A 48667-nucleotide genomic window follows, 5' to 3' on the forward strand; every position below is an offset into this window, starting at 1 on the left:
TGATGGGCTTGTGACAGCGGCATAATTCACCGCGTTCACCCGTTGTAACGGCCACTCGCTGCGAATCTTTAATGCCAAAATCTAAACAATGACGGCGAGCGCGATACCAATCACAATTGCGCACCCACTCGCCACCGCAATCAACCGCAGCGCCCGCCGTAAGTGCTTGTCATCTAAGTCTTTTATCCACGCATCATCACCAATAAATGGCAATGTCACCGCTTGTCCGTGATACCTGAGCGGCCCGACCAGCCGCACCTGCAACGCCCCCGCGACTGCCGCCTCACTCCAACCCGAATTGGGGCTGGGCAATTTAGCATGATCCCGCCACGCGGTGCGCACTGCCGAACGCGGTTTTTCATTTAATAACACAGCCGCCGTTGCAATAATAAAAGGCGATAACCGCGCCGGCAACCAGTGAATAACATCATCTGAGCGCGCCGCCGCCCAGCCGAATAATTGATAACGCGGCGTACGATGCCCGACCATTGAATCTAAACTGGAAATGGTTTTGACGATAATCAACCCCGGCACTCCAAACAGCGCTAATGTCCACAGCGGCGTTAATATGCCATCCGTGAAATTTTCGGCTAAACTTTCAATTGTTGCCCGCACCACGCCCGCACGGGTTAATTGCGTTGTGTCGCGGCCAACTAATTGCCCAACCTGTTGACGAGCGCGGGCTAGATCATTTAATACTATTAATACCCGCCGCCCGTGCGCTAATAGATCGTGGGTGCAGAGCAGGCTGTAGGCAATGAATATATTCCAACCAAATGTCAATAGCGGGTGCAATTGAGATGCGCTCAGGTGAATAATCCACCACACCGCCAGCGCAGTATTCACCACCATTAACCAATGAATAATACCCGCTAATCGCCCCGTCCAATGATGTTGAAAAAACCACTGTTCTAAACCAATACTGTAGTGTCCAATTAGCCGAATAGGATGGAATGGATAAATCGGGTCGCCGAATAGCGCATCTAATAACACGGCGCTGATAAATAGGAGCGCTAATGAATCCATATATTATGTACTACCACAGTAAACAGCGGCGCTTTAGTTTAATCAAAACTGCACCGCCAATAATAATTAAACAAGATTTGCCGCGGAATATCAATTCAGTTATGCTAGTCGAACAGCAATCATTTCAACCGCGTTCACCCACACACGAGGATTTAATCCATGCAGTCGTTTAATTACAGTGAAGCCTTTAATCGCAATATCGGTTGGGTGACAGAAACTGAATTATACCGGTTGCGACAAAAGCGCGTGGCGATTATCGGCATGGGCGGCGTGGGCGGGGTGCATTTACTCACACTTACCCGCCTCGGGATTGGCAAATTTCATATTGCCGATTTGGATACGTTTGAATTGGCTAATTTTAATCGCCAAGTCGGCGCGATGATGAGTACGCTCGATCAACCAAAGGTCGAGGTATTAGCGCGGATGGCGCGGGATATTAACCCCGAATTAGACTTGCAGTGTTTTGATCGCGGTATCAATGCGGAGAATATTGATGCCTTCTTATCCGGCGTAGATTTATTCGTGGATGGCGTGGATTTTTTTGAACCCGAGTTGCGTTCGTTATTATTTGCACGTTGTTATGAATTAGGGATTCCGGCGATCACTGCTGGCCCAATTGGAATGGGTGTGCCGTATTTAATTTTTATGCCGGGGCAAATGTCATTTGAACAGTATTTTCAATTACAGGGGCGGCCACTTATTCAGCAATACGTTAATTTTTTAATTGGGTTAACGCCGAAAGCCTGGCATCGGGATTATTTGGTTGATCCGCATCGCTTTGATTTAGGGCAAAAGCGCGGGCCGTCAACGCCAATGGCGTGTCAATTATGTAGCGGGGTTGTGGGTATTGAAGCATTAAAGATTTTATTGCGGCGCGGCGAGGTGTATGCCGCGCCCTATTATCATATTTTTGATGCGTATCAGGCGCGCTATGCTCGCGGGCGATTGTTCTGGGGGAATGGTGGGCCATTGCAAACCATTAAACGTCAATTGGTGTATCGAATGGTGGCGCAGCAATTGGCGAAACAATCCTCACCCGCGGCGCCATTGCCAGCCGTTATTAATGAGCGTGGCGTTTTAATGCAGATTCTTGATTTAGCACGCTGGGCGCCGAGTGGCGATAATACGCAGCCGTGGCGGTTTGAAATCATTAATGACCGACATTTTATTGTGCATGGACGCGATACCCGCGACACGGTGGTTTATGATTTACAAGGACGGGCAAGTCAATTAGCATTAGGTGGATTATTAGAAACTTTAGAAATTGCAGCAAGTCATTATGGTTATCGCTGTGAAATCACGCGCCGTCTTGATTTACCCGACATCACTCCGACCTTTGATGTGCAATTGCAATCAATCACTCCACAGCCGCATCCATTAGCCAGATTTATTCGCGCTCGCTGTACTCAACGCCGCGCTATGTCGCGCCAGCCATTAACAGTGCAAGCGCGGCAAGTATTAGAACATGCCGTTGGTGAACAATACCGAGTGATTTGGCTTGAAGGAACGCCGCAATTGCGTCAAATAGCGCGGTTGTTATTTGACAATGCAGAATTGCGTTTAACACTTTTTGAAGCCTATCAAGTACACAAGGCGGTGATTGAATGGAATACACAATTCAGTGCAGATCGCATTCCCGATCAAGCGTTGGGATTAGATAAGGCGACCTTGCGTTTAATGCGTTGGGCATTGCACAGTTGGCGGCAGGTGCAGTTTTTGAATAAATATCTCAGCGGCACGTTATTGCCGCGTTTGCAAATGGATGTGTGGCCGGCATTGAATTGCGCGGCGCATTTTGTCATTGTGGCTAAACAACCATTATTAACAGTGGATGATTTTATTGCCGGCGGGCGGGCAATGCAGCGGTTTTGGTTGACAGCGACGCAATAGGGATTAGAGTTCCAACCCGAACAGACGCCGCTGATTTTTGCATCGTACATTTATAATCAGATTACATTTAGTCAAGCAACACATGCCCAACAGCAGGCAATGCAATTAGTCGCGCAATTAGAAACGCTATTGGGTGGGCAATCAACTTGTCGTCAAGCGGTGTATAAGGGACGGGTGGAGTTTGGGATAGCACCGGCGGCGCGGTCATTGCGATTGTCATTAGCACAATTGTTGAATAATAAATAATTGAGACAATAAAAACACGGAAGAGTATTAACACTTCCGGGCTAATATTTTCACTGCTACTTGCAGATGTTTAGGCAGCTTTACGCCATATACGGCTGGCGCCCGCGGTGCTGAATAATCCTATGCCTAACAATGCCAAACTGGTGGGTTCTGACACCTGTAGATCAAAGTTTGCTAAACCCTTATGATTAACATAAAAATCATTGTAAATTTGCATCCCCGAAGACAAAACATTCTCGATTTGATTAAAAGAATGTTCAGGATCAGTGCCGCTTGCCCCCGGGAAAATACCATCCATCATTTCCTCGAAAGCAGTATCTTGGGCATTAGTGAATAGGGTTCGAGCAGAGCCTGTTTGTATCCGCGCTTGTAAATCTATGTCTGTGGTGGTATCTCCTGCAAAACCAGCAAAGTCTGTATCTTGCAGATCGAGATCAGTCGCACGAGTGGCATCTACGCTGCCATCATCATTGATCGCCTCATTAACATTGAACAAATAACCGCTATTCACATCCATCTCATGCCAAAGGATGAATGTACTGTCGCCATTTCCCTCGCCACGAGCCAGATCGAAATTGCCTCCCGTATGCTCGGTTACTCCCGTGACCGAATTAACTGCTTGCGGAATTACGCTTAACCGGGCAATTTCAGTTAATTGATTACTCCAATTGGTGAAGGGCGCGCCACGCAATGGCGTACCTGTTGCAACTGGCGCCGTATCTAAAAAGAAATGCAGTGTTTTGCCGGTGTCAAATGAGACTTGCGCAACGCCACTACTGGGATTAACCACTTGCGTACCAGTTAAGTTCTCCCACGCAATATACAAATTATAACCGACGGGCAAGATGCCATAACCAGTAGCGGCATTGTAGGTAATTGATTCTGTGCCACCAGAAATCAATGACCGATAACCCGTCACCTGCAATAGGCCATTTTCAATAAAATTGAAAGAACCATCGGTGTTTGGATTAGAAAAGTCATTATCAAGATGTGACCAACCATCAAGTGCTAATGCTTCTATTCCTAAGATGTTCGCACCGCCATCAATGCTTAATCCCCAATAACCAGGTAAAAGAATTTCGCTGGCGTTGGTATGTGTTGTAATCAAACCCATCGCACCGGCTAACGCGATAGATAACGTGGTTTTTTTAATAGACAGCTTGGAGAGTTTCATAATTTAACACCTTAAAATGTGTTGAAAATGTTTGATGTGATGTTTTCGATTTAGTAAAAATCAATGGCAGGAACGTCTCACAAAGTCTAAAACCCCCGTTCCCATATAACTGTGTTTTGCATATATCATGCCAAAATATAATAATCAGAAAAATCAATAAGATGCAGCTTAACTCAAAAAAATCGTGGCAAATGACTGTAAAAAAACCTGACACTTTTTGTTGCGTAACCCACTAAAATTACCGTCTCTTTCAGACAACAACTTTACGCAATTGCTTGAATCGCAACACTATTTTTTGAAAAACTCGACGTTTCAAAGTACCAAAAATAGGTGTCAGGTTTTTTTACAGAATTTGACTGCCGACGCCCTATTTTTACCCTATTTTTAGCACTTTTCCCAGTAATTTCAAACAGTTAAGCAAATGGCAAGTAGTGTCAGGTTTTTTTACACCCCCACCCAAATGGGTAGGGTAGGCCGAAACCACCTAACCCGTTGAAATCACATCCAAAAGTCGTAAAAATTGAACCAATTCAGCGGCGCCGCCCGCGTGTAGTACGCCAGCCGCTCTGCGTACCGCCGCGCCCACTGCTGCACCTGCGCCGCCCGCTGCGCCCGCGCAATCGCCACCCGCTCGGTCAGTACCTCAAAATGCACATCATAGCGCGCCCCGCCGCGATACAACCCAAAAACGAGAATAATCGGTGCGCCCGTTACCGCTGCTAAATTGAATGGACCAGCGGGAAATGCCGCCATTTGACCAAGCAATTCACAGTAAATAACAGCCTCCCCCGGTCGCGCCCGATCTGCTAATAAACCCACCACACCCTGCGCATCCAAATGCTCTTTAACTGCTAATAACGGCTGCGGTGCAGCTAATGAAATTACCGATGCCCTAAACTGTGGATTCAAGGCATCTAATAATTGCGTCAATACCGCGTTGTGCAATGGATACATCAACACCTTGAGCGGCAATTGCGCCTGATCTAATCCAATTCCGCGCAACACTTCAAAACTGCCCAAATGAGAACCGAATAATAAAAATCCCTGCCCACTGGCGAGGCGATCAAGAATACATTGCGGATTGTGCAGGCGAATATCAAATAACTCGTACCGCCCCCCGAGTAAAAACACGCGGTCAAGAATCGTCGCGGCAAAGCAATGAAAATGCTGCGCCACCTCAAATAAACTTGCCGGCCGCTCGAATACCCGCGTTAAAAACTGCCGTGATGCCTGCCGCTGCGGCCGCGCTTTAATTAAAAAATACAACGTAATTGGATACAGCAATAACCGCGCAATGCGCCGCCCCAAATGCAGCGCAATCCAACGAATGAGCCAAATCATCGCGCTGCTGCCGCGCTCATGCTGACTTGTCCAATTATTCATAGAGTTATCATTCAGCCGCTAATCAATCAGCGTATTGCAATAGTCCGGTGCAAACCAGTACCGCGCCGCGTTGGCAAATAAACTGCACCGCCGTTTGAGTCGCCCCAGCAGTGAATTGAATCATCAATTCATCGCCCGGCAACACCGGTTGTAAAAACTTCACTCGCGGCACCGCTGTCATTGGTTGCCCCCACGCCATGCCAATTAACTCTAATAACAACGCGCCCGGCACAATTGGATAATGCGGGAAATGACCGGCAAAACTCGGGTGATGAACTGGAATGAACACCTGCTCAGTGCGCGTCATCATCATTAATTGAAACTCCCGCCGCGTATTCGGATAACACCCGTAATAATTCCGCTCGCGGCAATTTACCCGTCGCCGTGCGCGGCAATTGATCAACAAACACCAATGGTCGCGGATAAAACACCGGATCAATTTTCCCAGCCAATTCGCCGATGATCGCCGCACGATCCAACCCCGATGCCACCACAATCGCCGCCAATCGCCCAATCGGATCGCCGCGCTCGTCCAGCGCCACAAACGCACCGTCCTCGACCCCGACAATCGCGTTCAATACCGCGTTTAATTCCGACAATGCCGCCCGTTTCCCACCAACTTTGACCATTTCCGCCGCCCGCCCGAGCAGCTCAAAACTGCCGTCCGCGTCACACCGTAACACGTCAGCCAACGGGATCGTGCCATCAATAAAAGGTGCGGTCACGCTGACCTGCTCGCCATCCTGTTGTATTTTAACACCGTCGTACCAATGCCACGCAGGCACGGTACAGGTCGCCCGGCTGGCAATCGAGCCGGACTCAGTGCTTCCATAAATTTCAAAGACTTGCGTGTGAAACTGCGCCTCAACCTGCGCGGCTAATTGACGCGACAGTGGCGCCGTGGCCGAAATCACCTGCGCCACCGCCGGCCAGTCGCCACCAGCGGCAAGGCAGGCGGCCAAATGCACCGGCGTCGTCACCAAAATTCTGGGCGCCGGCATGGCAGCGAGCGCAGTGCAAATATCTGTTGGAAAAAACGGACGTGTGGCGTGGATTGCACAGCCCAGCACCCAAGGCACCATCACCGATAATTCCAGACCGTACATGTGCTGCGGCGGAACTGTTGCAACAATACTACTGGTTGGCGCCCACGCAAATCGCCGCCCCGCCGCCTGCGCACACCCAACCAAATCGCCCCAGCGCTTGGGATGCGGCTGCGGTTGTCCGGTGCTGCCTGAAGTGAATGCAATAAACGCCAATTGCGCGGCGGGTAATTGAAATGCGGGCGGCGGGATGCAATGACCCGCATTCATTGGCGAATGAAGTGGCAGTGACGGCGCGTGAATTAACTGCACTGGCGCCGTCAATTGATCGAGCGGCGTGTCGGTTAAACACAGCGCGTCAGGATAATTCGCCGCTAATGTATTTACCGTGGCCGCGAGGCGATTGGTTGGAAATAAACTGACGGCGCCGCGCAATAATGCTGCTGCAAAAGTGAGTGCAAAAAGATAGCGATTATCACACACATTAATAACATAAGGCGCCGGCGGCAATTGTTCACTCAATTGCTGGGCTTGACTAAAAAAAGTCGCGTGAGAAATTACCACTGGCGGGTCGGCGCCAATGATAAATAGCGGTCCATTGGCATGATGAACTGGAAATAATGGCAGCGTTGCGGGGGGCATCAGTGACTCCGATTAAATAACACCGAGCGCCAGTTTAATCGCACAATGGCGCGCAGTGAGTCGAATAACGATGTCGGCTCCAAATCACCCAACACGCGCCGCCGAATCGGATATTCCAATAACAACAGCGCAAGCATTAACGCATAATTCACCACATTAGTTAATAATGACCACCAGCCCGGCGATGCAAACATGGCTAATAAACTGCACTCAATCCCTAATGCAATAAAGAATCCCGTCCAAATCAGTGTTAACCTACGACCATAGCGCACGACGGGCGTCGGTAATTGTCCGCGTACCTGCAACCCAATTTGTACAATTAATGGCGTGTGTCCATGCCGTAATGTGCGACCAAACACCCATGCCAACCCGAATTGCATCATAATTGGTGGAATGCGAATGAACCAATCCAACTGGGAAATAAACTCAGTCATGCTTGCTGCGAATAAAAGCAGCGCAATTAACATCACTATTGTGCTAATGTGCAGCGCGTGTCTTAATTGGTAAGACAGCGCAATCGTCATTAAAACAGCGAGCCATAACACGGGGATTATGGGGTGCGCATGACGAATACTCAGGTGCGTGATAATTGGATAAACAACAATTAAAACCGTCACCAAAGTGGGCATAAATCGCTGCATTAGGTGGCAATGTGTGCTTGAATATAAGTAGTCAAGGTGCGCAGTGTCGAAAAGATTTGTACGATGTCGGCATCATCCGATTTTAAGGTCACGCCGTATTCTTTGTTAATTGCCAGCGCGAGTTCGAGTGCGTCAATCGAATCTAATCCTAATCCAGTGCCAAATAATACTAAATCGGGATCAATATTGGTCACTCCCGTCTCGGCAAGATGTAAAGTGTCAATTAATAAACGCTCTACTTGTTCAATCGTAGGGGTTAAAAGCATTGTAGTATCCATCTATTATAGTGCGGGGTTCAAAAGAATTGTGAGTATAATTGTAACAAGTTTTGGGCGACACGGAACAAAAAATTAGGCTAAAATTGCACCACCAATCCAACCTATTTGAGAGTATTTTTATGAGTGCAATTCCTTCTTTTTATCACACTGCCTATACATGGACTGGTCAGACTGATGCGGGTAATGTGCATGTCGTTCCACCAGCTGATTTTGATAGTGACATCGAATTACCGCAACCTCTGCCAGTCGGTTCGCCACATGATTTAACACGCTATAGCCCGGAACATTTATTAGTCTTTGCAGCGGAAACGTGTCTAGCTAATTACGTTGTGTTATTAGCACGTTTGTCTAAATTGGATATTAAAAACTATTGCTCTACGGCTGAAGGTGAATTGGATCAAGAAGACCGCGCCGGCTACCGTTTCAAAGCCATTCGTATTCGCCCAGAATTAACCGTCACGCATGGTAAAGAAGCGCAAGCAGAACGGATTTTAAATAAAGCGCACCGATTATGTTTAGTGGCGCGTTCGCTCAATTGTCCAGTGGAATTAGTAGAACCGCAAATTTTAACTGAATAAGCAGAATTTTCTAACTGTTCAATCTAAATCATAATGAAGTACCGCATTTACATTAGCGTTTTGCTGGCTCTCGCTATTATTGCACCGCCCATCACTGCGGCGACATCTTTATTCCATGCTAAACACTCTAAACCCAAAATTGGATTGGTACTGAGTGGCGGTGGGGCGCGAGGTGCGGCGCATATTGGCGTTTTAAAAGTATTAGAACGCCTGCATATTCCAATAGATATGATTGTCGGTACCAGCATGGGTGCATTAGTTGGCGGCAGTTATGCAGCGGGTTTATCAGCTGCTGAATTAGAGCAGCGCATGACTGCCGTTGATTGGAATGATTTATTTAATGACGACCCACCGCGTCACCAATGGTCAGCGCGGCGAAAAGAATTATCATCCAATCCAACCTGGAATTTTACGATTGGCGTTCACGATGGACAATTACGCTTGCCCAAAGGCGCGATTGCCGGTCAAAAAGTGCAATTGTTTTTTAATGATTTAACGCAGGGCGTTGAAACGCTCAATCATTTTGACCAGTTCCCAATTCAATTTCGTGCCGTTGCCACCAATTTAGAAAACGGTCAACTAGCCATTTTTGATCGTGGTTCACTGCCCATTGCAATGCGCGCCAGTATGGCTGTCCCCGGCGTATTCGCGCCCATTGAATGGAATAATCAATTATACGTTGACGGTGGTTTGGTGCGCAATTTACCGATTGATGTGGCGCGTGATTTGGGCGCTGATATTATTATCGCTGTTAATCTCGGTTCAGGTTACTTACCGCGTGAACAATTGAATAATGTTGTCGGGATTACTGGACAAATCATTGCCATTCTCACTGAACAAAATGTGCAAGTGTCATTGCAGCAATTAAACCCAGATCGAGACATACTCATTGTGCCTGATTTAACCGACGTGTCTTCTAGTGATTTTAATAAAGCAAAACAGGCAATTGCCGCCGGTATACAAGCGGCTGAACAGATGGCGCCGGCATTAGCGCAGTTAAGTTTGAATACCGCAGAGTACGCCCATTGGCAACAACAACGCTTTGGGCATCATCAATCAGTGCAGCGTGTGGACGAAATCAAAATCAATGGATTGCACTGGGTAAATCCTAATGTTTTTAAAGATTTAATTGCGGCACAACGGCAATCATATTTTCGGCGGTCTGAATTAGATGCTGCCATTCAACAGGTCTATGGACGCGGTGACTTTGAACGCATTAGTTATCGGTTTGAACGTCATAATAAAACCGATTTGTTAATCGTTGATGCGGTAGAAAAAGCGTGGGGGCCGGGGTATTTAAGTTTCGGGTTGGGATTAGCGAGTGATAATCAAGGGGATAGTCGGTTTGGATTGCGCGCCACCTATGATCGCACTTGGTTAAATGCCAATGGCGCGGAATGGCATACCGAATTAACGCTGGGAAATGCGCCCAGTTTTTATAGCGAATTCTATCAACCCTTGCGCCTGCACGATGACCAGTTTATTGCATCTTATTTGGATTATGATTTAAGTCCTTATAGTGTTTATTTAGATGACCAACGCATTGCCCGCTATGATGTGACGCGCTTGCGTTTAGGCGCCGATATTGGCACGATTTGGCATGATGCTGAATTACGCGCTGGCGTTTATTACGGGCGCACTGCAACCGATCTTGATACCGGTTCATCGCAATTACCCGAAGGACAATACAATGAATCTGGAATACGCACGCGCATTCTATATGACACGCTTGATAGCCCCGGCGCCCCACGTTCTGGATTGCGTTTTGCATTAGAAACAAGCACCCCTTTAACCGCATTCGGTGCGGATAATGACGCAGGTGGCAACTACACCCGCGCCTTATTCACTGCCACCACCGCCCGCAGTTTTGGTGTGAATACCATTGCAACTAGCATTAAATTGGGCAGCAGTTTTGGTGCTGAAATGTCTTATGACAATCAATTCCCATTCGGTGGATTTTTAAAAGGTTCAGGCTACGCCAATGAACAATTTCGCGGCAATGACATTGCCTTTGCTGCCGTGTCTTATTACCGTCAAATTGCCAGTTTACCACCCCCGTTTGGACGCGGTTTATATTTGGGTGCATCACTCGAAGCCGGCTGGTTATCTGATAGTATGGTTTACGATCATAGCCAAGATACGGAATTCTTATTAACGTCAGAAGCGACCCGTTATGGCGGCAGTCTCTTTTTTGGTTCAGATACCTGGATTGGCCCCGCCTATTTCGGCTTGGGATTGACCAGCAATGGTGAACATGCCTTTTATGTATTATTCGGGCGCCCTGAATAATGAGAAACCTTGATTAAATGGCAATGGATGATTACATTCGTATTCGCGGCGCTCGCACGCATAATCTAAAAAACATTGACCTTGATTTGCCGCGTCATCAATTGATTGTGATGACTGGTTTATCTGGCTCAGGTAAATCATCACTCGCCTTTGATACGCTCTATGCGGAAGGCCAGCGGCGCTATGTTGAATCCTTGTCAGCCTATGCGCGGCAGTTTTTATCATTAATGAATAAGCCGGATGTAGATCAAATTACCGGGTTATCGCCCGCTATTGCCATTGACCAAAAAACCACGTCTCATAATCCGCGTTCCACCGTCGGTACCATTACCGAAATTCACGATTATTTACGCTTGTTATTTGCACGAATTGGGACACCTTATTGTCCAGAGCACGGCGAAGCATTAAATGCGCAAACCATTACACAAATTGTGGATCATTTATTAACCTGGCCGGACGGCGAGCGGGTGATGTTATTAGCACCATTAGTGACGGCGCGCAAAGGTGAATACCGTCAATTATTTAACGAATTACAGGCACAAGGATTTATTCGGGCGCGAATTGATGGTGCGCTGTATGAATTAGAGGAAGCGCCGCTATTAGATGCGCGACATAAACATCAAATTGAAGTGGTGATTGATCGCCTGCGTATTCGCCCAGAACAGCGCCAACGTTTGGCGGAATCTATTGAAACAGCGGTGCGGTTGTCTGGCGGCACGGTGCGCGCTGTGCGTATGGAGATGACTGCCGAACATGACACTGGAATAGAAAATACCTTTTCCACTGTCTTCGGTTGTCCAATTTGCGGCTATAGCGTGGCGGCATTAGAACCGCGTCTGTTTTCATTTAATAGCCCGACGGGCGCATGTCCAAACTGCGATGGCTTAGGAGTACAAACCTTTTTTGATTCAATCAAATTAGTGGCGCAGCCGACCCGCAGTTTAGCGGATGGCGCCATTCCCGGTTGGCATAAAAAACAGCCGCAATATTTTCGGTTATTGACCAATTTAGCCAAAGAGTTGCGCTTTGATTTGAATACGCCCTGGTGTGAGTTATCATCATTAATACAGCAGGTTGTTTTATACGGCACCGGCGGTTTAATTCAAGATGTTAGCACGCCATTCATTGGTATTGTGCCATTCACGGAACAGCGTTATCGGGAAACTGATTCGCCAGCGGTGCGCGAGGAATTAGCGCGTTATCGCACCCAACAACCCTGTCCGGCGTGTAATGGCGCTCGTCTTAATTCAATTGCGCGACTGGTGCGTATTAGCGATCATACGCTGCCGCAATTAGTCGCATTGCCCATTCATGCCTGTTTGCATTGGTTTATGCAGCTTGAGTTAATTGGTGCTAAACAAGCCATTGCCGCCCCGATATTAAAAGAAATCACGTCCCGCTTGCAGTTTTTAATTGCGGTAGGATTGGATTATTTAAGTCTGGATCGCAATGCCGAAACACTGTCTGGCGGTGAAGCGCAGCGCATTCGTTTAGCCAGTCAAATCGGCGCGGCATTAGTTGGTGTCTTATATGTGTTGGATGAACCATCAATTGGTTTGCATCAACGCGATAATGCGCGGTTATTAGCGACATTGGCGCATTTACGCGATTTGGGCAATACAGTCATTGTGGTCGAACATGATGAAGAAGCCATGCGCGCCGCCGATCATATTATTGATTTAGGCCCCGGCGCCGGTGCCTATGGCGGCACAGTGATTGCGCAAGGCACGGCGGCCGATTTAGCGGCGCAACCGGCGTCACTCACCGGGCGTTATTTATCAGGTGAATTAACAATTGCAGTGCCAAATCAACGCCGCGCAATAGACCCGATGCGGGTTTTACAATTAACCGGCGCCAGTGGTAATAATTTACAAGCAATTGATATTTGCATTCCAATTGGTACGCTGTGTTGCGTGACGGGTGTGTCTGGTTCGGGTAAATCCACACTCATTAATGACACGCTTTATCCGATCATTGCCCAGCATTTACATCAAGCGCAAGTCACCATTGCACCTTATCAAAGCATTCACGGGCTAGAGCATTTCGATAAGGTGATTGAAATTGACCAAAGTCCAATTGGCCGCACGCCGCGTTCTAATCCCGCCACCTATACCGGCGTATTCGATTTAATCCGCGAGTTATTTGCCGCCGTTCCCGAATCACGCGCTCGCGGCTATAGCGTCGGGCGCTTTAGTTTTAATGTCAAGGGCGGGCGCTGTGAAGCCTGCACTGGTGATGGTGTCATTCGCGTCGCCATGCACTTTTTACCCGATGTCTATGTGCCATGTGATGTGTGCAATGGGCGGCGTTATAATCGTGAAACCTTAGATATTTATTATAAAGGCCGCACCATTGCTGATGTATTAGCATTAACGGTGGCGGAGGCGCTCGACGTATTTGCCGCCGTGCCATTATTAAAACGCAAATTAGACACATTAATGGCGGTAGGTTTATCGTATTTGCACTTGGGGCAAAATGCCACGACGCTATCCGGTGGTGAAGCGCAGCGAATTAAACTTAGTCGGGAATTATCTAAACGAGCGACCGGCCGCACGCTGTACATTTTAGATGAACCAACCACAGGTTTACATTTCCACGACGTCAAGTTATTATTAGACGTACTGCATCACCTGCGTGATCAAGGTAATACAATTGTGGTGATTGAACACCATTTAGATGTGATTAAAATAGCGGATTGGGTGATTGATTTAGGGCCGGAGGGCGGCAATGAAGGTGGGCGGGTCGTGGCAATGGGAACGCCTGAACACATTGCGCAGTGTGACGCCTCACATACCGGGCGATTCTTAAAACCATTACTGGCGCGTTAATGATAAACTGGCAATGAACACGGCGATTAAATTGGCAATTACACGGGTAATGATGATGCGGTTAATTCGGTGATGACAGCGCGTTACTCTGACACGAGCGCGCCGCCGCATGATTTACTTGTATTAGGTAAAACAATTTGCTATTTTGACCCGTCAACCAGTCAAGTCACGACAGTTTCTGAATTATGGCAAACCACGTTCGTCCCTTCGCAACACAACGCCGTGAACCCGGTCAGGTCCGGAAGGAAGCAGCCGCAGCGGTTGCAGTGAGTGCCGGAGTGTGGCGGGCGTGGGTTGCCACCCATTTATGACCGCGCCGCGCTGGGTTATTCTGCTATTCTTAACCCCGTTTCCTGCTAGGTATCCAACCCAGTTGGTGTGACGAAAGCCGATTCACACTCAACATCGGTGATTCGCCGCTATGGCTGACCCTCACGCCACCCCATCCAATCCCGCCCCGCCCGCTTATCAAGTGTTGGCGCGCAAATGGCGGCCGCGTGCTTTTGCCGATCTGGTCGGGCAGACCCACGTCGTGCAGGCGCTGACCAACGCGCTGACCCGCGGCCAACTGCATCATGCGTATCTGTTCACCGGCACTCGCGGTGTTGGTAAAACGACACTGGCGCGCATTTTGGCCAAAGCGTTGAACTGCGAACAGGGCATCAGCGCCACGCCTTGCGGGATTTGTACCACATGTCAGGAAATTGATGCAGGGCGTTTTTTGGATTTGCTCGAGGTGGACGCCGCCTCGCGCACTAAAGTGGATCAGACCCGCGAGTTGCTGGAAAACGTGCCATTTGCGCCGGTGCGCGGCCGTTATAAAGTGTACCTGATTGACGAGGTACACATGTTTTCTGGCCATAGTTTCAATGCGTTACTGAAAACGTTGGAAGAGCCGCCGCCGCACGTCAAGTTCGTTCTAGCCACCACCGATCCGCAAAAATTACCGCCGACGGTGCTGTCACGCTGTTTGCAATTCAATCTTAAACCCTTGTTACCTGAGCAAATTCAGGGACAATTCCGCCGCATTCTCGCCGCCGAAGCGATTGGTTACGACGAGCAGGCGCTGTATTTGCTTGCCCACGCGGCCGACGGCAGTATGCGCGATGGCTTGAGTTTGCTCGATCAGGCAATTGCGTTTGGCGGCGGGCAATTGACGGTCGCCGACGTCCGCGCCATGTTGGGAACGCTCGATCAGGACGTGACCTTGACGCTGGTTGAGGCGCTGTGTGCCGGGGATGGGGCGCGGTTATTGGCCGAAATCGGACGTGTTGCGGATTTGACACCAGACTTTGCCGGCGTGTTGCGCACTGTGATCGAATTGCTACATCGGTTGGCGTTGATACAACAGGTGCCGAGCGTGTTGGCGGCTGACGATCCCGATGCCGAGCGGCTGCGCACGGTGGCGACCGCGGCGGCGGCGGAAGATTTGCAACTGTATTACCAGATCGCGTTGCTTGGGCAGCAAGATTTGGCGTGGGCGCCGAGTCCGCGAGCGGGACTTGAAATGGTATTACTGCGGGCGCTGGCGTTTCGGCCGGATGATGCGCCCGCCGCTGCGCCGTCGGCGACTGCGCCCATGCCCAGTAGCGCCGCCGCAACTGTGGCATCGTCGCCACGTCCGCCCGCGCCGTCACCCGCGTCAATTTCCCCCGCCATTGCCAATGAACCGGTGATTACCAATGACCCGGGTGGGGTGGTGCAATTAACGAATGACCACGAGTGGCGGCAATTGCTGCAACGGTTACGATTAACTGGTGGGGGATTATCAACGCAATTAGCGCAGCATTGTGCATTTCATTCGTGGGAAAATAACCGCTTGTGTTTGGTATTGGATGCTGACCAGGCGCATTTGCGCCAGAGCGCGGAAACTCGGTTATTAGAGATATTGAAAACTGTATTGGGCGCGGCATTAAAATTAGACATTATTCCCCGCAATGCAAATCAAACATCAGCAATTGCGATTGCGTCAACTGTATTAGAAACGCCGGCCAATTATCAACAAAAACAGATTGAACAGAACCAACAACTTGCTGAACAAATATTAAAAAATGATCCGGTTGGGCAAGAATTAGAAGAAAAACTAGACGCCAAAGTAATTCCCGGCACTGTCAAACTATCGGATGCTTAAACCGGCACATGGCTGAATTAGCCAATTGAATTTTAATCGCGTATGTATCGCAATGTTAATAACATGAGGGAATGGTGATGATGAAAGGTGGACTTGGATCAATGTTAAAACAGGCGCAGAAAATGCAGCAAGAACTGCAAAAATCACAAGAGCGCCTCGCCCAAGAAGAAGTCACTGGTGAATCAGGTGGCGGCATGGTGCGCGTGACCATGACCGGTGGACATGAAGTCAAGCGGGTTGAATTAGACCCATCGTTATTGACCGATGATAAAGACATGCTCGAAGATTTAATTGCCGCCGCAGTGAATGATGCTGTCAATCGTGTAAAAAGTCGGATGCAACAAACCATGTCCGAATTAACCGCCGGCATTCCATTACCGCCGGGTATGAAATTGCCATTTTAATGGTAAATGCAAAACGTCGGTGCTTTTGGATATTAACATCCTAAATGTTGGCGCATATAATCCCCGTTGATTCGTTGAATAAAATCGTCAGAAAATGGCGCAAAATTGATAATGAGGCTGCATGATGTCAGATACAATTTTTGGTAAAATTGCAGCGGGTGAAATGGCCGCTGATGTGGTGTATGAAGATGATGATGTTGTCGCTTTTCGTGACATTCATCCCCAAGCACCGGTGCATATCTTAATTATTCCGCGCCGTTCCATTCCGACCTTAAATGACGTAAATGATAATGATGCCGAATTGATGGGAAAATTATTACTCACTGCCGCCCGCATTGCCGCCCAAGAAGGCATTGCTGACGCCGGCTATCGCACTGTGATTAATTGTAATGCGCAAGCCGGACAAACTGTCTTCCATTTGCATGTCCATTTATTAGGTGGACGCGCCTTGCAATGGCCGCCGGGTTAATGACAAATGTGTTGATCTTTATTTGCAATGCCCCGCTTGATTGAGTGAAGTGATTGGCAAATACTGTGTAGCGTAAATAAAGTACGCTACCATCGTGTTGTTGCCGCACGTCCTAACATATTTAAAATCACAGCGTGAAGGGTCGGGTTATTTAACTCGTTTTAATTGTTTCAGCGCGAATCACAGCATGACAGTTTTTGTTGATCCTTCGGTTTCTCAAGAGGTTGCGGCGCTTGACATTAAAGCCGCTACCTTTACTTTACCTGTGATTCGTTTGCTGCATACAGCAATAGACACAATTGCAATACAAATAGAACAACGTGTTGAGCAGGCACCAGAGTTCTTTCATCATACCCCAGTGGTCATAGATATCAGCGAATTATCAAATACAGATGACCCCGTTGATTTATCATATATTGTTAATTTGCTGCGCCGCTTTCACATGATTCCAATTGGGTTGCGTGGCGGCGATGCGTTTCAACAAGAGGCGGCAAAAACCCTACAACTTGCTTTATTAGGTGATGGCGCACATTCTCATTCACGTCAAGCAACACCACGCGCTAATCGTGCAATTAAACCAGTTGAAACCTCGCCATCATTACCCGAAGTGACATTAGGCTTGGGGCATGAATTTAATTCTATGATTATTACACGGCCGGTGCGCTCAGGACAAAAGATTTATGTTGCAAGTGGTGATTTAACCGTAATTGCACCAGTCAGTTCGGGAGCTGAACTGATGGCAGATGGCAATATCCATGTCTATGGTTCATTACGCGGCCGCGTATTCGCTGGTATTAAAGGGAATGCGCAAGCACGCATTTTTTGCCAAAATTTACACGCGGAATTAGTTGCTATTGCTGGACATTATCGCGTGAATGAAAATATCCCCAATGATCTAAAAGGTAAACGGGCACAAATCTTTTTAGATCGTGACATGTTGCGTATTGAATCTTTGTAATCATTTAGTTTGGCTTGCCTAATACAAGTGGTTATGCGGACAACGTTTTGCCAATAAAATGCGGTGTTTTATTTTATAAACTTGCCACTTCAGAGGCGGATTATATTAAAAAACTAACAGTTGATGTACAATTAACGCCAGATGCGCAAACACAACTATATGTGCGCTGTAGCACGAAAACATTGATATGTCGTGTGATAGTCTTGACAGAAGTACTTTAATATAGAACACGTTTTGACAGTGTCGTCACATTAATTATGTCAAACTATGAATAGGAAACTGCTGGTAAAATTGTCTCAATTAAGCTGTTGCGGCTAAATAAAATATTAAAAAATGATGCCGCGACAATTCAAGGCAACATTAGAGGCTTGAATCAGTGTTTCCATCAACAACGTTAGATAGTTTGGGAGAATACGCAATTGGCTAAAATTGTTGTTATCACCTCGGGCAAGGGTGGTGTGGGTAAAACTACAACAGCGGCTGCAATGGGAATGGGATTGGCGATGTTGGGGCATCGCACCGTCGTCATTGATTTCGATGTTGGATTGCGCAATCTCGATTTAATTATGGGTTGCGAGCGCCGCGTAGTTTATGATTTTGTCAATGTGATTAATGGTGAAGCCAATCTTAATCAAGCGCTCATTCGTGATAAACGTTGTGACAAATTATACATTTTGCCGGCGTCACAAACGCGTGATAAAAATGCGTTGACTAAAGATGGCGTCGGTCAGGTATTAGAAGATTTAGGTCGCAGTTATGAATATGTCATTTGTGATTCCCCAGCTGGTATTGAACACGGCGCAATGATGGCAATGTATTATGCCGATGATGCTATTGTGGTAACTAATCCAGAAGTGGCATCAGTGCGTGATTCAGATCGAATGTTGGGTATTTTATCAAGCAAATCAAAACGCGCCGAAACGGATGCTGAACCAATTATTGAACATTTATTATTGACCCGTTATTCCCCGGAGCGGGTCGTGCGCGGCGAAATGTTAAGCGTCACCGATGTTCAAGAAATTTTATCACTCAAGTTATTAGGAGTGATTCCAGAATCACAAGCCGTATTAAACGCCTCCAATGCCGGCGTACCAGTTATTCTCGATGCTGAGTCCGATGCGGGACGCGCCTATCAAGACACTGTATTGCGCTTTACGGGGAAAGAAGTGCCATTTCGTTTTATTGAAGCAGGTAAAAGAGGATTTCTTGGACGACTCTTTGGAGGTTAATATGTCATCATTTGCCGATTATTTTCGCAATAACGAGGCAGGTAATACTAATCGCAATAAGACTTCTGCGGTCATTGCCAAAGAACGTTTGCAAATCTTAGTTGCTTATGATCGTATGGCACGAGATCGCCCGTCTTATTTGCCTAGTTTAAAACAAGAAATTCTTGATGTCATTCGTAAATATGTTAATGTTGATTTAGCGTCCGTGTCGGTACGCTATGAACAAGAAGGGAATCAAGAAATTTTAGAATTAAATATTGTGTTACCCGAAAATGCCGGGCGGGTTTTAGAAGCTGCTTTAGAAAACAATTAAAGCATCATGCCAGATATTTTGATATTCAATGGTTTTAACTCATGGATTCTGATTGTTCACCAACATTAGCATTGGCACAGGCACTTGTTGCTCTACCCTCAATCACACCACAGGATGCTGGTTGTCAGGACTTAATTATTGCGCGTCTTGCCAAGTGTGGTTTTCATATTGAATCTCTGCCTTTTGGGGATGTGACAAACCTATGGGCATGGCATGGAAATGAGTCACCATTATTTTGTTTTGCCGGTCATACCGATGTGGTGCCGCCAGGGCAGTTACATTTATGGTCATCAGACCCATTTACACCCACATTGCGGGATGGGATGTTATTTGGGCGCGGTGCGGCGGATATGAAAGGTTCGTTGGCAGCAATGATAGTTGCGGCCGAAGGATTTATTCAAGAAAACCCAACCCATCGTGGTAAGTTAGCTTTTTTATTAACCAGTGATGAAGAGGGACCGGCAATTGATGGAACGGCAAAAGTTATTGAACATTTGCAAACATGCGGGCAAAAAATTGATTATTGTTTAATTGGTGAGCCGACGAGTACTCAACAATTAGGTGATTGTATTAAGAATGGCCGGCGCGGCAGTTTGAATGCACGATTGCGTATCTTTGGGAAACAAGGACATGTTGCCTATCCCCATCGCGCCGACAATCCTATTCATCATTTTGCACCGACATTAGTGCGCTTTTGTAATGAAGTGTGGGATCAAGGTAATGAGTATTTCCCTCCCACCAGTTTTCAAATATCGGGCATTCAAGCTGGCACCGGTGCTGAAAATGTCATTCCCGGTATCTTAGATTTGCAATTCAATTTCCGGTTTTCAACTGAATTAACGCCGGAAATCATTCAACAGCGTGTCATTGCAATGCTCGATCAGGGCTTGTGTAATTACGAATTAGAATGGCATTTGTCTGGATTACCATTTGTGACCCCTGTCGGTCAATTAGTGACAACGACGCAATCAGCCGTGCAAACGATTTTAGGGTATGAACCGGTGTTATCTACCAGTGGCGGAACATCCGACGGACGTTTTATTGCGCCAACTGGGGCTGAAGTTCTAGAACTTGGACCAGTCAATACAACTATTCATCAAGTTGATGAGTGTGTTGCAGTGGATGATCTGGAACAATTGACGCGCATTTATCATGCGATCTTGTGTGACTTATTAAAGTAAATCATGGCAGGCGCGCACTTGTCAGGTTATTAAATAAAACGGCTGGGTTATTCCGCGATTATCAATCACATGCTGACAGGTTAGGTTTTTATTTGTACAATGTGCCGCGCCAACCACACAAGTAATAACACTGGCAACCCAATTAAGGTTGTGAAAACAAAAAATGCCGGATAACCAATAGTTTCTACTATGCTGCCAGAATAGCCGCCAAGTAACTTGGGTAGTAATGTCATCGCTGAACTGAATAGAGCATATTGTACAGCGGTAAAAGAAACGTTGGTTAGACTAGATAAAAATGCAATAAATGCCGCACTGGCTAATCCCGCTGCTAAATTGTCTGCGCTGACCGTGACATACAATAAAACTAATTGATGTCCCGCAATGGCTAATCCAATAAACACTAAATTAGTCAGCGCAGACAACACTGCTCCCAGCATTAAAATGCGCATGACGCCAAAGCGCGTTGCTAATAACCCGCCTAAAAAACCACCGATTAAACTAATCACAACGCCGAAGGTTTGCACAGCACCGGCGATTTCGGGTTTGCTAAATCCCAGGTCTTGATAAAACACATTGGCAATGACGCCTAGCACAATGTCAGAAATGCGATATAAGCCAATTAAGGCTAATAATAATAACGCGGGGCGCGTCCCATAACGTTGGAAAAAATCAAGAATGGGCGCAACCCAAGTGGCTCGGGCATAATGTGATTGCACTAAACCGTAACGCACCAATAACCAACCGCTCATAATCGCCGTTAATAATGCAAATAAAAAATGCGCGGCTTCACTTATAAACGCAATTAATACGCTACTCTCACTTAGTGCGGTAAACGCATTAAAAACTTGTGAAGTTAAAAAGAACGTCGTAGCAAAGAGGCTGGCTGTGATTAAAAATAACGCGACCAGTCGGGCGTTGTGTCGTGAATTAAATTGATCGTTTTCAGCAGTGTTTTGTGTTGCAACTGTAGGTTCAGATGCGGTTAATGTTGTGATGATGCCAATTAACATGACCGCTGCCATGATGCAATAAGTGGCTTGCCAAGCTGAATAAGAATAGACGGCGCTGCTGGAGCCGAACCACGCAGCTAATGACAATGCACCTGCACCTGCGACAATCATGCCGACACGATAACCCGCAATGTAAGTAGCAGCTAATAATGCCTGCATAGCGGGTGGGGCAATTTCAATGCGATACGCATCAATGACGATGTCTTGAGTTGCGGCGGATAAACCTAATAAAACAGCGGCTAGCGCTAGAGTGAATAGGTGCCGCGGCCCTAATGCTGGGTCAGTGAAAGCCATTAATAACATGGCAATAATGATGGCGATTTGGGCGGCAATTAACCAGCTACGGCGGCGCCCTAGTCTGCGCGTTAATCCTGGTAATGCTAACCGATCTACTAATGGCGCCCATAGGAACTTGAATGAATACCCTAATGCTGCCCAGCTAAAGAAAGTGACAGTTTGACGGTCAACACCGGCTTCACGCAGCCATAATGACAGTGAAGAAAAAATTAATAATAAGGGCAAGCCGGCTGCAAACCCGAGGAATAATAAAGTGCGGGCGCGTGGGTCCCGCACTGTAATTAAAAGTATTTGCCAACCATGCGGTGAATCGTGCGTGTGTTCTAATGCTGATTGGCGCTGATGCAATGCCATTGCGGATTGAATCTTGAATAATTAAACCGCTTTAGTGGCGCCGGTGGTGCAATGTCCACAGTTGCCAAGTAATTCAACCACTGGATGTACGAGTTGGAAACCATTTTCAATTGCCAGCGCATTGACTGCATCGTTAATGCGTTGATCGGAAAATTCTTTTACTTCACCACACTGTTTGCAAACTAGAAATTGGCTGTTGTGTGCTTGTTCTGGATGCGTACAATTAATGAATGCATGTAAAGTTTCTAATCGGTGAACGAGGCCTTGTTCTAATAAAAAGTCTAATGCACGATACACGGTTGGGGGGGCGGCGCGGGTGCCGTCGCGGAGGTTTTCTAAAATCGCATACGCGCCTAATGGGCGATCGGCACGGCAAATAATTTCTAAAACACGGCGGCGTTGATCGGTTAAACGCACACCACGAGCGTGGCAAAGCATTTCGGCTTGTGCCAATGCTTGTTGTAAGCGGACTGCATTCATGGTTTTATTTCCTCTGTTGTTCATTTTGAATAGCGGCGGTGTTGCCACAGATAATAAAGTTGACTCATCACACTCGATAAGAGATACAGCGCCCCAGCAAATAACACAATCACTGGCCCAGGTGGTAAATCGGGCGCATAGGATGCCCCTAGACCAATGACAATTAGCAAACTCCCTACTCCGGTGGCGGTCATCATCATGCTGGCTAATGAATGTGTCCATTGTCCAGCAATCACCGCCGGTAATGTCAATAACGCGATCACTAGAATTAATCCCACGACCTGAATCATTAAAACGACGGTGATGGCGACCAGTACTAATAATAATAGATAAAAGAACACGACTGGTATGCCGCGCAACTGAGCAAATTCTTCGTCAAATGCGACGGCGACAAATTGCCGATAAAATAGCGTCACGATCAATAGGATTCCTATGTCCAAACCAGCCATAAAGAGTAATTCATGGCGTGGGACAAGTAGGATATTACCAAATAAAAAGCTCATTAAATCGGTGGTGTAGCCTGGGGTTAAGGCAATAAAAATAATGCCAATGGCCATGCCGACGGCCCATAATGCACCAATGGTAGTGTCTTCTCGGGTGTGCCAATACAAACGTACCCAGCCAATGAGTAATGCAGCGCAGATTGCGGCAATTAATGCGCCGATTAATGGATTAAATTGATAATAAACGGCGGCACCCATGCCAGCGAGGACGGAATGCGCAATGCCGCCGGCGAGGAAAGTAATGCGCTTGACAACAACAAAGGGGCCGATTAAACCGCAGCCAATGCTGGCTAATAATCCGGCAATTAACGCTTGTTGTAAAAAGCTGTATTGCCAAAATGCTTGAATAAACTCTTGCATTGCCGTGTTCGCTATTAAGATGCCCAGCGATGGGCAATATGCCGCACATCACCGCCATAGAGCGTATGAATCATTCGCCCATTGATATCGGCGGTGCGGTGACATATGAGCGTCTGATTCAAGCAGGCAACGCGATTGACATAATGCGAAATAAAGGCGATGTCGTGTGAGACAACAACAATGGTTAAGCGGCTATTGAGCGCGGCTAATAATTCAAAAATTTCGCCTTCAACACGCTGGTCAATATTCGCGGTGGGTTCATCCAGTAATAGAATTTCTGGTTCGCTGACTAATGCGCGGGCTAATAAAACCCGCTGGGTTTGTCCACCTGACAGCGTACCAATGGGGCGTTGTGCTAATTCAATGGCTTCGACTTCCACCAATGCCTGTTGGGCGGCGTGGCGGTCAGCGGGTTGATAGCGTCCCCAAATGTTGCCAATTCCTAACCGTCCCATTAATACCACATCTTCGACGGTGATGGGAAAATCTCGCGCAAATCCTGGGTACTGTGGTACATAACCAACTTGACGGCGCACTTGACGCGGCGCTTGCCCCAACACGGTCAAGTGTCCGCTGGTTGGCTTGAGTAACCCCAACATGAGCTTAAGCAGGGTGCTTTTGCCGCCGCCGTTGGGGCCAACAATGCCAATAAATTCACCACGTTGGACGGTCAAATCCACCGCGTCTAGCACGACTGTGCTACCGTAACAAAAACCCAGTTGGTTACTGTGGATAACGGGAAGTGTCAGTGTTGCGCCAGTCACGTTATGGCGCTCCGCCGGCGAATGTGTCTGCTTCGAGCAACACGTCTGTCATATGCAACAGGGTAGCGGCGTAATCGGGCGTCAGTGGGTCAATTGTTGCCACGCGGCCACCAATCGCTTGCGCAACCTGTTCGGCAAAACGCGGGTTGATTTGTGGCTGGACAAAAATCACCCGCCCGCCTGATTGTTTTGCTAATTCAATCACTTGCGCTAAGTGACGAGCGCTAGGTTCTTTGCCTTCATGTTCAATTGCCACCTGCGTTAAATCATACGCATCCGCAAAATAGCCCCAGGCGGGGTGGTAAACGAAAAAGGTGCGGTGACGTAATGGCCGCAATTTGGCGGCGATTGTGGTGTCTAATTGCGCTAACTCGGCGTCAAATGCGCGTTGCCGCCGTTGATAATCCGCCGTATGCGCCGGATCAAGTGCCGCCAGTTGTTGCCGTACTTGTTGGGCGATGCTGCGCACTAAACGCGGGCTAGTCCACAGATGGACGTCCAACTCGGCCGTGGGCGCATCGGTGTGATGATTTGATTTATTGTGAAGATCATCATTTGTGTCATGGGCAGCGGGCGCTGGTTGGGCATGGTGGCGCAGGTTGATGCCGGCGCGGGCGTCGAGAATGGTTAAGGTTGGGTTGACCGCTTGAAAACGCTGTAACCATGCGGTTTCAAACGGGACGCCAATGCGGACGTACACCCTGGCCTGTGCCAACGCGGTGATCTGCTGCGGCGTGGGGTCGTAGGTGTGCGGACTTTGCCCGGGGCGTACCATCGTGGTCACTGTGACCTGCTCGCCACCGACGCGCTCCACTATTGTTTGCAACGGCGCGACGCTGACCACAACTGACACGGGCGGGTTAGCCAGTAGCGGGCGGGTTATGCCCAACCCGGTGGTTGTCAGGAGGATCAACAGCCAACTGTGGCACCGGCGCAACGCGGCGCGTTGGCAAGACATCTTGCCGTCATCAGATGCGAACAATTTGGCTAAACTACGCATGTTGGTTGATCCTGGCGCACGTTAGATCGGGCGCTGCCGGGTGGTCGTTAACTGGGGACATCCTGACGTTTTGTGACAGAGTTCACAAGTCTCGCTATTATTCAGAAATTGACGGCGGTTGACTAGATCAAATTACACTACCGACGCTGAAAACTTGACTGTGTTTGAAGTCGCAGTTGCGTAGGATGCAGCCGCACCAACGAGACTTGCGTAGGCCCTGCCGTTTCTGATGTGGTTTATCAGCGCCCCGCCGCCCACATTCAACCGTTGCGGTTTGACGTGCGTCACTTCTGAGCGTTGAAAATGCGACAGGTTGGCGGGCAATATCGGATGCAGTGTAATGATAAATCGCGTCCTGTGCTGCACATTTGAATGATACGATGTGTGTTTTAATGCAACTTTTATCAATTCAATCGCGCATCACCCTCGTATTACTGTTACCCACTGTCCGTATTTGATGATTAACTTGTTCTGAGTAACGCAATCACGGGCATTACAATTGAGCTAAAAAATACACTATGGCTAATGACTTTTTATTCACTTCCGAATCCGTCTCCGAAGGACATCCTGACAAGATGGCCGACCAAATCTCTGACGCGGTGTTAGATGAAATCTACCGCCGTGATCCGAATCACGCCAAAGCGCGTGTGGCGTGTGAAACATTAGTGAAAACCGGCTTTGTCATGTTAGCCGGTGAAATCACGCTCACCAATGCCGAATTAAAAATTGATTATGAGCGCGTGGTGCGCCGCGTGGTCACCGGCATTGGTTACGACAATTCCGATGTCGGTTTTGATGGGCATCATTGCGGCGTGTTAATTGCGCTGGGTGAGCAATCCAAAGATATTAACCAGGGCGTTGATCGGGCGAATGAAGAAGAGCAGGGCGCGGGCGATCAGGGTTTAATGTTTGGTTACGCGACGAATGAAACCGACTCGCTTATGCCCGCGCCAATTGATTACGCGCATCGTTTGGTGAAACGGCAGGCGGAAGTGCGCAAAGCCGGGCGCCTGCCGTGGCTGCGGCCGGATGCCAAGTCGCAGTTGACCATGCGCTACGTTGACGGCAAACCGGTCGCGGTCAACGCGGTTGTGTTGTCCACGCAACACAGCCCCGACGTCAGCGAGCGCGATTTGCACGACGGCGTGATGGAGGAAATCATCAAACCGGTACTCGGTAACACCGGTTGGTTGACCGCCGACACGCGCTATCACATTAACCCGACTGGGAAATTTGTCATCGGCGGGCCGGTCGGCGACTGCGGCTTAACTGGGCGCAAAATTATCGTGGATACTTACGGCGGCATGGCGCGGCACGGCGGCGGCGCATTTTCCGGCAAAGACCCGTCCAAAGTGGATCGCTCGGCCGCGTATGCTGGGCGCTACGTCGCCAAAAATATCGTCGCGGCGGGACTGGCGGACAAATGCGAAATCCAGATTTCCTACGCGATTGGCGTGGCCGAGCCAACGTCGGTGTCGGTTGACACCTTTGGCACGGCAAAAATCCCCGAAGCGCGCATCATTGACCTGATCCGTGCGCATTTTGACCTGCGCCCCTACGGCATTTTGCGGATGCTCGATTTGACCAACCGCGACCTGATTAGTTACCAAGCCACCGCCGCCTATGGGCATTTCGGCCGCACTGAGCCGGGCTTTACTTGGGAACGCACCGACCTCGCGCCAGCATTGCGTGACGCGGCCGGATTGCGCTAGTCACCCGCCACTCAACTTATTGTTAAACCAGAGGATTTGTATGTCGGAGTCAAAAATCTACCCGGTGCCGCCCGCAATCGCCGCCACCGCGCACATTAATCAGGCACGTTATCAGCAGTTGTATCAGCAGTCGGTCAAGGATCCCGACGGGTTTTGGGCGGAACAGGCGCAGGAATTCGTGACGTGGTTTCAGCCGTGGACGCGGGTGCTGGATTACAACTACGGGCCGGACGAGGTGTACATCCGCTGGTTTGAGGGCGGCAAACTCAACGTCGCCTACAACTGCCTTGATCGGCATTTGGAAAAACGCGGCGATCAGGTCGCCATCGTCTGGGAAAGTGACGACCCCAACGTGGATCGGCGCTTAACCTACCGCGAATTGCACACCGAAGTCTGCAAATTGGCGAACGTGTTAAAAAGTCGCGGCGTGAACAAGGGCGACCGCGTGTGCATTTATATGCCGATGATTCCCGAAGCGGCGGTGGCGATGCTGGCCTGCGCCCGCATCGGTGCGGTGCATTCGGTCGTGTTCGGCGGCTTTTCACCCGATTCACTGCGCGACCGCATTCTCGACTCGGATTGCCGCGTGTTAATCACCGCCGACGAGGGCGTGCGCGGCGGGCGGCATGTGCCATTGAAAAAAAATGCCGACCATGCCATGGCCGAATGTCCTGATGTCACCACCTGCCTCGTGGTCAAGCGCACCGGCAACGCGGTCGAGTGGCGCGACGGGCGCGATATTTGGTATCACGACGCAATGGCGGGCGCATCCGATCAATGCGCTGCTGAACCAATGGACGCCGAAGACCCACTATTCATTTTGTACACGTCAGGATCAACCGGCAAACCGAAAGGCGTATTGCACACCACCGGCGGGTATTTAGTATTTGCGGCAATGACCCACCGCTATTCATTTGATTATCAAGACGGCGAAATGTATTGGTGTACGGCGGATGTCGGCTGGGTGACGGGGCATACTTATATTGTGTATGGGCCATTAGCCAATGGCGCGAAATCATTAATGTTTGAGGGCATTCCGAATTATCCCGACATGTCACGCTTTTGGCAGGTGGTGGATAAACACCAAGTCAATATTTTCTATACCGCGCCCACCGCTATTCGGGCGTTAATGCGCGCCGGTGAAGCGCCAGTGAAACAAACCTCGCGGGCATCATTGCGTATTCTCGGTTCCGTTGGTGAACCAATTAACCCGGAGGCGTGGGAATGGTATTACCACGTTGTCGGTGATGGGCGCTGTCCAATTGCCGATACTTGGTGGCAAACCGAAACCGGCGGGCATTTAATTACGCCATTGCCGGGCGCGACGCCATTAAAACCCGGCTCGGCCACGCAACCATTCTTTGGCGTCGTGCCGGCATTAGTGGACGCCACTGATGGAACGCCAATTGCTGGCGCGGGCGAAGGTGCATTAGTGATTACGCGGCCGTGGCCGGGGCAAATGCGCACGGTGTATGGCGATCATCAGCGCTTTATTGATACTTATTTCAAACAATACCCCGGTTATTATTTCTCCGGCGATGGTGCGCGGCGTGATAACGATGGTGATTATTGGATTACCGGGCGCATTGATGACGTATTAAATGTGTCCGGTCATCGGTTGGGGACGGCGGAAATAGAATCGGCATTGGTGTTGCATTCAGCGGTAGCCGAAGCGGCGGTTGTGGGTTATCCGCATGATATTAAAGGACAGGGCATTTATGCCTATGTCACGGTCATGGCCGGCATTACCCAGACCGATGAATTGAAAAGAGAACTGGTGCAATTGGTGCGTAATGAAATCGGCGCAATTGCCACGGTTGATATTATTCAATGGGCGCCGAGTTTGCCGAAAACACGCTCGGGTAAAATCATGCGGCGGATTCTGCGCAAAATTGCCGCCAATGAAATTAGTACGTTGGGTGATACGTCAACATTGGCGGATCCGACGGTTGTAGAAGAGTTAATTGCCCATCGCGCTAATCAATGATGGTGCAATGAAAACGCATTAAATACGAACCGAAATGTTTTCATGCGCCAGCGTGGAAATGTTTAAATAATGATTTAATGCAAACAAGCAGTGCCGTCGTGATGTTGCGGCACTGCGCGTATTAACGAAGAGGTGACGGCGATTGGTTTCACATCAACGAGTGGGTGTCTTTGTTGACGCCGAAAATGTCCGCTACAACGGCGGTTATCAAATGCGCTATGACATCTTGCGGCGTTTTGCCGCCAGAGAAGGTGGCGCATTGCAACGCTTAAATACTTATTTGGCTTTTGATAGTGAGCGGGCGCGGGAGGATTTTGAATATCAAAAGAAATCGCGGGCGTATCAACAAATGGTGCGTGATTTCGGTTGGAAAGTGACCGTTAAACATGTGCGGCGCTATACCGATGAAAATGGCAATGTCTCAACGAAAGCGAATGCAGATTTAGATATGGCAGTGGACGCCATGTTACAAGCAGGTAAATTGGATCAAGTTATTTTAGTCACTGGAGATGGTGATTTTTTACAGGTGGTGGCCGCTTTACAAAATACCGGCTGTCGGGTTGAATTAGTTGGATTCAAAAATGTGTCACGGCAATTACAACAAGCAGTGGATGCGTTCTGGTCGGGCTATCTCATTCCCGATTTATTACCTGTCAGCTATGAACCGCGCAATGAATGGGGCAAAGCAGGTTCTTGTGTGCGCGGGGTCTGTACTAAATGGTTTCCTGAAAAGGGCTATGGGTTTTTACGTTTTATGAATCAAATTTCTTCAACCTTATGGGTGACTGACCCCCGCGATTTTGATTCACCCTATACCAGTGTCTTTTGTCATGCCAATGAAATTGCCGAAGATGTCAGTGAAGACATGCTGATGAATCGTGAAACTATCTTGGAGTTTTATCTGAATGAAAGCGATCAAAAAGATAATGGATTGGTCGCCAATAATGTGCGCTTGGCATTTGGAGTAAATCGGTAGCTATTTAAACCAATGTATCAACAATGCGTTGACAAAAACATAACGAGCTAATGGTGCGCAATGCTGTCAATATTAGGCAGAATAAAAACAACTTGGCTCGTTCGGGATTAATCATGCGTAAAGCGGCTAATGATTCATTAACCGCTTTGCGGCTGATGATGAAGACACTAGCAATGTGAGGTATAGACTGTCATGGCCGCTAGTCCAGCAGTGGTTAATCTTTCAGGATTAGCACGGCGTTTAATTCGTGACGAATTGATTTCAGAGGACATAGCGCGTAAAGCCTATGAAGAAGCACAACGACGGCGTGAACCCTTTGTGCAATATTTAGTTGAACATAAAGTCCTCGACAGCCGCTCGATTGCATTAGCCGCCTCGCAAGAATTCGGCGTTCCATTATTAGATTTAAGCGCCCTGGATCTTTCCCATCTGCCCGTCTCATTAGTTGATGAAAAACTCATCACTAAACACCGCGCCTTGCCGATTTATAAACGCGGCAATCGGTTATTCCTCGCTATTTCTGATCCCACCAATGATCAGGCGCTTGATGAAATTCGGTTTAATACTGGTTTGGCAACCGATGCCATTCTGGTTGATGAAGATAAATTGGCCGCCGCATTACTTAAAGCACTGGAAGCGACTAATGCAACTGGTGGCGCGGCAACCGATGTCACCGATGCTGAATTAGAAAACATTGATGTCAGTGGTGATGAAGAGACGCGCAATGATGATGAAACCAATATTGACGATAAACCGGTTGTGCGCTACGTCAATAAGATTTTAGTTGATGCGATCACAAAAGGCGCATCAGACATTCATTTTGAACCCTATGAAAAAAGTTTTCGGATTCGGTTTCGCCAAGATGGTTTATTGTCTGAAGTTGCGAATCCACCATTAAATATCGCCTCGCGCTTGGTATCACGTCTTAAAGTCATGTCACGCATGAACATTGCCGAGCGGCGTATTCCGCAAGATGGTCGTATTAAATTAAAACTTAGCCGTTCGCGTGATATTGATTTCCGGGTCAATACCCTGCCAACCCTGTATGGTGAAAAGGTCGTATTGCGTATTCTTGATTCCACCGCCGCCACCGTTGGGATTGATAATTTGGGCATGGATCCGAAACAAAAAACTGATTTTATGCAGTGCATTTCTAAACCCTATGGCATGGTATTGGTCACGGGGCCAACCGGGTCAGGTAAAACCGTAACGCTCTATTCAGCATTAAACATTTTGAATAAAGTAGATATTAATATTTCTACGGTTGAAGACCCCGTTGAAATCCAGGTTGCTGGGATTAATCAAGTGAATTTGAATCCCAAAAGTGGTTTAACCTTTGCGGCGGCATTGCGCGCCTTTTTACGCCAAGACCCCGACATCATTATGGTCGGTGAGATTCGGGATTTAGAAACCGCCGAAATTGCGGTGAAAGCAGCGCAAACTGGACATTTAGTTTTATCAACATTGCATACCAATGATGCCCCTCAATCATTAACCCGTTTAGCAAATATGGGCGTCCCACCATTTAACATCGCCTCTTCGGTATTATTGATTTTAGCGCAGCGGTTAGCACGCAAATTATGTATTCATTGCAAACAAATTGATCAGATTCCGCGTGAAGCATTATTAGAAGAGGGATTCACACCTGAAGAAGTGGATGCGGGTGTAACCATTTATAAACCAATTGGCTGTGAACACTGCAATAATGGTTATAAAGGGCGGATTGGAATTTTTCAAGTTGTGCGGGTGTCAGAAGCAATGGGGCGTTTAATCATGGAAGGTGGCAATTCACTTGATCTTGCTAAACAAGCCAGGCAGGAAGGCTATGCAGATTTACGATTATCTGGCTTGCGTAAAGTCAAAGCCGGTATTACCAGTCTGCAAGAATTAAATCGTGTCACCAAAGATTAATTGCAACCATTTAGCCTACTTTCTTTAAACCTGTGTGCCGCCTCAGTTGTCATTTCAAAGGTGCGGAACGCCTAAAGATTCTTTGCTCAGTCAATTAAGATTTCTCGCTACACTCGAAATGATGAGCATCTCTTTACTATTAAAGAGTGTCCGTTTGAGTAGTTGTAATTAACAGAATCATTGAGGAATTAATAATTATGGCCGTCACCGTTGCAAAATCGGCTACTAAACCGGATAACCCTACTTTTATTTGGGCGGGTACAGATAAACGCGGCAGCAAAGTCACAGGTGAATTGCGCGCTGCAAATATCAACATGGCGCGAGTTGATTTACGGCGGCAGGGCATTAACCCAACTAAGGTACGAAAAAAACCGCAGCCATTATTTGGTGGTGGTAAAAAGAAAATCACCGCAATTGATTTAACGATTTTCACGCGCCAATTAGCAACCATGATGGCCGCGGGAGTGCCATTAGTTCAGGCATTTGAAATTGTCGGGCGCGGTCATGAAAATCCGGCAATGGCTGAATTGATTTTAACAGTAAAAAGTGACATTGAAGGCGGCTCGGCAATGGCTGAAGCACTGCGTAAACATCCTAGATATTTTGACGATTTAATGTGCAATTTAGTCGCGGCAGGTGAGCAAGCGGGGGTACTTGACATCTTGTTAGATAAAATTGCGGTGTATAAAGAAAAGACTGAATCTATTAAAGGGAAAATTAAAAAGGCGTTGTTTTATCCGGCCGCTGTTATTATTGTAGCAGTGGTGGTGACTGTGGTTATTATGCTGTTTGTTATTCCGCAATTCAAAGAATTATTTACCAGTTTTGGCGCCGATTTGCCCGGCTTTACGTTATTGGTGATTAACATTTCAGACTTTGTGCGTGAATGGTGGTGGATGATTGGATTAGGCGCCGGCGCCCTTGGGTATGCAATAGCAGAGTTATTTCACCGTTCACGCAAATTCCGTGAATTGATTGATCGGGCAATGCTGCGTTTTCCAATTATTGGACCAATTCTCCACAAAGCAGCAATTGCGCGTTTTGCACGGACTTTGGCAACCATGTTTGCCGCCGGGGTGCCATTAGTTGAAGCATTAAATTCAGTGGCTGGAGCGACTGGCAATGTGGTGTATGGCGAGGCGATTTTAACGATGCGTGAAGAGGTGGCAACTGGTCAAAGTTTGCAATTAGCAATGCGGCAGCGTAATTTATTTCCGCATATTGTGGTGCAAATGACAGCGATTGGTGAGGAGTCTGGGTCATTAGATGCGATGCTGTCAAAAGTAGCCGATTTCTATGAAGAACAGGTAGATAATGCGGTTGATGCGTTGAGTAGTTTATTAGAGCCACTCATTATGGTGGTGATTGGTGGCCTCGTTGGAAGTTTAGTAGTGGCAATGTATTTGCCAATTTTCAAATTGGCAGCGGTGGTTTAATCACCATGTTTGATTGATAAACATGATGCAGTTATATTTGCGTCGGATGCGGTAAGCAATGAACCGCATCATTCTATTTAGCCGCGAATGATGTGGTTTGCTGTTCACCGTACCCCATGATGGTTGATTGATTTTTTATTTAAAACTGGAGACTCAGTGCAATGTTTGAAGCAACCAAAGTTGGGCGCTCAGTGAGCAAAGAGGAATTTAAACAGCAGCGCGATGAATTGCGCACCCAATTATTGGATGCGCAACGTCAATTGCGCGAAACTCGTATTCCAGTTGTAGTAATTGTGGCGGGAGTTGAAGCGGCAGGTAAAGGCGAAGTGGTCAATCGTTTGAATGAATGGTTGGATAGTCGTGGATTACAAACCTTTGCTTTTTGGAATCTGAGTGATGAAGAACGGGAGCGCCCACGTTATTGGCGATTTTGGCGCACCTTACCTGCCCGCGGTGAATTGGCTGTATTATTCGGCGGTTGGTATCAGGCGCCAATTGAACACCGGTTTAAGGGTTTATGTGATGACGCAGCCCTCGATGCGGAATTAAATCGCATTGTTAATTTCGAGCGCATGTTAATTCAAGATGGTGCATTGGTGGTGAAGTTTTGGTTTCATTTATCCGAACGCGATCAGCGGCGCCGATTAAAAGAGTTGTCGCGTGATGATCGTAGTCGTTGGAAAATGTTGCCGGAAAAAGCGCATTTTTCTGAGCATTACCAATTATTTGAACATGTGGCCGAGCGGGTGATTCGCCATACCGATTTGGGGATTGCACCCTGGTATTTGATTGAAGCGACGGATAGCCGCTATCGTGATTTAACTGTTGGTAAAACGCTGTTGCAGGCTATTCGAGCGCGTATTCAGCAACCCTTGCCAATGGAGCCGGCGCCGGCAGCGGATGCGTTGAATTTACCTGATAGTTCAAGTGCGCAAATCACGCTATTAGATCAATTAGATTTGACGCGCACGTTGGAACATGATGAATATCAAACGGCATTAAAACGGTTGCAAGCCGAACTAAATGAATTGGCGTGGACGGCGTATAAACAGCGGCGCTCAATGGTATTAGTGTTTGAAGGTGCGGACGCGGGCGGTAAAGGGGGTGCAATTCGCCGCATTACCGCCGCAGTGGATGCGCGATTATATCGGGCAATTCCAGTGGCGGCGCCGACGGATGAAGAAAAGGCGCATCATTATTTATGGCGCTTTTGGCGACATATTCCCCGCGCTGGGCAAATGATTATTTATGATCGCTCGTGGTATGGGCGGGTATTGGTGGAACGAGTGGAAGGATTTGCGAATGATGCGGAATGGCGGCGGGCGTATAATGAAATTAACGAGTTTGAAGAACAATTAGTAGAACACGGTGCGATTTTATTAAAGTTTTGGTTACAAGTGAGTGAAGATGAGCAATTGCGGCGTTTTGAAGATCGGGCGCAAACGCCGTATAAGCAATACAAAATTACGGCGGAAGATTGGCGTAATCGGGAGAAATGGCCGCAATATAAAGCGGCGGTGAATGAAATGGTGGCGCGCACCAGTACCGAACATGCGCCCTGGTCATTGGTTGAGGGTAATGATAAGCCATTTGCGCGGATTAAAGTGTTGCAAACGCTGTGTAATCGGTTACGGGTGGCGTTGAATGGTGAAGATCAGTTCCGCTCTTTAACCAACCGCTGCGGCGATGAGGGAATGAAACCGGCGGGCGGTTAATTATAAAAGTTAATAGCCGAACAATTAAATGGTTAATTGACCGTTCCCACGCTCCAGCGTGGGAACGTAGTTTTTATTTTGTAGCTGTCAGCCGCCGTAATCACCGCGTTTCAATCGTGACTTCATCGCCATCTGCCAATAACCGCGCTTCAAAATCAGTTAAAACTGAGAATTCAACTCGGCGTGATGCGGCTGAATTTTCCATGCCATTCTCATCGCGTACTGGACGGGATGATGATAAACCAACTGCGGCAATCCGATCACGAAACCAGGTCACAAGACGCAATTCATCTAAGCCATAAGCGAATTGTAACACGGCTTGGGTGCGCTGTTGACTCAACGCCATATTTGCAAAATACGCCTCTAATGGTGCGCTATTCGCTTGCCATTCACTTGAGGTGTGACCTTCAATACGAATTTCACGAATGACATCTTGAAATGGCTGCAATTGCGCGACATAACGCGGCAAAAAATCGCGCAGAATGAATTCAAACTCGGGTTTTAATTTTGCTGAATTGCGGTCAAATAAAACATCCGGTTCTCGAAATCGCAGTGTTAAAGTGGGTTGGTCTAATTCGGCATTCCAGCGCCCTAAATCATCGCGGAATTCACTTTCTAACGCATTATAAATTTGTTGCCGTTGCAAAGCGGCAGTCGTGCGCACTGCGGTGGCAACAGATTGATTACGCTCAATTTGTACCATATACAAGAGCGCCAGAAATAAAAACACCATTGCCAATGATGCCATTAAATCTGACACCACAATCCAATGACCTTCGCCATCAGAAGCGCCCGCAATGCGAGCGGCTTGACGGGAGTGTGTGGCAATAAACTCGTTTGGCGTTGCAGACATAATGCATTCACCCGTAAGTGATAATTTTAATAAGCTGAATGATGCAGGGTGCTATTAGCGGGGCTATTGATTGCACTTGTCACGGGGCTATTGGCGGGCTGTAACCGCTGGTCAAAGCGTTGTGCTGATGTGACGGCATTTTCAATCGTTTCAAGCATTGTCGTTAGGCGCCGATCCATTGCCGGGAACGCACCCTGTGCTTTTTCGCGCAATTCGGCAATGGCACTCAACAGGGCTTCTAATTCCATTGTTTCGCGCCGCAAACTTACTAATGTCGTTTGTTGATCGGCAACGTGGGTGGAAATCTGTAATGCCTGTGCTGTTAATGATTGCAATGCGGCTTCGGATTTCACGACACCCGAGGTGGCGATTGTGAGTTGACTGCCCAGGGTTTCTAAATGAACGCGGTATTGTTCTTGCCATTGTAATAGGCGCGCCACGGAGGCATCTAATCGCCGGAAGTTTTCGCCGAATTGGGTGCCGAGGTTATGATTAAAATCACGAATGACCGATTCAAGTGCGGCGATTAATTGCCGTGAGCCTTGTTCGGCTAATTGATTAGCAAAGCGATCTAATGTAGTCACTAATTCGCGGTGATGCGTTTCTAAGGCGGCGCTGCGTTGTTCATCGGCTTGAATGAATTGTTGGCTTAATTGCCGTAATAAGGTTAATTGGGCTTCGGCTAATTGTGTTTGGCGTTCACTGCTGCCACTGCCGCCCATTGACTGTCCGTCATCATTTGAATCATCGCTACGATGATCGCGGCTGGCATCGGCATTCATCACTAATACCAAGCGCAAACAACTGGCTAATATGATGCCGACGATGCTGGTAATAAAAGCTAATTTCAGTCCGTCTAATAACGCCGGAATACTGTTTTCAATATGTGTGACGTCGAATTGTAATAAGCCAATGGCATTGCCAACGAAGGTGCCGAGAATGCCGAGTGTGGTTAATAGTGTTGGGGTGGCACGACAAAAACTCGGGGCGGCGCCGCGAGCGCTGGCAACTAATGCAATGGTGAATAGAACGAGCATGATGATGATGAATACACCGGTCACCATCATTGAATTAAGACTGCCGAGTGGATAGGTAATGCCAAGTGCGATGGATTCAAACATAACGATCCCTGTGTCAAGTGTTTGGGGAAAATGGGTACGATACAGTCGGTGCTTGGGCGCCGGTCGGCGACTGCGCAGTGGTGCAGAAATTAAGCATCATTTGTTCCATAAAATGACGGTGGGGCGTTTGCAGCGGTGTGCAATTAAACTTTGTTTATCAAAGAGTTAACCTGTCTTGTGGTCACACGGGTGGTTGTCGAAAACCTGACAGGCGCACATTTACCCGCTTTTGCCGTGCGCGATCTGTTGCGTGACTGATCGGCAAGCGTTAGGCACGTCGTGTTTAACTCCCCGCCAATACGCTATAATTCAAATTAAGTCCTATAATTTGATGAACGCAATTGATGGGTCACGAGTTTTGATCCGCACACTGTAGGTTTATTTGATCAATATTTGAGCCGATCAGGCTACTCGGCATCGCCAGATGTCAGGCAGGTGCGGCATCTGGAATGCTTGATAACGGAGGAACCATAAGATGAGTCATCCAGCCATCACGCCGCTTGTTTCATTCGGATATACGACGGGTGCCGTTCGTCTCGGTCTCGGTCTGATTTTTAGTTCAGTCAAAAATGTGCCTGAAACTGCTCGTGCCGTGGCAGCTCTGGAGGAGGGCGCTTCGGCACAGTCGCTTCTTACACGTCAGCAGTTGAGACTACAGCCAGACTCCGGCTTGATACTGCAAAAAGTCTCTAATACGAACACGGCGGCGGGATGGGGGATGCAGATGCGCGTGATGGTTGCCGGCACCAACCCCGGCGGGGTGGAATATCGTCCGCTGGCCGGCAAGAAGAATGACGAAGACAGCGATAGTGAGGAGACGCCGCTCGATTATCGGTTTAATACGGTGTTAGCGCGGCGGGTGCAGGTGGCGGTGCGATTGGGCTTGCCGTCAGAGGAAGCCGGCCGTCAGTTGAATATCGTGGTCTAGCGCATACGGCGGCAGCCGCTGTGTCACTAGCCATCCGCTCGTGCTTGACCGCGCCGCCGCAGGGTATCAATAGCAAAATCAACGGCATCCTTCACTTCTTGGTGCAGGCGGTCACATTCGGCATCGGTCAAATGGTCAACAAAATCCACCGCATGACGGACATAGCGCGGCGGCAACTGGTTGAGTGCGATACACGCTAAGTCTTCCACCACGTTTTGACTTAGGCTGACAATGGTGTTATCAGGCACCATTAGCACCTCTCGAATCCGATCAAGCACTAGACGTTCGTGGTAGTTTGAAATGTTAGCGGGCATAGTCGTTCCCAACTGCAATCACTGAGCCTGTGAACTATACAAATCACCAACCGCATTTGGCTAGGATTTTTACTTGTCTGTTTGAACGTGTAGGATGCGGGGTACCTGCCAACCTTGTCGCGTCCTACGCAATCTTGGTACTTGACCGCCCAATCCGCGTCATTCTCATCTTTTATATCATCTATCATCGGGTTAACTTGCGTATGACTCACGCATCAGCAACGGCCATGACTGCATGGCGCGACATTCTTGGCGACGATCTGGCCGTCAGCTTGACGTTGCCCGTTGTGACCAGTCAACAGACCGCGATGCCGCCGGAGTTTGCGGCACGCTTTTTGGACGTGTTGGCGGCTATTGAAGATGGCAGCTCACGCCCCAGTAAAGAACAGCAACGCTCACCTGAACTTGAACGGATCGAATATAAACTGGATTTATTAATGTATCTGTTATCGGCGGCACACCCCGGTCAACTCCCGCCGCCAGTGAAAGCGATTTTAAGTACCACCGGACTGGTGTTGCCCGCACAGCCATTGGCCGCCGATACCACGACTGTTGCCATTTATTTGTGCCGCTGGTTATCGCAACCGCTGGTGTTGGCGCTCGAACCGTTGGTGATTCAGAATGGCGGTTGCGGCGCACGCTGGCAGGCGGCTGACTCGGTGGCGTTGCAAAACGCGCTCAGTCGCTGGGTATTTCGCTTGCACCGACAAGAGGTTGCCCGGCAACGGCGGCTGGGCGGCAGCAACAGTGGGGCGGATGCAACAGATATGTTTTTAGCAACACCATTGACAGCGCCCTAGTGGCAAGATTAAATAGGTTTTACCACAACTGAATATGTGTGATTTTTGCCACGCCGCCATGGCGCGCTCTCCCCTGTCAACCCACCCGACACTCCAACGACATGGCATTGCACCATCAGCGATGGTTAGCACGGCAGGCACGGGCGAACATGCCGGACGCAACTAGCTCCTGGTGCGAGCAATGAGAATTGGACTGTTTGGTCAAACCGCCGCCCGCGATGAAACCGATTGCATCCTGCGTTTTCTTGGGTGTGAGGTTGTCAAACTCACCAGCCCGACCGCAGTCAGCCGCGACGCGATTGATGCGCTCTGGTTATGTGATAACGCTGACCAATTGCGTACCCTGGTTGCGCACCTCCCCCGCCCCCTGACACATCCGCTGATTTGCCAACCGTGCAATCCCGTGCCACTGGAAGTGGACGGCGCCTGGATTATTCGATCACCGCTCGCGCCCGGGCAATTGACACGGGTGCTGCATTGGGTTGGTCTGGGTTGCTGTCCACCGCTGCCGGCGATGACTGACATTGTCGGCGAACATCCGACGATGCAAATGGTCAAGCAGTTGATTACCCAAGTGGCGCGCACCGATGCGACGGTGCTGATTTTGGGTGAGACCGGCTCGGGTAAAGAAGTGGTGGCGCGGGCGATTCACCGCGCATCGGTGCGCAATGGCAAACCGTTTGTCGCGGTCAACTGCGGGGCAATTCCGGCTGATTTGCTGGAAAGTGAGCTGTTTGGTCACGAAAAGGGCGCATTTACCGGTGCTTTCACAGCGCGCACCGGGCGGTTTGAATTGGCCGAGGACGGCGTGATTTTCTTAGACGAAATTGGCGACATGCCGCTGCCAATGCAGGTCAAGTTGTTGCGGGTGTTGCAGGAGCGCACCTTCGAGCGCGTGGGGTCTAACAAATCGCTGCAAACCAATGCGCGGGTGATTTCTGCCACGCATCGCAATTTAGACGCGGCGGTGGCCGACGGCAAATTCCGGGAAGATTTGTATTTTCGGCTGAATGTGTTCCCGATTGACTTGCCGCCGTTGCGCGAGCGCCGCACGGATATTTCGTTGTTAATCATGGCGTTAGAAAAACGTTTGCAGCAGCAGGGCAATCAACCGGCGCACTTGACCCCGCAGGTGCTGGCGCATTTAAGTCAACTGGCGTGGCCGGGCAATATCCGTGAATTGGCCAATCTGCTCGAACAATTGTCCATCATGTACCCCGACACGCTGATTGATTTACCGCAATTGCCGCTACGGTTTCGCCCGAGTGATTTGACACAAGCGGCGCTCCCCGAGGGTTTAAGTCAGGTCGCACCACTGGCGGTGGCGGCGGGTTTACCGGGGGAATTGCCCGAGGGGGCGGATTTGCGTGATTACCTCAACGAGCTGGAGCGCGGCATGATTACGGCGGCGCTGACCGAGACCAACCACGTCGTCGCCCGCGCCGCCCGTCGTTTAGGGATGCGCCGCACCACACTGGTTGAACGGATGCGCAAGTTTGGGTTAGATCGCGGTGACGATAACCTCGAAGATGACCGCGACGACTAGCCCAGTCTTGTGTGCTTATTCGCCGATACATTTTTCTTAAGCATTACTGAGCAATGCTCAGTAACGCTCAACTGCCAGTCCGCAGACTGGGGTGTATCTACCAAGGCTGCAAAAACAGATGTTTTTACAGCGCGAACTCTTTGATGCGTTTCAAGTTTTACGCCAGCAACTTGTGCTGGCAACCGCATACTCGAACTTGTTAAAGAGCGTGATTGAGTAGCACGGGCTTGGTTATCGCCATAAAATACATGCTACCCAGTCTTAGGATAACGACGGATTTTTGCACTGTCAAAGTCGTTCTCTGTAGATGAGAATTCCTCAACTATGTTAAGCAAAGCACAGTTTATTGAATACTATGTGGCAACCGCTCATGCGTCAAAAACTCGTCACCACAGCGCCACTCACCTGGCATCGCAGTCAGCAGTGACACCCGCCGCATCTCCCGCCCCATGCTACTGGCATTATTTTTGCTTGTTATTACGCCAATATCGCCGCCGTCATATCTTTGACCGTCGGCGCACTTCAAACGCAATAGCAGGAGTCGGATCATGAGCGAAATCCAAATTCAAGGCGTCTTACAACAAATGCGTGCGCTGAATCGCGCCAACGGAATTGAAAACGTGGCGCCAACGCTGGGAAGTAATGATACCAGTGAACAACAGCAACAGCTTGATTTTGCTGCAAGTTTACGCGACTCCCTGCACACCGTGAATGAATTACAACAAACCTCAAATGACATGCAGCGGCGGTTTGAATACGGTGATCGCAATACCGGTTTACCCGATGTGATGTTAGCCATGTCAAAAGCCAGCTTGGCATTTGAAGCCACTAATCAAGTGCGCAATCGTCTCGTATCGGCATATCAAGAAGTAATGCGGATGCCGGTTTAATTGATTGATAAACGCTTGGCTAATCACATTCAATTATTCGGCACGACGCACATGGCGGAGTAAGCAGGCATGACTTCTGCGGCATTATCTACCGTTGTTACGACGGGCATTAAAAACTTTACAGAATTAACCATTGGCCGCCGTCTGGCCATTATTGGCATGATCATTGGCGGTTTAGCCGTCATTGTCGGGCTGTTATTATGGGCATTTCAACCCAGTTACGGGGTGTTATTTACTCAAATTAAAAATAATGAAGCCGCCGAGGTCATGAAAGCATTAGATAAACTCGGGGTGCCGTATTTGGTAGATACGCAGTCGGGACAGATTCAAGTGCCGCATAAACGAATTGCCGAAACCCGCTTGCAATTGGCGGGTTTAGGTTTACCCAAACAGGCGGATATTGGCTTTGAATTATTGCAACAAGACAATGGATTTGGCACCAGTCGTTTAATGGAAAGCGCTCTCCATCAACGTGCATTAGAAGGCGAATTAGGGCGTTCAATTACGGCATTAGATGCGGTTGAACAGGCGCGGGTGCATTTAGCACAGCCAGAACAATCGGTATTTGTTCGTGAACGGGCGCCGGCAAGTGCATCAGTGGTGGTGCATTTGCATGATGAACGTAAATTGGCCACGCAACAGGTGGCGGCAATTGTTCATTTAGTATCGTCTAGTGTACCGGGATTAAAACCGGAGAATGTGACGGTGGTAGATCAATCGGGCCGGTTATTAACGGCTGATAAAGATCAGGTTAAAGAAGCATTGGCCGATAGCCATGAACAACTGGATTACACGCGGCGGGTTGAAGCCAGTTATGTCGAGCGGGTACAGGCATTATTAGTCCCGATTTTTGGTGCTGAACGGGTGCGGGTTCAAGTGTCTGCTGAAATTGATTTTTCGCGGGTTGAACGTACGCAAGAAACCTATGATCCAGATCGAATTGCAATACGCTCTGAACAAATTAATGAAGAAGAGCGCACGGGTAATGAAGGTACTAGCCCAATGGGAGTGCCAGGTGCATTAACCAATCAACCACCAGCGGGTGGCACACTGGGCGATCAAGCAGAGAGTGGCGGTATTCCAAAGCGCCGTAGTTTGCATAGTACCCGTAATTATGAAGTGGATCGGGCAATTTCCCATGTGCGCGAAAGTTCAGGCAATATTCGGCGCTTATCAACCGCAGTGGTGGTGGATTATTTAGAAAAAACCGATGAACAGGGTGCGGTAACTCGTATTCCACGTCCCGAAGCTGAATTAGAAAGTTTGCGCGCCCTGGTGCGTGAGGCGGTTGGATTTGATGAAAAGCGCGGTGATTCAATCAATGTGATTTCAGCCGCGTTTAATGTCGAAGAAGATATTTATTCAGGGCCGATCTGGACGCAACCCTGGTTTATTGAATTAGCTAAACTCGGCGCGGCAGTGATTCTTGCTTTGTTGATTCTATTAACCGTGGTGCGTCCGGGTATTCGCCAACTCTTCCCGAAACCTGAACCTGAATCAACCGAATTGTTAATGACTGATGAACATGGCAATGTGATTCGGATGGATCGGACGAATGCCGAAGGTGAAGAAGCGGAAGGTGACGGTGAAAAGTCCGCGGAAGGTGAAGATAAGATTGCATTATCACCCACGGCAACGGCATTAGCGGCGCTCACTGGACCGAAAGAAGCGGATCCACAGCAGCAGGAACTTGATCATATTCGCCACATGATTCGTGAAGATCCAAAGCGGGTTGCCCAAGTGATGAAGATTTGGCTGGCAAGTGATGGTAAAGATTAAGTGCGATTGATTGAAGTATGGCGGGTTGATTATTCTCCAGCCCGCCAGTATTTGGCACTGCACTATTTTCGTTACTAATAACACGCTCATTCACTGTTTTGATTAACCTATTCATTCTCAATCATTCAACAAAACACGGCACTCAAGATGGCAAAAAAACGTACTTTTTCTGAACAGGCCGCCATCTTTATGATGAGCCTCGGTGAAGGTTCGGCAGCCGAAGTATTGCGGCACATGGAGCCGAAAGAGGTGCAAAAAATCGGCACGGCAATGGCGTCGCTTGATCGTGTGTCACGCACCGATATTGACCAGGTGATTCATGCGTTTTTACAGGCGGTGCAGGAGCTGACTTCATTAGGCGTTGGCGCGGATGATTATGTGCGCAAGATGTTGCAATCGGCATTAGGTGATGAAAAAGCGGCCGGTTTAATTGATCGCATTCTCGTCGGGCGTGATTCAAAAGGATTGGAGGCGCTGAAATGGCTTGATCCTCGCGCCATTGCCGACATGATTCGCCATGAACATCCGCAGATCGTTGCCATTGTGTTGTCACATCTTGATCCGGATCAGGCGGCGGAGACCTTGTTATTCCTGCCGGATCGGATGCAATCTGACATCGTGTTGCGCATTGCCACGCTCGATGGCGTGCAACCGTCGGCACTGCTGGAACTGGATGAGGTGTTGGAACGGCAGTTGTCGGGCAAAAATACCACCAAGTCCTCGATGATCGGTGGGGTGCGCACGGCGGCTAACATTTTGAATTATATGGATTCATCGAAAGAATCCATCGTGATGGAAGGCATCACGCAAGTGGACGAAGATTTGGCCGAGCGCATCCAAGAGTTGATGTTTGTGTTTGGCAACTTGATTGATGTGGATGATCGCGGCATTCAAACGCTGTTGCGCGAAGTGTCCACCGAGGTTTTGGTGCTGGCAATCAAGGGCGCAGATGATGATCTGAAAGATAAGATTTTCCGCAACATGTCCAAACGGGCGGGCGAAATGCTGCGCGAGGATTTGGAGGCACGCGGGCCGGTGCGGTTGAGCGAAGTCGAAGCCGCGCAAAAGGACATCTTGGCTATTGCGCGCAAATTGTCCGAAGCGGGCGAGATCGTGCTGGGTGCTAAGGGTGCGGAGGCGATGGTGTGAAAGTGTCCAGCGTCCTTTTGGCGGAACAGGCGGCAGGTGTGGCGCGTTGGCAACCGCCATACTTTGGGCCGCTGGTCATTCCTGAGCCGGAAGCAGAGGAAGCGCAACCCGAGCCGGTGGTCGAACCCGAACCGCCTGAGCCGACTTTTCCACCGCTAACCGCCGAAGAATTGGATGCTATCAAAACCGAAGGGTATAACCTCGGGTATCACGACGGCTTTACTCGCGGCTATCAAGACGGCCGCAATCAGGGTTATCAAGAAATCGTCGCGGAAGTGCGCGCTCATGCCGAGCAGGTGCTGCAAACCCAAGTGCAGGCGCTGGAAAATGTGGCACGGGCGCTGGTTGATCCGCTTGCGGATGCCGCCGAGGCACTTGAACCGGAGTTGCTGTTACTGGTGACGACGCTGGCCGAGCAGGTGATTCAAAGCGAATTGACCACGCGCCCGACCTTGATTCAAAGCGTGTTGCAACAAGCACTTGACCGCTTGCCGGTACGCGGGCGGACGGTGCGAGTGCGATTGCATCCTGACGATCACCTCGTGTTATCCACCTATGCCGTTGATTTACCTGACACTTTTGTGTGGTTGCCCGACGAGGACATAACACGCGGCGGCTGTAGCATCGAAAGTAGCGCCAGCCGCATTGATGCGCGTTTAACCACTCGTTTGCAGCAAGCCGTGGCCGCGATTTGGGGCGACATGACCACGCCGCCACCGCCAGTGGTTGAGACCGCCCCGGTCACGCAACCCGTTGACGATACACAGAATTTGACAGCAGAAATCTCCGGTGATACTGGCGCGAGCGCTGGTGACGAAATTCCGACAGTTGAACCCGTCGCGCCGCCACCGCGCATGTCTGACCCCGCCGCCGGAGAATTGTTATGAGTGAGGACGTGATCCGCAACCTGCAAGAACAGAGTAGCGGTCAACTCAGTCAGGGGTTGCGCGAGCGGCTGCGCCAATCACGCCAGCGCGTCGAGCGCACCCCCGCGCCGCAACCCGAAGGTCGCCTATCGCGCATGGTCGGTATGACGCTGGAGGCGGAGGGCATTCGGCTCCCCGTCGGCGGTCGCGCCGTCATTCACACCGATCACGGCGGGCGATTAGCCGCTGAAGTGGTCGGTTTTCAAGGTGAACGCACCTTTTTAATGCCAGAAGGGCGGTTGGAAGGATTAACCCCGGGCGCTCGCATTGAACCATTAGAGCAGTCGCGGCGTATTGCCGTCGGCCCCGAGTTATTAGGTCGAGTGATTGACGCGAATGGCAAACCATTAGATGCACTTGGGCCATTGCGGGCGGATACGTTAGTACCAATTGAAGGGCGGCCAATTAACCCATTAAAACGCGCCCCCGTCCGTGTGCCATTAGATGTCGGCATTCGTTCTATTAACGGGTTATTAGTCATCGGCCGCGGTCAACGCTTAGGGTTATTTGCCGGTAGCGGCGTGGGCAAGAGCGTCTTACTCGGGATGATGACGCGCCACACCGCAGCGGATGTCATTGTCGTCGGGTTAATTGGTGAACGCGGGCGGGAAGTGAATGAGTTTATTCACGATATTCTTGATGATGAATCACGCCAACGCACGGTCGTCGTCGCCGTCCCCGCCGATCAACCGCCATTATTAAGACAGCACGGCGCGTGGGTCGCCACCACCGTTGCTGAATACTTCCGCGATCAAGGCAAACACGTTTTATTATTAATGGATTCACTCACGCGCTTTGCCCAAGGAGCGCGGGAAATTGCAATGGCAATTGGTGAACCACCCGCCACCAAAGGCTATTCCGCATCGGTATTTGCCCGCCTGCCGCAATTAGTTGAGCGCGCCGGCAATGGCGATGTGGGCGGCGGTTCTATTACCGCGTTCTATACCGTATTAGCCGAAGGTGACGATCAAAATGATCCAATTGTTGACGCGGCCCGCGCTATTCTTGACGGACACATTGTTTTATCGCGCACTATTGCCGAAACTGGGCGTTATCCGGCAATTGATGTCGGCGCATCTGTTTCGCGGGTAATGAGCGCGTTAATTACGCCTGAACATGAACGTGCCGCGCAACGCTTCCGCAGTCTCAGCGCAATTTATACCTTAAACCGCGATTTAATTGCCGTCGGTGCCTATCGGCGCGGCGCTGATCCATCATTAGATGAAGCCATTGCCATGCAACCGCGTTTAGAAGAATATTTACGGCAGGGGCGATTAGATGGCATTAGTTTTGAACGCGCACATAATGAACTCTTTACATTGCTGGGAATGCCCTTACCCATTAGGCACGCGGCATGAGTATTAAACGGTTCAAACGGCTGTTAAAGGTACACGAATTGCAAGAGAATCAAGCAGCCGTCGGATTAGCGACACGCTTGACTGAATTAGGTCGGCAAGAAGAACAATACCAACAATTAGAAAATTATTTGCAATTATATTTAGATGCACCGGTGCCAAATGATATTCATCAAATGAAACAAATGGCATTTATTCGGCGCAATTTACGCGGGGCAATGGAACAGCAAGCGGTGCGTGTTAATACCGCGCAAGCCCATGCCGATCAAGCGCGGGCGGTATGGTTAATGCGTCATCGTGATAGTCAGTCTTTAATGAAGTTAATTGAACGCCAACGCGCTGCTGATACGATTATTGATAATCGGCGGCAGCAATTTGAACAAGACGCCTGGGCCACTCGCCGGGCATTTGACCGCCTACACGCAGAACAAACTGCTGATTCATCATTAGAATCATAACGCCTTTCTAATCCTGTTTTTTATTATCTACTATTGCGCATGTCGGTATCATGTCAGCGAGGCACGGTGATGTTGTCTTTAAATAATCTATTACTGCAAAACACGCCCGCTCCAACGTCGCAGTCGCAGCCAATGATGACGGGCGATTTAACACGCGGCTTGGAATCAAATCCTGATGCGGTGGCGAATGGTGATTTCACCCGCGCATTAGAAACGCAACTCGATCAATTAGCCGAGCAATTGGGTTTGGATGGCGGGTTGGATATTCAACATCTGGCCAGTCTTGATGCACAGGGTTTAATTGCTGAATTGCAGGCAATTATGCAAACGCAACCCGCTGCGCCGCCAATTGTTACGCCAACTGAATTAACAACACCGTCGGCAGTTAATTCTGATTTAGGGTTGACTGATGCGGCAAAGTCATTAGCGGCATTGCGCTTGTTATTACAGGCGGGCATGAGTGCAACACAACACGATTCGGCGGTCAATCAATCACCAAATATAACGCCGCCTGCGGATATGACGCTCGATGATAATACCGATCATTCCACGTTGTCGGCAATTACTAATGAACTCAATCAATTGGCCCGGTATTGGTTGGAATATCCGGCAAGTCCGACGTCTATTGAAAATGCAACCGATGCGGAACAATCTGTTAATCCGGTATTGGAACAAGCCGCGGCCGCTTGGCAGTCATTATCCCGTCGCGCCGATCAATCAAATACGGCGAGTCAATTAACAACCCCGGCGGTTGTGTCTTCGGGTGAGTTAATCACGCCGCCAACAACGGTTTTGCAATCAAATGCCACTGCGGATGTGAATACAGCGCATTCAGTTCAAACTGCCCAACCAATCGTAGCTGATAACAGTGCGACCACAACTTTATTAAATGCAATTTTAACGGCGCTGAATAACACGCAGCCGGCGGTTAATTCAACCCCGGCGGCGGGTGTAATTAATCAATCCACTGTGCCGCCGGTCAGTTCAACGCCGGCTAATAATGACGCGCAAACAACTTTATTAAATGCAATTTTAACGGCGCTGAATAACACGCAGCCGGCGGTTAATTCAACCCCGGCGGCGGGTGTAATTAATCAATCCACTGTGCCGGCGGGCGGATCAACGCCGGTGAATAATGACGCGCAAACAACTTTATTAAATGCGATTTTAACGGCGGTGAATGGTAATAACGCGGCGGTTAATTCAACCCCGGCGGCGGGTGTAATTAATCAATCCACTGCGCCGGCGGGCAGATCAACGCCGGTGAATAATGACGCGCAAACAACTTTATTAAATGCGATTTTAACGGCGGTGAATGGTAATAACGCGGCTGTTAATTC

General features: G+C 49.0%; 44 protein-coding genes and 1 other RNA gene. 29 read left to right on the forward strand and 16 right to left on the reverse strand.

Annotated features, from left to right (window positions below; translation table 11 throughout):
* Positions 1 to 81: 81 nt before the first annotated feature.
* Positions 82 to 1026 carry an adenosylcobinamide-phosphate synthase CbiB gene (cbiB, locus tag HUK38_RS11155; protein ID WP_182584414.1) on the reverse strand — a complete coding sequence of 315 codons (945 nt, stop codon included), beginning with the start codon at positions 1024 to 1026 and terminating at the stop codon, positions 82 to 84.
* 159 nt (positions 1027 to 1185) lie between these two features.
* On the opposite strand from cbiB, the gene HUK38_RS11160 reads away from it, so the two are divergent.
* Both HUK38_RS11160 and HUK38_RS11165 read left to right on the forward strand, forming a co-directional pair.
* Positions 1186 to 2916 carry a ThiF family adenylyltransferase gene (locus HUK38_RS11160; protein WP_182584415.1) on the forward strand — a complete coding sequence of 577 codons (1731 nt, stop codon included), beginning with the start codon at positions 1186 to 1188 and terminating at the stop codon, positions 2914 to 2916.
* Between the two features lie 99 nt (positions 2917 to 3015).
* Complete coding sequence (locus HUK38_RS11165; protein ID WP_182584416.1) at positions 3016 to 3162, forward strand: hypothetical protein; 147 nt, start codon at positions 3016 to 3018, stop codon at positions 3160 to 3162.
* Positions 3163 to 3232: 70 nt separating this feature from the next.
* Here HUK38_RS11165 and HUK38_RS11170 read toward each other — a convergent pair whose 3' ends face one another.
* The 6 genes from HUK38_RS11170 to HUK38_RS11195 all read right to left on the reverse strand — a co-directional run bounded on the left by HUK38_RS11170 (position 3233) and on the right by HUK38_RS11195 (position 8311).
* Positions 3233 to 4336: a hypothetical protein gene (locus HUK38_RS11170; protein WP_182584417.1), complete on the reverse strand. Its 1104-nt coding sequence runs from the start codon at positions 4334 to 4336 to the stop codon at positions 3233 to 3235.
* Positions 4337 to 4834: 498 nt separating this feature from the next.
* Complete coding sequence (locus HUK38_RS11175; RefSeq protein ID WP_182584418.1) at positions 4835 to 5719, reverse strand: LpxL/LpxP family acyltransferase; 885 nt, start codon at positions 5717 to 5719, stop codon at positions 4835 to 4837.
* A 22-nt stretch (positions 5720 to 5741) separates the two neighbouring features.
* Positions 5742 to 6032 (reverse strand): ApeI family dehydratase, encoded by a 291-nt coding sequence (locus tag HUK38_RS11180; RefSeq protein WP_238787611.1) that lies wholly within the window; start codon positions 6030 to 6032, stop codon positions 5742 to 5744.
* A complete protein-coding gene (locus tag HUK38_RS11185) occupies positions 6013 to 7404 on the reverse strand; it encodes an AMP-binding protein (RefSeq protein WP_182584420.1) in 1392 nt (463 codons plus the stop codon). Before HUK38_RS11185 ends, HUK38_RS11180 begins: the two co-directional genes overlap by 20 nt.
* Positions 7404 to 8033, reverse strand: coding sequence for a COG4648 family protein (locus HUK38_RS11190; protein ID WP_238787612.1), 630 nt, complete (start codon positions 8031 to 8033; stop codon positions 7404 to 7406). The genes HUK38_RS11185 and HUK38_RS11190 overlap by 1 nt, the downstream gene beginning before the upstream one ends.
* 11 nt (positions 8034 to 8044) lie before the next feature.
* Positions 8045 to 8311 (reverse strand): phosphopantetheine-binding protein, encoded by a 267-nt coding sequence (locus tag HUK38_RS11195; RefSeq protein ID WP_182584422.1) that lies wholly within the window; start codon positions 8309 to 8311, stop codon positions 8045 to 8047.
* A 131-nt stretch (positions 8312 to 8442) separates the two neighbouring features.
* Here HUK38_RS11195 and HUK38_RS11200 point away from each other — a divergent pair, with 131 nt between their 5' ends.
* The 11 genes from HUK38_RS11200 (at position 8443) to dapE (ending at position 20703) form a co-directional block, all read left to right on the forward strand.
* Positions 8443 to 8901 carry an OsmC family protein gene (locus HUK38_RS11200; RefSeq protein WP_182584423.1) on the forward strand — a complete coding sequence of 153 codons (459 nt, stop codon included), beginning with the start codon at positions 8443 to 8445 and terminating at the stop codon, positions 8899 to 8901.
* Positions 8902 to 8934: 33 nt separating this feature from the next.
* The gene (locus HUK38_RS11205) at positions 8935 to 11190 is read left to right on the forward strand and encodes a patatin-like phospholipase family protein (protein ID WP_182584424.1); all 2256 of its coding nucleotides are present in this window, start codon (positions 8935 to 8937) and stop codon (positions 11188 to 11190) included.
* Positions 11191 to 11213: 23 nt separating this feature from the next.
* The gene (gene uvrA / locus HUK38_RS11210) at positions 11214 to 14018 is read left to right on the forward strand and encodes an excinuclease ABC subunit UvrA (protein ID WP_182584425.1); all 2805 of its coding nucleotides are present in this window, start codon (positions 11214 to 11216) and stop codon (positions 14016 to 14018) included.
* 196 nt (positions 14019 to 14214) lie between these two features.
* Positions 14215 to 14311, forward strand: an RNA gene (gene ffs, locus HUK38_RS11215) — signal recognition particle sRNA small type.
* A gap of 128 nt (positions 14312 to 14439) precedes the next feature.
* A complete protein-coding gene (gene dnaX, locus HUK38_RS11220; protein WP_182584426.1) occupies positions 14440 to 16149 on the forward strand; it encodes a DNA polymerase III subunit gamma/tau in 1710 nt (569 codons plus the stop codon).
* A gap of 77 nt (positions 16150 to 16226) precedes the next feature.
* Positions 16227 to 16553 carry a YbaB/EbfC family nucleoid-associated protein gene (locus HUK38_RS11225; RefSeq protein WP_182584427.1) on the forward strand — a complete coding sequence of 109 codons (327 nt, stop codon included), beginning with the start codon at positions 16227 to 16229 and terminating at the stop codon, positions 16551 to 16553.
* 124 nt (positions 16554 to 16677) lie between these two features.
* Positions 16678 to 17022, forward strand: coding sequence for a histidine triad nucleotide-binding protein (locus HUK38_RS11230; protein WP_182584428.1), 345 nt, complete (start codon positions 16678 to 16680; stop codon positions 17020 to 17022).
* A gap of 187 nt (positions 17023 to 17209) precedes the next feature.
* A complete protein-coding gene (minC, locus tag HUK38_RS11235) occupies positions 17210 to 17980 on the forward strand; it encodes a septum site-determining protein MinC (RefSeq protein ID WP_182584429.1) in 771 nt (256 codons plus the stop codon).
* Positions 17981 to 18399: 419 nt separating this feature from the next.
* Entirely contained in the window at positions 18400 to 19209 is an 810-nt protein-coding gene (gene minD, locus HUK38_RS11240) for a septum site-determining protein MinD (protein WP_182584430.1), read from the forward strand.
* 1 nt (position 19210) lies between these two features.
* A complete protein-coding gene (gene minE / locus HUK38_RS11245; protein ID WP_182584431.1) occupies positions 19211 to 19522 on the forward strand; it encodes a cell division topological specificity factor MinE in 312 nt (103 codons plus the stop codon).
* A gap of 41 nt (positions 19523 to 19563) precedes the next feature.
* Positions 19564 to 20703, forward strand: coding sequence for a succinyl-diaminopimelate desuccinylase (dapE, locus tag HUK38_RS11250; protein ID WP_182584432.1), 1140 nt, complete (start codon positions 19564 to 19566; stop codon positions 20701 to 20703).
* Positions 20704 to 20783: 80 nt separating this feature from the next.
* Here the strand turns inward: dapE and HUK38_RS11255 are convergent, their stop codons facing one another.
* The 5 genes from HUK38_RS11255 to HUK38_RS11275 are packed head-to-tail and all read right to left on the reverse strand — an operon-like array spanning position 20784 to position 25471.
* Positions 20784 to 22364 carry an AmpG family muropeptide MFS transporter gene (locus HUK38_RS11255; protein WP_182584433.1) on the reverse strand — a complete coding sequence of 527 codons (1581 nt, stop codon included), beginning with the start codon at positions 22362 to 22364 and terminating at the stop codon, positions 20784 to 20786.
* 21 nt (positions 22365 to 22385) lie between these two features.
* Positions 22386 to 22844, reverse strand: coding sequence for a transcriptional repressor (locus HUK38_RS11260; protein WP_182584434.1), 459 nt, complete (start codon positions 22842 to 22844; stop codon positions 22386 to 22388).
* Positions 22845 to 22864: 20 nt separating this feature from the next.
* Positions 22865 to 23707, reverse strand: a complete 843-nt coding sequence (locus tag HUK38_RS11265; protein WP_182584435.1) for a metal ABC transporter permease — start codon at positions 23705 to 23707, stop codon at positions 22865 to 22867.
* A gap of 14 nt (positions 23708 to 23721) precedes the next feature.
* On the reverse strand, positions 23722 to 24471 hold the full coding sequence (locus tag HUK38_RS11270; protein ID WP_420825174.1) for a metal ABC transporter ATP-binding protein: 750 nt from the start codon (positions 24469 to 24471) through the stop codon (positions 23722 to 23724).
* A 1-nt stretch (position 24472) separates the two neighbouring features.
* Positions 24473 to 25471 carry a metal ABC transporter solute-binding protein, Zn/Mn family gene (locus HUK38_RS11275; RefSeq protein WP_238787613.1) on the reverse strand — a complete coding sequence of 333 codons (999 nt, stop codon included), beginning with the start codon at positions 25469 to 25471 and terminating at the stop codon, positions 24473 to 24475.
* Positions 25472 to 25989: 518 nt separating this feature from the next.
* Between HUK38_RS11275 and metK the strand changes: the two genes are divergently transcribed.
* The 6 genes from metK (at position 25990) to pap (ending at position 35208) form a co-directional block, all read left to right on the forward strand.
* The gene (gene metK, locus HUK38_RS11280; RefSeq protein ID WP_182584436.1) at positions 25990 to 27183 is read left to right on the forward strand and encodes a methionine adenosyltransferase; all 1194 of its coding nucleotides are present in this window, start codon (positions 25990 to 25992) and stop codon (positions 27181 to 27183) included.
* Between the two features lie 40 nt (positions 27184 to 27223).
* The gene (gene acs, locus HUK38_RS11285; RefSeq protein ID WP_182584437.1) at positions 27224 to 29170 is read left to right on the forward strand and encodes an acetate--CoA ligase; all 1947 of its coding nucleotides are present in this window, start codon (positions 27224 to 27226) and stop codon (positions 29168 to 29170) included.
* A gap of 142 nt (positions 29171 to 29312) precedes the next feature.
* Positions 29313 to 30146, forward strand: a complete 834-nt coding sequence (locus HUK38_RS11290) for a LabA-like NYN domain-containing protein (protein ID WP_182584438.1) — start codon at positions 29313 to 29315, stop codon at positions 30144 to 30146.
* A 192-nt stretch (positions 30147 to 30338) separates the two neighbouring features.
* Positions 30339 to 32057, forward strand: a complete 1719-nt coding sequence (gene pilB, locus HUK38_RS11295; RefSeq protein WP_182584439.1) for a type IV-A pilus assembly ATPase PilB — start codon at positions 30339 to 30341, stop codon at positions 32055 to 32057.
* 197 nt (positions 32058 to 32254) lie between these two features.
* The gene (locus HUK38_RS11300; RefSeq protein ID WP_182584440.1) at positions 32255 to 33493 is read left to right on the forward strand and encodes a type II secretion system F family protein; all 1239 of its coding nucleotides are present in this window, start codon (positions 32255 to 32257) and stop codon (positions 33491 to 33493) included.
* A gap of 161 nt (positions 33494 to 33654) precedes the next feature.
* Entirely contained in the window at positions 33655 to 35208 is a 1554-nt protein-coding gene (gene pap, locus HUK38_RS11305) for a polyphosphate:AMP phosphotransferase (protein WP_182584441.1), read from the forward strand.
* A gap of 100 nt (positions 35209 to 35308) precedes the next feature.
* Here pap and HUK38_RS11310 read toward each other — a convergent pair whose 3' ends face one another.
* Both HUK38_RS11310 and HUK38_RS11315 read right to left on the reverse strand, forming a co-directional pair.
* Positions 35309 to 36061, reverse strand: a complete 753-nt coding sequence (locus HUK38_RS11310) for an OmpA family protein (RefSeq protein ID WP_182584442.1) — start codon at positions 36059 to 36061, stop codon at positions 35309 to 35311.
* Positions 36062 to 36087: 26 nt separating this feature from the next.
* Complete coding sequence (locus HUK38_RS11315) at positions 36088 to 37182, reverse strand: hypothetical protein (RefSeq protein WP_238787614.1); 1095 nt, start codon at positions 37180 to 37182, stop codon at positions 36088 to 36090.
* A gap of 670 nt (positions 37183 to 37852) precedes the next feature.
* Between HUK38_RS11315 and HUK38_RS11320 the strand changes: the two genes are divergently transcribed.
* Entirely contained in the window at positions 37853 to 38110 is a 258-nt protein-coding gene (locus tag HUK38_RS11320; RefSeq protein WP_182584443.1) for a hypothetical protein, read from the forward strand.
* Between the two features lie 26 nt (positions 38111 to 38136).
* Here the strand turns inward: HUK38_RS11320 and HUK38_RS11325 are convergent, their stop codons facing one another.
* On the reverse strand, positions 38137 to 38424 hold the full coding sequence (locus tag HUK38_RS11325) for a late competence development ComFB family protein (RefSeq protein WP_182584444.1): 288 nt from the start codon (positions 38422 to 38424) through the stop codon (positions 38137 to 38139).
* Positions 38425 to 38627: 203 nt separating this feature from the next.
* Between HUK38_RS11325 and HUK38_RS11330 the strand changes: the two genes are divergently transcribed.
* Together HUK38_RS11330 and HUK38_RS11335 are read left to right on the forward strand one after the other, a co-directional pair.
* Positions 38628 to 39224, forward strand: coding sequence for a PilZ domain-containing protein (locus tag HUK38_RS11330; RefSeq protein WP_182584445.1), 597 nt, complete (start codon positions 38628 to 38630; stop codon positions 39222 to 39224).
* 181 nt (positions 39225 to 39405) lie between these two features.
* Positions 39406 to 40770 (forward strand): sigma-54 interaction domain-containing protein, encoded by a 1365-nt coding sequence (locus HUK38_RS11335; RefSeq protein ID WP_182584446.1) that lies wholly within the window; start codon positions 39406 to 39408, stop codon positions 40768 to 40770.
* A 343-nt stretch (positions 40771 to 41113) separates the two neighbouring features.
* Here HUK38_RS11335 and HUK38_RS11340 read toward each other — a convergent pair whose 3' ends face one another.
* Positions 41114 to 41320 (reverse strand): hypothetical protein, encoded by a 207-nt coding sequence (locus HUK38_RS11340; RefSeq protein WP_182584447.1) that lies wholly within the window; start codon positions 41318 to 41320, stop codon positions 41114 to 41116.
* On the opposite strand from HUK38_RS11340, the gene fliE reads away from it, so the two are divergent.
* The 7 genes from fliE to HUK38_RS11375 form a co-directional block, all read left to right on the forward strand.
* The gene (gene fliE / locus HUK38_RS11345) at positions 41319 to 41660 is read left to right on the forward strand and encodes a flagellar hook-basal body complex protein FliE (protein WP_182584448.1); all 342 of its coding nucleotides are present in this window, start codon (positions 41319 to 41321) and stop codon (positions 41658 to 41660) included. The genes HUK38_RS11340 and fliE overlap by 2 nt on opposite strands.
* Before the next feature lie 69 nt (positions 41661 to 41729).
* Positions 41730 to 43439: a flagellar basal-body MS-ring/collar protein FliF gene (fliF, locus tag HUK38_RS11350; RefSeq protein ID WP_182584449.1), complete on the forward strand. Its 1710-nt coding sequence runs from the start codon at positions 41730 to 41732 to the stop codon at positions 43437 to 43439.
* A gap of 147 nt (positions 43440 to 43586) precedes the next feature.
* Positions 43587 to 44588, forward strand: a complete 1002-nt coding sequence (fliG, locus tag HUK38_RS11355; protein ID WP_182584450.1) for a flagellar motor switch protein FliG — start codon at positions 43587 to 43589, stop codon at positions 44586 to 44588.
* A 2-nt stretch (positions 44589 to 44590) separates the two neighbouring features.
* Complete coding sequence (locus tag HUK38_RS11360) at positions 44591 to 45475, forward strand: FliH/SctL family protein (protein ID WP_182584451.1); 885 nt, start codon at positions 44591 to 44593, stop codon at positions 45473 to 45475.
* The gene (locus tag HUK38_RS11365) at positions 45472 to 46872 is read left to right on the forward strand and encodes a FliI/YscN family ATPase (RefSeq protein ID WP_182584452.1); all 1401 of its coding nucleotides are present in this window, start codon (positions 45472 to 45474) and stop codon (positions 46870 to 46872) included. The genes HUK38_RS11360 and HUK38_RS11365 overlap by 4 nt, the downstream gene beginning before the upstream one ends.
* Positions 46869 to 47327, forward strand: a complete 459-nt coding sequence (locus tag HUK38_RS11370) for a flagellar export protein FliJ (RefSeq protein WP_182584453.1) — start codon at positions 46869 to 46871, stop codon at positions 47325 to 47327. Before HUK38_RS11365 ends, HUK38_RS11370 begins: the two co-directional genes overlap by 4 nt.
* A gap of 69 nt (positions 47328 to 47396) precedes the next feature.
* Positions 47397 to 48667, forward strand: a 1271-nt coding sequence (locus HUK38_RS11375) for a hypothetical protein (RefSeq protein WP_202985553.1), incomplete at its 3' end; no start/stop codon positions are given.

Source organism: Thiospirillum jenense (assembly GCF_014145225.1).
GTDB lineage: Bacteria > Pseudomonadota > Gammaproteobacteria > Chromatiales > Chromatiaceae > Thiospirillum > Thiospirillum jenense.

Coding starts and splice junctions, on each gene's coding strand:
- HUK38_RS11160 (WP_182584415.1), top strand. CDS start 1,186: ATGCAGTCGTTTAATTACAGTGAAGCCTTTAATCGCAATATCGGTTGG.
- fliF (WP_182584449.1), top strand. CDS start 41,730: ATGACTTCTGCGGCATTATCTACCGTTGTTACGACGGGCATTAAAAAC.
- uvrA (WP_182584425.1), top strand. CDS start 11,214: ATGGATGATTACATTCGTATTCGCGGCGCTCGCACGCATAATCTAAAA.
- cbiB (WP_182584414.1), bottom strand. CDS start 1,026: ATGGATTCATTAGCGCTCCTATTTATCAGCGCCGTGTTATTAGATGCG.
- HUK38_RS11195 (WP_182584422.1), bottom strand. CDS start 8,311: ATGCTTTTAACCCCTACGATTGAACAAGTAGAGCGTTTATTAATTGAC.
- HUK38_RS11300 (WP_182584440.1), top strand. CDS start 32,255: ATGGCCGTCACCGTTGCAAAATCGGCTACTAAACCGGATAACCCTACT.
- HUK38_RS11165 (WP_182584416.1), top strand. CDS start 3,016: ATGCAATTAGTCGCGCAATTAGAAACGCTATTGGGTGGGCAATCAACT.
- HUK38_RS11275 (WP_238787613.1), bottom strand. CDS start 25,471: ATGCGTAGTTTAGCCAAATTGTTCGCATCTGATGACGGCAAGATGTCT.
- HUK38_RS11180 (WP_238787611.1), bottom strand. CDS start 6,032: ATGATGATGACGCGCACTGAGCAGGTGTTCATTCCAGTTCATCACCCG.
- HUK38_RS11175 (WP_182584418.1), bottom strand. CDS start 5,719: ATGAATAATTGGACAAGTCAGCATGAGCGCGGCAGCAGCGCGATGATT.
- HUK38_RS11265 (WP_182584435.1), bottom strand. CDS start 23,707: ATGCAAGAGTTTATTCAAGCATTTTGGCAATACAGCTTTTTACAACAA.
- HUK38_RS11225 (WP_182584427.1), top strand. CDS start 16,227: ATGATGAAAGGTGGACTTGGATCAATGTTAAAACAGGCGCAGAAAATG.
- HUK38_RS11170 (WP_182584417.1), bottom strand. CDS start 4,336: ATGAAACTCTCCAAGCTGTCTATTAAAAAAACCACGTTATCTATCGCG.
- HUK38_RS11255 (WP_182584433.1), bottom strand. CDS start 22,364: ATGGCATTGCATCAGCGCCAATCAGCATTAGAACACACGCACGATTCA.
- HUK38_RS11365 (WP_182584452.1), top strand. CDS start 45,472: ATGAGTGAGGACGTGATCCGCAACCTGCAAGAACAGAGTAGCGGTCAA.
- HUK38_RS11260 (WP_182584434.1), bottom strand. CDS start 22,844: ATGAATGCAGTCCGCTTACAACAAGCATTGGCACAAGCCGAAATGCTT.
- HUK38_RS11185 (WP_182584420.1), bottom strand. CDS start 7,404: ATGCCCCCCGCAACGCTGCCATTATTTCCAGTTCATCATGCCAATGGA.
- HUK38_RS11315 (WP_238787614.1), bottom strand. CDS start 37,182: ATGTTTGAATCCATCGCACTTGGCATTACCTATCCACTCGGCAGTCTT.
- metK (WP_182584436.1), top strand. CDS start 25,990: ATGGCTAATGACTTTTTATTCACTTCCGAATCCGTCTCCGAAGGACAT.
- pilB (WP_182584439.1), top strand. CDS start 30,339: ATGGCCGCTAGTCCAGCAGTGGTTAATCTTTCAGGATTAGCACGGCGT.
- HUK38_RS11325 (WP_182584444.1), bottom strand. CDS start 38,424: ATGCCCGCTAACATTTCAAACTACCACGAACGTCTAGTGCTTGATCGG.
- HUK38_RS11230 (WP_182584428.1), top strand. CDS start 16,678: ATGTCAGATACAATTTTTGGTAAAATTGCAGCGGGTGAAATGGCCGCT.
- HUK38_RS11330 (WP_182584445.1), top strand. CDS start 38,628: ATGACTCACGCATCAGCAACGGCCATGACTGCATGGCGCGACATTCTT.
- dnaX (WP_182584426.1), top strand. CDS start 14,440: ATGGCTGACCCTCACGCCACCCCATCCAATCCCGCCCCGCCCGCTTAT.
- dapE (WP_182584432.1), top strand. CDS start 19,564: ATGGATTCTGATTGTTCACCAACATTAGCATTGGCACAGGCACTTGTT.
- minE (WP_182584431.1), top strand. CDS start 19,211: ATGTCATCATTTGCCGATTATTTTCGCAATAACGAGGCAGGTAATACT.
- HUK38_RS11205 (WP_182584424.1), top strand. CDS start 8,935: ATGAAGTACCGCATTTACATTAGCGTTTTGCTGGCTCTCGCTATTATT.
- HUK38_RS11190 (WP_238787612.1), bottom strand. CDS start 8,033: ATGCCCACTTTGGTGACGGTTTTAATTGTTGTTTATCCAATTATCACG.
- HUK38_RS11200 (WP_182584423.1), top strand. CDS start 8,443: ATGAGTGCAATTCCTTCTTTTTATCACACTGCCTATACATGGACTGGT.
- fliG (WP_182584450.1), top strand. CDS start 43,587: ATGGCAAAAAAACGTACTTTTTCTGAACAGGCCGCCATCTTTATGATG.
- pap (WP_182584441.1), top strand. CDS start 33,655: ATGTTTGAAGCAACCAAAGTTGGGCGCTCAGTGAGCAAAGAGGAATTT.
- fliE (WP_182584448.1), top strand. CDS start 41,319: ATGAGCGAAATCCAAATTCAAGGCGTCTTACAACAAATGCGTGCGCTG.
- HUK38_RS11340 (WP_182584447.1), bottom strand. CDS start 41,320: ATGATCCGACTCCTGCTATTGCGTTTGAAGTGCGCCGACGGTCAAAGA.
- HUK38_RS11310 (WP_182584442.1), bottom strand. CDS start 36,061: ATGTCTGCAACGCCAAACGAGTTTATTGCCACACACTCCCGTCAAGCC.
- HUK38_RS11335 (WP_182584446.1), top strand. CDS start 39,406: ATGAGAATTGGACTGTTTGGTCAAACCGCCGCCCGCGATGAAACCGAT.
- HUK38_RS11370 (WP_182584453.1), top strand. CDS start 46,869: ATGAGTATTAAACGGTTCAAACGGCTGTTAAAGGTACACGAATTGCAA.
- minC (WP_182584429.1), top strand. CDS start 17,210: ATGACAGTTTTTGTTGATCCTTCGGTTTCTCAAGAGGTTGCGGCGCTT.
- acs (WP_182584437.1), top strand. CDS start 27,224: ATGTCGGAGTCAAAAATCTACCCGGTGCCGCCCGCAATCGCCGCCACC.